The following is a 53,812-nucleotide window of genomic DNA, read 5'->3' on the forward strand; positions in this document are numbered from 1 at the left end:
CCTGCTCGTTTAAGATCCCAATGATCTGTGCTTCTGTGAATCTTGTTTTTTTCATAACGCTTTTTCAGATGGTTAAAGTTAAAAACTCTAATTTTAACCTGTTCTAAAAAACCAGCCAGGTACCAATGTATACCTGAAAAATGGAATTCAGCAAAAGGCAGGCTTGTCGGAAAAACAGAAGATGTAAAATCATTTAATAAATATCTGGATTTAATTGAGCTATTGCGCGAGGCATACATTTGCAACCACGGTAACGCTAACGAATGGTGTCCCTTTGGAGACAGTCAGTAAAATGCTCGGTCACAAAAGTATCAAGACAACGCAGCACTATGCAAGGATAATTGACAAAAAAATTGGTGACGACATGATTGTGCTACGACAGAAACTTGAGACGTCATTAAGTAGAAAATGAATCTGATTACTACCAGCAATTATTGTTAGAGGAGCAGGTAAATTGCTTTTTAACTTACTCACCGTCGACTCACCACTTTCTTTGACTGCAATTCTAATGTGAACATACGTTTTTCATCCGTTGAGATTTTCTATCAATAATGAATTTTAACACGCGACCGTCATGATTGCGAATCAGTAATGAAGGAGTCAAGTTCTTCGCAAAGAGGAGGTAAGTTTACCAATGACACCCCGGTTGAGCAGAAGAAGTTGGTTTGGTTGATTCTTTGCTCTGAGTCATGCAATATGACTAATGGAACCTTAAAATGAATCTTGGATACTTTTATCTTTATCTTGTGTATCCAATACTGAGAACGCATATTGAAAACGTATTACCCCTGACTGATGCAGAATTTGAATTTATTGCGTCAAAGTTTCGACCTAAAAAATTTAGCAAGAAACAATTTCTTTTTCGACAAGGAGATGATGTTCCATATGTTTACTTCGTTGCGTCAGGGCTTATCATGCTGACATTTGATGACGAACAAGGCAAGCAGCACGTCGTGTCATTTGCGATGGAAGATTGGTGGGAGAGCGACTATTTTGCATTTTTTTCGAAAACAAAAGCGACAATGTCCCTACAATGCCTCGAAGAGACTGAAGTACTCTGCATTTCACTGGAGGACTATCAAACGCTATGTGCTGGATCTCATAAAATTGAGCATTTTTTTCTTGAGAAAGCTAATCGGGGACACATCGCCTCTCAGCAAAGGATTTTATCGTTTATAACATCAAGCGCAAAAGACAGGTACGAGAGATTGCTTAAGCGATATCCAGCACTCTTCCAGCGTGTTCCAAAAACGTTGCTGGCATCTTACCTGGGGGTTTCGCGCGAAACCCTTAGTCGTTTCAATTCTTAATTCCGGACTAGTGTGATCTTCATCACTGTTCTAAATATGTGACATATATCACAAAGCTATTAGTGGTTCATTCCTCAACTTTGCTTCATATCAAGAGCAACGATCACGTTGTCAACGAAACAAAATCAAAATGGAAAAAAGAATCATTAACCCCTGGACCTGGCAGGATGCACGAAGCTATGTGCAGGCAGTAGAAGTAAAAAATGCCACGAGTACATTATACGTGTCAGGTCAAGCTGCTGTACTAGAGGACGGCACGTCTAGTGACGCAGACATGAAAACACAAGTAGCGCAAGCTCTTGCCAATCTCGAAACTGTAATTGCAAAGGCTGGGTTCGAGTTAAATAACATCGTAAGGCTAACCGTGTATTGCACATCAACGGAAGAATTTTGGCCGCACTTCGAAGTTTTTCAATCATGGATATCAAAAAATGAGATTAAGCAGGCATTAACCTTTATTGAGGTTAAAAGCCTTTTTGAAACTCTTAAGATCGAGTTTGAGGCAACAGTTGTAAAATAAGGTTAGTCGTAGAATCGTTGGCCTGTAGTAATTTCCATTAAAACCTAGTCAAACTCCAACATGCGACTTTGGCGTTGTCGTGAGTTCTGAAAAATCGCTTTTTGAACAACGATACAAATTTAGGAACAACGGTTAAGGATATTGAAATCGTATGGAATTCACTGGTGAGTAGATTTTTGATTCTCCACTTTACTCACCAGTTTTACAATTTTCGGACTGTTTTTAGCAGAAATATTTCCGAAGTACTATTCAAAGATTTTGCGCAACTGTATTGAACTACAAAAACCGCAGTGTTTGACAATGTCGATAAATATTTTGCAGTTGCAATTTCGGCCTACATTGTTTCCAGAAATAGCTCGTGCGCTAGTCACAGCTACAAGAACGTAAATGCCGCTGAATATTCCATGCTTTGCATGACATCGGACTCGACGCTTGCTATTTCCAGCCTCATCTTGATTCCTTGATAATGGATACTCTCGGCTTAGACGATGGATCGGATCAAACGTTCTAGTCATATAATGATATTTTGGATTCGCCGTAGCAAAAAGATTGAAGTGGACAACGACTCCATAATGAAGCAGACATTGAAAGCCTCATGAGTTGACGACATTAAAGTCTAAGTTGAGATCTCAAACTCAATTCAAATTACCACCTTGCGTTACGTTCGCTCATGCTGTTCAAGGCTCGATTGGAGCTGATATCCAGTTCTAAAACGAATCAATACTAAGATATCTAAGTTCTTTTGATCGAGAATTTGATGCGGAGGGTGACATCATAGTGCCTGACATTTCCAAGATATGCGAAGACAAGAATGGCCCGAAACAAAGTTTTGCCCATCATCTATCATTCATACATGGCGATGCTTGGTCGATGGAGAATAGACCGCACGAGGTGAATGACTGCGTTCATGTCATTTACATTCATATGCAAGACGATTATCCAACTTCGAGATCAAAGCAAATTCAAGAGCGTCAGTTTGAATTTTCTTTTTGGGGCGAGTTTCGGTTGCCCAAAACGCCTTGCCTGGGAGAGGAGATTTCCCTTGAGTTTGTACAGCAGAATGTTAGATATAATCGTGGTGTTGTTACTAGGGTTCAGCATGAAATCAGACCGGAGGTGCAACGAATAATAATCTATGTGCACCCTTGAATAACTACTACTGGCAGTGGAATAAACTCAAGGAACAGCGTCTAATAGAATCTTTCCTTGTTGTGCTTATCGCTTCAATGGTGGCGCTGGCGATCGTATCGGTGGCGCTTAATGGATTCAATCATCTAGCAATGAAGCAAATCGAAATGCCGTGGCACGAACCCAGGTTCTGGATGGCCATCGCAGGATTTGTATTCATTACGGCGATGCTTGCAGGAACTTATCCTGCGTTTTATCTCTCATCATTTAATTCGGTTCAGGTGCTCAAAGGCTCACTGGGTTTTGGAAAGCTTGTATCGCTTCCAAGGAAAATACTTGTCGTCGTGCAATTTACGGTTTCAGTGACTTTGATTATTGGAACAGTGATTGTGTACAAGCAGGTGCAGTTTGCTAAGGATCGTCCTGTAGGTTATGACCGGAATGGATTGATGATGGTGCAGATGGTGTCCAGTGACTTCTACGCTAAGTATGATGTATTGAAGACTGAGTTGAAGAATACGGGTGTCGTTACGGGCGTGTCTACATCATCGAGCCCGGCTACGGACATCTGGAATTCGAATGGTGGTTTCGATTGGGAAGGGAAAGACCCGTCGCTCATTGCTGAGTTAGCAACGTTTACGGTATCCGCCGACTATGCTAGTATTGTAGGATGGGAATTTGTAAAGGGGCGTAATCTATCTGCTGATAAAGCCAGTGACTCATCAGCGTTTGTGATCAATGAATCGGCGGCGAAGATGTTCGGCTTTGATGACCCGATTGGTGAAGTGGTTAAATGGCAGTCGTGGTGGACAAAGGGCCGTAGCGATTTTACGATTGTCGGTGTAATTAAAGATCAGATTGTGAAGTCACCTTATGATCCTCCAGTGCCCGCCGTGTATTTCCTCAAGGGCGGTCCGAACTGGATCACATTCCGCATCGATCCAAAAGTGGATATCCATGAAGCGCTGCCAAAAGTACAAGCGGTGTTCGCGAAGGTGATTCCCTCTGTACCCCTCGACTACAAGTTTGTCGATCAGGAATTCGCGACAAAGTTTGCTTCGGAAGAAAGGATCGGCGTTTTGTCGTTGTTGTTTTCCGTGCTAGCGATCCTGATCAGTTGCCTTGGACTATCTGGACTCGCGTCGTTCGTGGCAGAACGTCGCGCAAAAGAAATTGGCATCCGTAAAGTGATCGGCGCATCAATTTTTAGTCTCTGGCGAATGCTCTCGCGTGATTTTGCCATACTGGTTGTAGTGGCTTGTTGCATCGCCGTTCCGATTGCGTATTATTTCCTGGACGCATGGCTCGTGAAATTTGACTATCGCACCGAGTTGTCGTGGTGGATCTTCGCGTTCTCATGCGCCGGTGCACTGGTGATCACTTTGCTTACGGTTAGTTATCAAACGATCAGGGCCGCATGGGCGAATCCGGTGAAGAGCCTTCGATTGGAATAGTTCAAGTTTCAGGTTTAAGCTTCAAGAATCCAACCGCTAGCGCTTAAAACCTAAAACTTTAGACTGAAAGAAAAGTGCGGGTTTTGGAACAATCTTCTGGTCTTGATCCTATCTTATTGCATTTACAGCGCGCTTAAAAATAGGTGTTTTTACCTGTTGATCCTGTTTATCGCTTTTTGTTACTTCAGCAAAACCCTCTAACATGTTATACTTTTCAAAACCTCCACGAGTCACATCGGTGATTTCGTCTGTATTGCTCGCAATACATCAACGTCGGAATATACGGCGCGTGCATTCCGGCCGATCTGCTACAGTCGATGGACATCAGTTAAAAACATTTTATCGTCCATTACCATCGGTGCGCTTGCGCACAAGCTCTATCCTTTGCATGGTACTTTGTCTAACGATGTTTTCTGTCGTCGCCCAAAATAAGTTTTGGGATAAACGTTTTGGAGGAACAGCTGAAGATTTGTTAAGCGCGGTAGTTGCTACTCCTGATGGCGGGTATTTGCTTGGCGGAACTTCCCGCTCTGATCAGAATGGTGACAAAAGTCAACCACAGCCACCGGGTACCTGGTGGCCATTAGATTTTTGGGTGGTGAGAATCGACGCCAGCGGCAACAAAGTATGGGATAAGAGTTTTGGCGACATTGGCCTTGACAAGTTAACCTCAATCGTCAATACGACTGATAACGGTTTTCTATTGTTTGGCAGTGGTTGGCTGGATGGGCATGATGACTACATCGTCATTAAAATAGATGCCAATGGGAACGTAATATGGAATGAACGTTATGATAATGGTTGGCATGAATCACTAACATCTGTCGTTAGTACTGCTGATAATGGATTTGTGTTAGCTGGTTTTTCTTACAGCGCGACTGAAGAAGACGATTATGTTATTTGGTTGGTTAAGATAGATGCTGACGGCGTTCTCGTGTGGGAACGCGTCGAGCAAAACTATAATATTTTAAACACTATGATTGTCACTGCTGAAGGCGGTTTTCTAACCGGTGGACGTTTTGCACTCAGTAATGATGAAGGTCCGACTGTTGATTACTGGATAAATAAAACAGAAAGTAACGGCGACCTGCTATGGGAGAAAAGTTTTGGCGGATCTGGCTCAGACGTGTTAAGTAGATTGCTAAGCACATCTGATGGAGGCTATTTACTGGGAGGGTCTTCTAATTCCGCACAGGGTGGAGATAAAAGCCAACCTTCACAAGGTGGTGATGACTACTGGATTGTGAAAGTAGATGCCAACGGAAACAAACAATGGGACAAACGATTTGGTGGTTCAGGTACTGATAATCTACAACTCCTTCTTGCGACTTTAGATGGTGGCTATCTGCTGGGCGGTTCTTCTAATTCTGGTCAGAACGGAGATAAGGGCCAACCCTCATGGGGAGGAGATGATTATTGGATTGTGAAGATAGATGGTAGCGGACAAAAGATTTGGGACAAACGTTTTGGCGGTTCAATGAACGACCTTATCGCTGCAATGATTCCGACATTTGATGCAGGTTTTGTAGTGGGAGGTTCTTCTGATTCTGGTCAAGATGGCGACAAAACCCAACCTTCTCGCGGTGGACTCGACTACTGGGTTGTCAAGGTAGATGGGAACCAGATGAACCAAGTGATCAATTTCCCTCCCGTCCCAGACAAGACCTTTGGCGATGCACCTTTCAGCTTAGCAGCGACAGCTACTTCGGGTTTACCGGTTGCTTATGCAATCGCGCCTGGCAGTGAAGCTTTTGTTTCAATCGAGGGCAATGTGGTTACGCTCCTTCAGCCAGGTACAGCCACCATTATTGCTTTGCAGCCCGGCAATACCTTCTATCATCCCGCAGTGCCCGACTCCGTTTCATTTGCGATAAGTTCACCCTATTGCTTTGCGTTCACCGTGTCGAACTTCATACAAGGAAGAACAAAACAAGGCAAAGTTGTCGAAGCCATTCGAAGTAATGCGCAGCTTGCCTTAGGCGCTCCACAAGACAACGATACCTACAACTTTGTTTCATTAGGTTTCGGTGGAAGCATTACGTTAGAACTTTCCGATCCGCTATATGATAATAATGGTTACGATCCGGATTTTATATTGGTCGAAACGAGCTTTGGCCGTGCTGATGAAAAATGTTTTGCAGGCGGTAATACATTCAATTATCCCGAGACGGTAGTCATTGAAGTATCCGATGGAACAACATGGAAAAGTTTACCCGATAGTTACTGCCGTACTTCCTTCGTTGATATCAGCTCTGTGATTACAGAAAGTTTTCAACATGTAAAATTTATTCGGATAAAAGATTTTAGTAATAAAGAATACTTTGAAAGTAATGCCGATGGGTTTGATGTTGACGGATTGATTGTTTGTCCTGAAGAGGTGCGAAAGGCTTTTGCAACGTATACGAATGGACGCGTTGCAGGTGCTAATGTATGGGATGCAGCTTTCTTTAATCGCGCGCCCAACGAAGCAGATGATAATGATGAAGCAATAAAGGTATTTCCTAACCCTGCTAGAGAGCAAATTACTGTAGAGTTTTTAAGCGAAGTAGAAACCCATGAATCCTTACAGATCATTTCAGTAATTGGTGTAATAAAAAGAAACAACCTTAATCAACTCCAAGTAGGAAAGAATGTGTTAACCGAAGACGTTGCAAATCTCACACCTGGCGTCTACCTCATAAAAGTGGGCACGCGCGCTGTTAGGTTTGTCAAGGAATAAATAAGAATCGATTCTCTATCTCGGTTATCGAATCTCAGAAAATTAAAGTCAAAAAGCTCATCGGGTGCGATGAGCTTTTTCGTTTGATACAGACACAAGTCAACTTCGATCTACTCACTCCTCAATGCCTTCACCGGATTTGCACGCGCAGCACGAATGGTTTGAATACTTACGGTGAGCAAAGCGATAATCAATACAGCACTTCCTGCGATCATGAACACGACAGGAGAGATCGTGGTGCGGTAAGGGAAATTTTCAATCCACTGATGCATCAAGAAATAAACGATGGGTATTGCTAATAGACTGGCGATGCCAATAAGTTTGATGTATTCCATCGATAGTAATGAGAAAATTCCTGTTTCACTTGAGCCTAATACTTTGCGAATACCAATCTCTTTTGTGCGTTGAATAGTTGTGTAAGCCGAAAGTCCAAGTAAGCCAAGGCATCCGATAATCAATGCCAGCACCGAGAATGTTGTGAACAGCATTCCAAAGCGCTGTTCATTTTTATACTGACTGTTGAAATAATCGTCGAGAAAGAAATACTCGAAAGGGTTGCCGGGAAATGATTTCTTCCAGGCTGCTTCCACGGTGCGGACAGCATCATCGACAGCGGTGCCATTGATGCGCATCGAATAATATTCTCCTTCTGTGACGTCGCAGTAAAATAACGCCGGGTCCATTTTACTTTTTAAAGAAACTTGGTGGTAGTCGTTAACAACACCAACAACAATTGGACTTGTCCAATCCGGAATGGTTAGGGTTTGGCCAATGGCATCCTGCGGGGTAGCAAATCCCAACAATCGTGATGCAGATTCGGTAATGACAACAGCGGTATCACGATCCTTCGGATAGGCCTCTGAGAAAACGCGGCCTGCTAATATTTTCATTTGGTAAACGTCCATGAATTCATAATCCATGCTGTTTATCCGCGTAGTAATGAGTTGATCATCCGAGGCACCATAGCGTTTCAGACTCACCTTGTATTCGCGTTGCTTGCCGGGCACAGTTCCCGACATGCTTAACGATTCTATAGCTGAATGCCCCTTCACCGTATTCCTGAATTGTTCAAAGGCACTGATGAATCCGTCTTGTCGAGGTCCGATACTTGGGCGCTCTACTACAAGTACCTGGCTCATATTCATGCCAAGATCTTTCTTCAGCATATGATCGAGTTGCCGGAATACGATCAATGTTCCTGCAATGAGCGCGACGGATGCCATGAATTGAAATACGACTAACGACTTGCGCATCATCACACCGCGAATACTGTTTTTCATTCTACCTTTAACAATAGACATCGGGTGGAATGACGAGAGTACCAGCGCGGGGTAAAAACCAGAGAGCAAAGTGCCGCTTACCCACAAGATGAGCAACAGGCTTATGAACCACGGTTGTATCAAGAAGTGAATGGTAAGTGGCAGGCCTGCGATAGTATTAAACAATGGAAGTGCAAGTCCGATGAGGGCATACGCAAGTAGTAAGCTCGCGAGGTTTACACATGCAGCTTCTGTCAAGAACTGCAATATCAGTTGACGTTTGACAGCACCCATAATTTTCCTTACGCCAACTTCACGTGCGCGCTCCATTGCCTGTGCTGTAGAAAGATTGATGTAGTTGATAAAAGCAATGGCCAGTACAAAGAGCCCGATCAACGCAGAAAATGATACGATACGTTCGTCGCTGTTAGGTTCCGCTTCGTCGGTGAGCTTGCTGGTGAGGTGTATGTCGTTGAGCGGTTGCAACTTCAGCACATTACGCTCACCACTTTGTTTGGCTTCTGGATTTGTGTTTCGTTCCAAGTCTGCCAGTTTGCTTTCAAAATCAGCGACATCGGTTCCGCGTACAAGTCTTACGTAGGTGTACATATCATTACGTCCCCAGCTGTGATCGAATCGCGCTGTGGTAGACGCAACGGTGGCGTTATTGGCCGTTCTGGCAAACAATGTTTTATAAGAGAATAAGATGTCGAATTTTAAATGTGTATTGAGCGGTGTTTCGTTTACGACACCCGTTACACGCACAAGTTCATCGTTGCCATCGTCATCGCGCATGCGCAACATCTTGCCGATGGGATTTTCTTTTCCAAAGTAACGCTCGGCACTTTGTTTTGTAAGCACTGTGGAGTGAGGTTCAGACAGTGCAGTATTAATATCACCTGCCGACAAGGTATACCCCATAAGACTCAAAAACGAAGAATCTGCGTATAGAAATTTTCGTTGCTTGAATGCAATGGGTTGTGGGGTTGCCTCTTCGTTGGTGATAATGACATTATTCTTGTAACCCAGGTTATACAGTCTGGTCACATCTTCAACTTCCGGCAGCTCCTTGATTACGTTGGCTACTTCTGGATAATTTTCTGCGCTTGAAAACACGCGCTCGTTGTTGAGGTATGTTTCAAGTGTTATGCGATAGGTCGTTGTAGCGTTTGGGTTGAATGATTCGTAACTCTTTTCGAATTGCACATAGAGCGCCACCAATAGGAATACGCTCATGCCGAGCGCGAGTCCAACAATGTTGAGCAGTGAAAAAAACGTATTCTTTCGAAGCGTTCGGATGAAGGTTTTTAAAAACATAGTGAGCGGGTTACGGGGGTGCTGTTACAAGCTGGGTGCCAATGGTAACATTCTGATGGTGATAATCTTAACAAATATAGGAAAACAGTATTCGACCGATAATGGACAAGTCCTGTTCGATGTTGACATGGTACGTGGCCTTAACCTATTTCACTTTATCCAACCAAAGAACAAATCGGCAGGTCGTCGGAACTTTGTCAGGTCTCGTAATTTCATTATCAGGTAGTTACAATCTGATAAGCGATTTGTCCATTGCTGATAAACATTCAGCGATGTTACTTTGCAAGGTCATTCGAATATATCGTTCGAGTAAAAAAGCTATGAATATTCTACTTCTCGAAGCCACGCAAGATACCCCAGAAGTCATGCTGAATAAGCGTGATGGAATCTTTGAAATCTCAGGTCGATCAATCCTTGAGGATGCAAATGCATTTTACAGTTCTGTTATGGAGTGGCTTAACGAGTACGCTAAACAACCTAATCCGTCGACGCTCTTTACGTTCAAGCTGAACTACTTCAATTCAGCAACCTCTAAGATAATCTACAACATCCTTGATTTGTTGAAAGACATCCCAGGCGCGCAAGTAGAATGGTGCTACCATGAAGGTGATGACGACATTCTTGATGCCGGAAAGGAATTCGAAGAAGAATTGGAGATGACCTTTCAATACAGGGAAGTGTAAATGATTTTTATCTTTTTTTGCCATTTCAAGATTCGAATTGAAAGGTGCGAGAGCATGCACGAACGAAGTAAAACACTCCCCTTTTTCTGGTGAGATCCAATGATCTGTGCGGTCGACATAAAATCAACATGTTTTGTCCGGATGAGTCTTCTTTCCAGAGCTTTGACATTTCTTTTCATGACCAACGCTTTTTAGAAAGCAGCCCTATTAAACGGTTGCGAAGTGTAATGATCAGGCACATTAATTTAACGAGCAGGCATAGGTTTCAGATCTATGTTCCACAGATTACGACTTTTGATTCTATGTTGCTGTATTAGCGGCTCATTTGCGTACGCTCAAAAAGACTCTACCCGATCCGAGCCTGAACACGTCTTGCTACATCCCGATAAGTTTTACAAGAAGTACATGCCGAATCTGAGGATTAAAGCGAACCCACCGGACTCCGCGTATGTAAAGGTGTATCCCAATTATCTGTCAGTGGGCATGCATATTTTCTCGCCAGTCATTCATGTCAATATTAGTCCTGCGAAATACACTGATGCGCCAGTTAGTCCATCGTCGAAATTTCGTACGAGTATTTCCAATGTCGTTGGATTTTCTGCTAGTTATCGGTACGTGGCGGCTGGTTTTGCATTTCTCACGAATTCGGGTATGCACCTGCGCGATGGCTATACCCCGAGTCGGTATCGTACAGCAACGATCAAGTATAGTGGTCGCGCTTTCAATTTTCAATTCAAGTATATCCGCATACGCGGCTTTACCGATGTTCAGCAACACATGACCATCAATGGTGACTATATTCTTCGACCTGATCTGGTGACAAAAGAGTTTCAATTTGAAGGGCTTTGGAATTTTAACTGGCGACGCTATTCCTACGTTGCGCCGATAAACTTTTCGCAGCGGCAAGTGAAAAGTCATGGGTCGTTTTTATTAAAGACTGGCGTCTACTATCAACAACTGTTTGGTGATACCGCGATATTGCGGCCACAGCAACAATTGTATTACGAAAAATTCGGAAATGCCCGTGCCTTACGAATGACGTCGATTCGATTAGCGCCAGGGATAGGAGCAAACCTTGTCTTCTTGCGGAAAGTCTATCTCTCGACAGTTACATTTACTTCATTCGATTTGTGCTTTTATAAATCCTTGGAATCACTTGACGCGCGTGTGAAGTCGCGACCCGATGTTGTATTTTATTTAGATCACAAATTTGGCATCGGCTATCATTCGACAAGATTTTATGCAGGACTTCGCTATGATGTTGAAGCACGATCCGGAGTTTTAGATGATACTGATATTAGTCAGATCTACCAGTATGTTGGTGTTGAGCTTGGCTATCGCTTTAATGCGCCAATACCGCTGAAGAAGTTTTATAAGAAGACGATGCCGCCGGGGATGTAGGAGAGGAAGAGAGAGTGAGCGTGAGTTCGAGTATTGAGGTCCTTGTCCGAATAGGTAGTGTTTCTCGCCTTCACACTGACTCTCAACCTCAAACTTTGCATTTCAATTCCGAAGTAAAGGAAGAGTGTGAGTATGCAGATTTTGGCAGTTCTCAGAGTGGTAGTCTATTGTTATCTCTTATTCTCGCTTTCGTAATAATTTCATAATCAGATATCCGCTGTAATCGTCAAGACAACTGCATTACTTTGTTATAAGTAAAAGCGTTGTGATCATTCCGTTGTAAGCGCAATATGCATGGTGTCGTTAAGCAATCATTAACGGCTTGATTCAAATTCATTGAACTAGGCACAAAAAATATCCATTTCGATTGTGGCTAAGTTCAATGTGTCGCATACCTAATAGCATTGATATTCATTAAAATAGAAATGTATAATATGAGAAAACAATTACTTGGAAAACTTTTTACATTGTTAGTAGCGCTATGCGTATTGCCCGACAAAGTTTTTTCACAATCTGAGAACTATGTTGATTGGCAAATCAATACTTCAGACTTAAGCGGTGGCAAGGTGGTAATGAATGTCGGTCAAACAAGGACGATAACATACACAGTTACTGCAGGAAGAAATCTTAATCCTACTGGTGGCCCGGGCGAATTCCTACCTGTTAATTTTCAATTTCAATTATTTAGGATGCCCAGCGGTTTCTCGACCTGCGGCTGTACACCGATCTCAAACATCGAGACGATAACGAGCGCGGATTTCGCTGCTAATGAGAACATGGTTACAAAGCAGTACACGGTGTCGGTAACGGCTGGCGCTGGGACCTCGACAAGCGGCTCAACACTACGGTCGAATGATAAGATCATCTTAACCGTTGCGGGACCATGGGCGCCAAACAAATCATTTACGGTGACCGTAAATACGCCGCCATTGGATAATAATTCGATTTCTAACTCGGGGGCTACTTCCTTTCCAGATACAGGTAACCCGGCGGTATTAAATGGATCGACGCCAACTGGTGGAAACGGAACCTTTACCTACCAATGGCAATCGAGTTTAGGTACACCTAATACCTTTTTAAATATCGCTGGCGCAACCGGAAAAAATTACGATCCGCCAGCGATTCAGTTTACAACATATTATCGACGTGTCGTTACCTCTAGTGCATTAACATCAACGAGTAACACCATTGCGGTTTCCATCGTTAGGACAGGCTCCACGATGAATAATCCGATCAACATTGGCGATTTTAGTATTTGTAGTACTTACTACAATGAAGCACGCAATTTTCCTGAATACGGGTATGGTAACGAGTATGGAAATAGTACCGACGACGTTTTTTATCGATTCAATCTTACGGAACCTGCACATATCTCACTCGCCAATTGCAAGACCGATGGTGTGACTGGCTTGATTGATCTGCTCGACGCTTCCGGTAACTTGGTAGCAGGTGGTACGCTCTTGAATACATGCGATGTTGGTTATGAACAGGTTTTTAATGTTCAGCCGGGAGTCTATTATATTGTGAGCGAGAGTAACGGACCGAACTCAACAAATTATTTACCGGTATACCTACAAGCATATCCGATTTTTACGACATCGGCTTCAAATGTGACGATCGTTTCCGGTACGTCAACTACGTTGCAAGCATTTGGTAGTGGTGTTACCTATACATGGTCGCCTTCAACTGGACTAAGTTCAACAACCGGAGCAAGTGTTATCGCGTCACCTGCTTTTACGACAACCTACAATGTTAAAGCAACAACGGCAGAGGGATGTTATCTTTTCAAGATGATCACAGTTAACGTGACAGGGTCGCCAGGAAGTACTTTTAACAGTCCTCGTGTTGTTACGCTTAATGGATGTTCGCCATATTATTCAGGGCCAATTAATCCTGCTGGATATGGCAACGAATATGGTGGCCCTTCAGAAGATCTTTATTTTAAATTCACACTAGCTTCTTCGTCTCAAGTTTCTATTTGGACAGATCTCGCACAAAATAATATGCGTTTGGTGTTATTGAATAGTGCGGGTGCATTTATGGAAGAACAGCTGTACTCATGGGAAGAAGACTATGAGCATGACTCTGGTTATCATCTTGTACTCGTAGACGGAACGCCAATGAAACCGACGTTGCCCGCAGGTACTTACTATGTCGTTGCAGAAGGTAATAATGGCAGCACACCATTTTCGGTGAGCATCCAAAAGACAACGGCGTGTCGTGAGGCGACAGACATCTCTCATGAGAAATTGAATGAGGAAGTACCTGTTAAAAGTTATCCCAATCCTGCGAAAGAAGAAATAACAGTTTTTTTCAATCAAGATGGCCCTGCTGACATCCATTTCGTAAGTGTCAGCGGAGTAGAAATTAAGCGCGTATCAACATCGTCGGGCAATTCGGCAACGATTAATATTCATGATGTTCCGCAGGGGTTATACTTACTGAGAATTCATCAAGGTAATACCCTTCGAACTGAGAAATTGTTGATAGAGAAGTAGAAGAATTTGATTCAGAAAAAAGGCTGGCATGATTGTCAGTCTTTTTTCTGTTATAGCTACGCTATCTATCCCTCAAACTTTGCATTTAAATTCCGAAGTGCAGGAGGAAGAGTGTGAGTTTGAGTATTAAGGTCTTTCTTTGAGTAGGGCAGTTCTTTCCCTCACGCTCACCCTCAAACTTAAACTTTGCATTTCAATTCCGAAGTGAAGAAGGAAGAGTTTGCGCGTGAGTTTGAATATGAGGTCATTCTTCTGAATAAGGTAGTTCTCTCACACTAACCCTCAAACTTTGTATTTGAGATTCCGAAGTTAGAAGCAGGGCCGTTTGCATATCGATATTTTTCTAATCTTCTTCGTACGCCCTTCAATAATTCATGACTATCTTCCGCGGAATTTTTAATTTCATAGGAAGTCATTCATGGAGAAGCAAATCCAGCGTCCGCAAGCAATACTGAAAATGCACTCGTTCGAGTTTATCTCGTTGTCGGCGTGCACAATGATGTTGACCGCACTAGGGATCGATGTCATGCTTCCTGCTTTTGGGGAAGTGAGACGTCACTTTGGACTTGCCCCAGATTCAACAGCCGCGGCGCAGATCATTTCATTTTTCTTTATGGGGCAGATTGCGCAGATACTATTCGGTGCACTATCGGATAGCTGGGGCCGCCTTGCTACATTGCGCCTAGGCTTCCCGTTGTATATCGTCGGCGGAATCGCAGCTGCATTTGCGCCGACATTAACTGTAATGTTTATTGCTCGTTTTATCAGCGGCGTAGGGGCGTCTGCTGTTTTTATGACGACCATTGCTGGCGTCCGCGATCGTTATGTAGGCGATGAAATGGCGCGTATCATGTCATTGATCTTCACCATATTTTTGTTCACGCCTGTAGCAGCGCCATTTTTAGGAGTTGCTATCCTGAGTGTTTCAACATGGCAGGTTGTGTTTCTAGCACCACCGATCTTTGCCGTAATCGTTTTCTTTTGGTCACTTCGATTGGAGGAATCACTACCGCCTGAAAAACGCGTACCCTTACGTTGGACGAGTATCAAACAATCGGTACTCCATGTACTCGCGAATAGAACATTTTTGCGATACACGCTGGTGGCCACATTACTATTCACGGTGTTGAGCGCCTACATTTCGAGCTCTGAACATATCGTCGGCGAAATATATGCAAGACCTCATTTGTTCCCATGGATATTCGGCGGGATGGGATTGTTGATGTCGTTCTGTTCATTTACCAATTCGTATCTATCGTCGAAGTTTGGCGCGCGTAGAACCGTGCAAACATTGTTGATCATCTATACTGTTATTGCTGCAGGATTGTTGGTCGTAGTATTCGTCACGCAAGATCCGCCAGACATGGTTGTGTTTTTTGTGGTCATTTCAGTATTGATGTCTTTGAATTTGGCAATCGAGCCAAACAGTAGTTCACTTGCATTGGAGCCGATGGGCGATACAGCAGGCATGGCTTCTGCAGTGTACGGAACGTTCTTCTTTTCCGTCGGTGCTTCGCTCGGGGCACTCATCAGTTATTTTTTAACGCATGGCATTTTTGCGCTGGCACTTAGCTTCTTTGTAGCTGGCGTGATCGCGGTAGCATTGGTAACGCGTAATAAACGAAAATGATTGCACCATAAGCGTTCAATTACGGACGCGCAATTGCAGGATTGAACTCACGTTTGAGAAAAGTATGCGATTGCGCTGCTTTAGCTGACTGGCCCATTCTTTGTAACTATTCCAATATGCTAGTAATGTGAAATCGGTTGTGTAATTGTTCGGTATATCATGTTCCGTTATGAGAAAAATTAAGATTGTCCTTTCGGTGCTCTGGGGATGCCTTGCAGTGTACTTGGGTGCCCGGATTTACAGAAGTTTGTTCGTTACAGATGACTTGCATGAATTACGATCCGATCATTTCGTAGTCACCTATCACGGCATTTACACGAATGAAGCCAGTGAGTTGTTGAATCATCTTGAACACCACTATGACAGGATAAGGAAAAAATTGAATGACCCTGCACATGAAATCATCCATGTTTTTATTCATCCAACTCAATCAGATTTTTCCACAGCCACTGGTTTAAGACATTCGTCCGTGACGGGCACCAGCAGGGGGCCAAATGCGTTTCACGTCCTGTGGACAACCTGGTTTAATAGCGTTTTGCCAGATGACCCGCTGAAAACAGCGGTACATGAATTTACGCATTGTGTGCAGTTGAATATCCTTATTCAGCAGGAACAAAAGCAATCGACGTTGCAGGCACTGGCAGATTTTGATAAAGTATTCGAAGAAAAGTTCAGCAAAGAATATCCGCAGTGGTTCTGGGAGTCGATATGTGACTACGAGGCAGGCATTGTAAATTGCATTAGTGTCAAATACGGAATGAGGGGCAACCCCACGTTAAAGTCTTTAAAAGACGGCAACCAAATTTATAACGTGGGCTATACGCTGATTGAGTATATCGTTGACCGATGGGGAGCGGATAAATTGCCGCTCATGATAACATCATATGCAGACATCGAAAAAGTGTTACAGGTGAGCGAGTCCGAGTTTGAAAGCGGATGGATTGAATTTGTGAATGAGCGGTATTAGCAACTCTCTAAAAAAGGTTGCGTGTTCGAACCGGACTTATGCGACGATGGGAGAGGAGTATTGAAGACAGCGGCATCAGCTTTCCACCCAAATACGTTCCGCGACCTGGTGGGTAAGCATCGTTTCCTTTTTCGCTTTCGTGATAATAAGTACTGAGCCATCAAAGGATTCTCTTTTCTTTAGGGTGATGAGATCTCCAATTTGTATTCCCTTCGCGTTGAGATGGTCAAGGAAAGATTTTTCATCGTTGCTTACTGCGCTGATTTTTCCAGATGTCCCTTCTTTCATTTGACTAACGGCCAGACGATTCTTTGAATGTATTTTTCCATTGACATCTGGAATAGGTTCGCCGTGCGGATCTACTTTCGGTTTCCCCAACATTTCATCGATGCGGTTATAAAAACGTTCTGACTCAACGTGTTCAAGTTGTTCGGCGATGTCATGCACTTCTTCCCAGCCCAATCCCATTACCTTCACAAGGAATAGCTCTGCTAGCCTATGTTTCCGAATGATGGACAAAGCTTCCTTTTTTCCTTTCTCTGTCATCTTGATACCCTGGTAGGGCGCATAGCTGACCACCTTTTTTGCGGCCAATTTTTTGATCATACTGTTGACTGTTGGAAGCTTGACATTAAGCTTTTTTGCCAACTCTGAAACAGTCACTTCACCGGCTTCAAGCGATAGACTATAAATGGATTTAATATAGTTTTCTTCCGTTAACGACCCCATCCCTTCAAAATTTGTCAAAATTTAGCTATTGGTATTAAAAAGTTCAAATTTTAAAGTTAGATGAGTCTAACATTTAAATTATATTGATCGTATATTTGTGACATGAAACGACACGCCTTTTTATTTTCGTTTGGCATGGTGTTCATTGTATTCCAAGCATGTGAACACTTCGAGCCCGTAGCGCCAGCTGAAAACGCTTTGCTTGATGGCCCAGTTGAAGGGCTTTCTCCTGCAGAAAATATCCGATTTCTGAAAGGCGACGTTGCTTTTAATGACGACGTGTTCACGGCATCCAATGGACTTGGTCCATTATTCGTAGCAACAACGTGTGGTACATGTCATCCAGGCGATGGCAAAGGACATCCATTTACGACCCTTACGAGATTTGGTCAATATGATGGCACAGGCAATCAATATGCTCATTTGGGTGGTCCACAATTGCAACATCGTGCGTTGCCTGGATTTGCGCCGGAAGTGCTTCCCGATAACGTAGGCTTTTCTAAACTAACACCACCTGCTAATACAGGATTAGGTTTTCTCGATGCCGTGCGTGATGCAGACATCATGGCATGGGCAGATCCGAATGACAACGATGGTGATGGCATCAGTGGCGTTCCGAACTGGATTGTGATGAAAGAATACATTACAGCACGCGATGGAACTATTGAACACGAAGGGAAATATATTGGTCGCTTCGGAAAGAAGGCTGCTGCATATGATCTTCATCAGCAAACCGCGCAAGCCTACAATGAAGATATCGGCATCACCTCTACATACGAGCCCATGGACACACATTCCGGATTGTTGATCGATCCCGAGATTACAGATCAAACGATTCATGATGTGGTGTTTTATTTAAAGACATTGAAAGCGCCCATTCCGCGCGCAGCGCATCGTGACGAGATCATTTCTGGAAAGGCAGTATTTGAGCAAATCGGTTGCGCGAAGTGTCATCGTTCTGAAATGAAAACAGGCGATTCTCCCATTGCAGCAATTGCAAACAAAACATTTCATCCTTATACCGATTTACTACTTCACGATATGGGAGCCGATCTTGACGATGGTTACACGGAAGGTTCGGCGACAACATCAGAATGGCGCACACCTGCACTCTGGGGTTTGGGCTTGTCGAAGTTTTCACAAGGCGGCGATTATTTTCTCCTGCATGATGGCCGTGCAAAAAGTATTGACGAGGCAATCTTATGGCATGGCGGAGAGGCTGCAAATGCACGCGCGCAGTACAAGTCGCTAACATCGACAGAGAAGAACAAACTCATTCAATTTCTTGAAAGCCTATGAACCGCCGACAATTTACCAAAACATGTTTGTCATGTATTTCATGGGCAACATTGGCGCCACTTGCCGCGGGGTGCAGTGCAACGCATTACACCTCTGGAACAATTGAGACGAATGGAATTTCAATCATGAAAACAGAATTTGATTACATGAATAATAATGATGAGGTTAAGACACGCTCTTACGTACTTGTTCGCAATGAGGCTATTGAATTTCCGATCTACGTGTATCGGTTCTCCGATCAGGAATACAGCGCGGTATTGATGAAGTGTACACATCAAGGGAATGAACTTTCCGCGGCCGGTGACCACCTTACGTGTTCTGCTCATGGGAGTGAATTTACCGCTAGGGGTACCGTGGCACAAGGACCCGCCGAGCGAAACTTGAGATCTTTTAATGTGCACGTACTCGCGGACAAAATATTTATTGATTTAAGCGCATGAAGAAAATGTACATGATATCGATCATGGTGCTACTATCGTTTACGACGATAGCACAAATCGATGCAACGCTCTTGAAGCGGGTTACCCAAGATACGGTCGCCATGAAACTTAACATGGACGCAGTTTACAATCGTCCTTTTTTGACGATGGCGAAGATACCTGTCGCATTGGGTGGATATGTAGAAGCGAATTGGCAACATCTTGGTACCGACGGAATATCGGAAGGCCATCAGTTTCAAATGCGTCGCCTTACCTTATTTGTGGCGTCCAGTATTTATAAGCGAATTAAATTCTTGTCGGAGATAGAATTTGAAGATGGCACAAAAGAGATTAACATCGAATTCGCCTCTGTCGACATTGAGTTCCATCCGTTGTTTAATCTGCGCGGTGGTATTGTGATGAATCCCATCGGTTCATTCAATCAAAATCATGATGGTCCGAAGTGGGAGTTTATCGATCGTCCTATTTCAGCAACGCAGATGCTACCGGCAACATGGAGTAATGTAGGCTTTGGTGTATTTGGAAAACTTTACCGAAAAGAGTGGGTATACGCTTACGAAATGTATTTGACCAATGGGTTCGACGATCAAATCGTTTCGAACGAAGAAAATAAAACGTTCCTCCCTGCATCGAAGAAAAATCCTGATCGATTTGAAGAGAGTTTCAATGGCGTACCACTCGTTACTGCAAAAGTAGCGTTGGGTAAACGACAAGTTGGAGAAGTAGGCGTGTCGTATATGGGTGGCGTGTATAATAAATTTCAAGACGATGGACTCGTGATCGATAAGAAACGCCGCGTGCATGTGTTCGCATTAGATTTCAGTACAACATTGCCATTTCTTTCCACGTGGTTGAACGCGGAAGCGGCGTGGGTTAAGGTTGATGTTCCGAATACTTACAGTCAGCATTATGGACGAAATCAAATGGGCGCATTTGTTGATCTTGTGCAACCTGTTTTTAAAGGTACTGTTTTTGGTTTTGAACGTTCTGTTCTAAATGTTGCATTGCGTACAGAATATGTCGATTGGAACAAGAGCAGGTTCGAAGAAACTGGTACACACATTCGGGAGGATGTGCTCGCCGTTGTTCCTGGGTTGAGTTGGAGGCCAACAGCGCAGACTGTAATTCGATTGAACTATCGATATCAATGGCAAACGGATCTGTTTGGCAATCCGGCATCGAAGACAGCTGGCTTTCAGATAGGCTTTTCGTCGTATTTTTAAAGAAATATTTCTTTTGCAACGCTATTGCACGGGTTTATCTCTTAATTTCAGGCTGTGAAAAGATTCGCAAGCATATTCTTTGCGCTTTACATTGCTTTCGCTGCATGCTTCCCATGCAGTGATGGAGATGCGTGCGCGGATGACATGCGCGAAGATTCTTCGATCACAATTGTCTCCCCGCAAGAACACGCAGCTGAGGAAGTTGATCTCTGTTCTCCTTTTTGCATTTGCAGTTGCTGCAGCGCGAGCATTCAACAACCAAAATATTTTGTATTTGAATTTCATCGTTCAATCACAAGCGATCTATTTTTCTTTGTAAAGCCGCAGGCTACACAATCCGTGGCCTATTCCGTGTGGCAACCGCCCAAACTTTCTTAGTTCATGATTTTGCTCCTCGCGACTAATATCGCCGGGACTTTTAATTCTTAAAGAAGATCATCGTGTGTCGCGTTGTAGGCTTGATGTATTACGTCTAGTCTCGGATGTGATGTAGCGGATCTTCAAATCAATCTTAGCATTGTATTCACGATTATGTTAGACAAAGTCATTTACTTTTCAATAAAAAATAAACTTGCTATCGGCATCCTTACGCTGCTACTCGTGGTGTGGGGAAGTTATTCGCTGGTACAACTTCCGATCGATGCAGTACCTGACATCACCAACAATCAGGTTCAGATTATCACGTCGGCGCCATCACAATCGGCGTTAGATATTGAACGTCTTGTAACGTTCCCCATTGAGCAAACCATGGCAACGATTCCTGAGATCGAAGAGATGAGAAGTTTTTCGCGTTTCGGACTTTCCGTAGTAACGATTGTTTTTAAAGAGCACGTCGATGTGTATTGGGCACGCCAACAAGTTAACGAACGATTAGCCATCGCGTTGACACAAATTCCGAAGGGAATCGGAACACCGGAGATGGCGCCTGTTACAACCGGACTTGGCGAGATCTATCAATACATTGTTCGCCCTGAGAAAGGATTTGAGCAGAAGTACAACGCCATGCAACTGCGGTCTTTTCAAGATTGGATTGTTCGGCGACAATTGCTCGGCATACCAGGTGTGGCGGATGTTGCTAGTTTCGGTGGCTACTTGAAACAGTATGAGGTAGCGTTAAATCCTGATCGGTTACGAAGCTACAACTTGTCGATTAAAGATGTGTTTACTGCCTTGGAGAAGAATAATCAAAATACTGGCGGAGCGTACATCGATAAAAAGCCAGCGGCGTGGTTTATACGTAGCGAAGGACTTATCAAATCTATTGATGACATCGCCAATATTGTAGTGACCAATACTACCGACGGTGTTCCGATCTTAATTCGAAATATCGGCGATGTAAAATTAGGAAGCGCTACACGTTACGGCGCGATGACCTATAACGCAGAAGGTGATGTTGTGGGCGCTGTAGTGATGATGTTGAAAGGAGAAAATTCCAACGCTGTGGTTATGCGCGTTAAAGAACGTGTCGAGCAAATCAAGAAGACGCTACCCGAAGGCGTAACGATCGATGCTTTTCTAGACAGGAGTGAACTTGTAGACCGTGCGATTGGTACGGTCGAAAAAAATCTCATTGAAGGCGCATTAATTGTTATCCTGGTATTGGTCTTGTTTCTCGGAAATCTTCGCGCAGGACTTATCGTTGCTTCCGTCATTCCTTTAGCCATGCTGTTTGCTGTTTCGATGATGCATCTCTTCGGTGTTTCAGGAAACCTGATGAGCCTTGGTGCCATTGACTTTGGTTTGATCGTCGATGGCGCAGTCATTATTGTAGAAGCAACGATGCACCACTTGGGATTAAGAACGATCACATCGCGCCTTAGACAAGATGAGATGGATCAAGAGGTGTACACATCTGCGTCGAAGATCAGAACATCTGCGGCATTTGGAGAGCTTATCATCTTAATCGTTTACTTGCCAATACTCGCCCTTGTAGGTGTTGAAGGGAAAATGTTTAAGCCCATGGCCCAAGCGGTTAGCTTTGCGATACTCGGTGCATTTATTCTATCACTGACCTATGTCCCCATGATGTCGGCGCTCTTCTTAAGTAAGCAGACTGAGCGCAAACGAAATCTTTCTGATAAGATGATGGATTTTTTCAACAGACTGTATACACCGATGATAAAGCGCGCACTTCGCGCAAAGTTGTTGGTGATCATTTCTTCGATCTTACTTTTGATCGCGAGTTTGTTTGCATTTCTGCGCATGGGTGGTGAGTTCTTACCTACACTGGAGGAAGGTGACTTCGCGGTTGAAACCCGAGTATTGACTGGAAGTAGTTTATCTTATACCGTTGAGGCATCGTCAAAAGCAGCAGCGGTGTTACTACGTGAGTTTCCAGATGAAATTGAAGAAATTGTCGGTAAGATAGGCTCATCAGAAATTCCGACAGATCCCATGCCGATAGAAGCGTGTGATCTGATCATTAACCTCACACCAAAAAATAAATGGACGAAAGCCCGGGATCGTGAGGCACTTGCTGAGAAAATGACAGAAGCGCTAGAAGTCATTCCAGGTGTGACGTTTGGGTTTCAACAGCCAATTCAAATGAGGTTTAATGAGCTGATGTCTGGTATTCGTCAAGATGTTGCCGTGAAGATTTTTGGTGAAGATCTTAATGTACTCACCGATCTGTCGCAACGTGTTGCTAAGGTAGTGAGAAAGGTTTCAGGTACGCGCGACCTGTACGTAGAAGAAGTTACGGGACTCCCACAAATTGTTGTTGATATCAATCGCGAAGAAGTTGCAAAGTACGGATTAAATATTGAAGATATTAATCAAGTGATCAACGCATCCTTCGCAGGGCAATCAGCGGGGTTGGTTTTTGAGAATGATCAACGCTATGATTTGGTGGTACGGCTTACCGATGAAAATCGAAAGTCAATCGATGATGTGCGTAACATTTTTGTAATGACGCCGAAAGGTGAACAAGTTCCGCTGAAGCAGCTTGCTGATATTGAGTTTAAAATTGGCCCGAATCAAATCCAGCGCGAAGATGCAAAACGCCGGATTATCGTTGGCTTTAATGTTCGTGGGAGAGACGTAGCAAGCGTTGTGCGTGATATTGAAGAGATGATCGAGAAAGAAGTAGATTTTCCTCCTGGATATTATCCTGTGTTCGGTGGACAGTTTGAAAACCTGGAGGCAGCACAAGCGAGATTATCGTTTGCTGTGCCGATGGCGTTGGCGCTCATTCTTGTGTTATTGTTTTTTACTTTTCAATCTATGAAACAAGCATTGTTGATTTTTACAGCGATACCGATGGCTGCTATCGGCGGCGTTTTCGCATTGATCGTTCGCGGAATGCCATTTAGTATTTCTGCAGGCGTAGGGTTCGTAGCCTTATTTGGAGTTGCTGTGTTGAATGGCATCGTGTTGATCGCCCAATTTAATCGTCTTAAAGAAGAAGGAATTACAGATATGGATGATATCATTTTGAAAGGAACACATGCGCGTTTGAGACCTGTGTTGATGACCGCCGCAGTGGCATCGTTAGGATTTTTGCCGATGGCCATTGCAACAAGTGCTGGAGCGGAAGTGCAAAAGCCATTAGCGACAGTTGTGATCGGTGGATTAATTAGTGCAACAATTTTGACACTCTTTGTTTTGCCCTGCCTGTATGTTTATGTTGAACGTATTAAGGTTTTGGTTCCGAATAAAACCCTGGTCATTTTGTTTGTGTTTGGATCGTTCGCGTGTAGCTATGGTCAGACGGTGTCCGTAGGTGAAGCTGTTGCTACCGCATTAAAAAACAACCCGCGTATAAAAGCGGAAACAAATCGAGTAGAAGCGCAGCAACAACTGAGGAAGTCCAGCGTGGATCTTCCCAAAACAGAAGTTATCTACATGCGTGGCCAATACAATAGCTATGCAAAAGATGATAACAACTTTTCTGTAACGCAGTCGATACCCTTTACCGTATTCGGTGGACAGCGATCATTGAATCGTGCGAATGAAAAGTCTGCTCGGTTGCAAAAAAAGAATACGGAGAACGAGCTTGTGTATCAGGTGAAACAAGTTTACTATGAACTGTATTATTTGAAGTCCCGACGTAAGTTGTTAATTCAACAGGATAGTTTGTTTGAAGGATTTTACAAGTCGGCCTCGTTGCGATTCAAAACGGGTGAAACAAATATTTTAGAGCAAACTACTGCCGATGCCCAACGAAGTGAATCGAAGAATGCGATTTTTCAGATCGATGCCGACATCCATGTTATGCGGGAGCACTTGAAAGCAATGATGAATACGCAAGAACTGCCCGATATCAATGTAGATACTTTTGATGTTATCAATCGAGCAACTTCTGTTGATTCGTTAAATGAGGATGCAAATTCGATGCTTGCCCTGTCAAGACAAGACGTCGTGATTGCAATAGCGGAAAAAAAATTAGCGTCAGCCAAGTTTGCGCCGGATTTGCTTGCTGGTTTTTTTAGCCAAACGCTGATCGGTAGTGTCCATCCAACATCAGGCGAGCTTGCAACAAGAAGTGATCGCTTCACTGGGTTTCAGATCGGTGTTGCAATTCCGTTGTGGTTTGTTCCACATCAAGCACGCTTAAAGGCGGCAAAGTATTCCACGGTAGCTGCACAGCATGATTATGAATACAAACGACTCGAAGTGAATGCCATATTTCAGCAAACACTTCGAGAGTATGAAAAACATAAGACGTCGCTCGCGTACTATCAATCCGCCGGATTGCCGAATGCACAACAAATAATTACGCAATCGAAAGTCGCGTTCAGCCAAGGTGAAGTGAGCTACGCCGAGTATCTCTTCGGTGTCCGAAGCGCGGTGACAATTCAGGAACAATACCTGAAAACTTTGAACGATATGAATCAAACAATAATCTATCTGGAATTCCTTTCTGGAAATAAATAATCGGTTATGATGACAAGAAATTACTTTCAATATATAGCTGTTGCCTTGATGCTTCTTGGGTTCATGCTGTCGTGTTCTACAAATCATGAGCAGCCATCGACGGAGGAACACGAGGAGCATGATGAAAGCGTTGTTGAGCTTTCGGAAGAGCAAATGAAAAACGTAGGTGTGGAATTGGGTACGGTAGAGCAAAAGCAAATCAGTGGAACGATTCATGTAAACGGTAAATTAGATGTGCCTCCACAACAACTTGTAAGTGTATCGGCACCATTGGGTGGTTTTTTAAAAAGTACACCACTACTACAAGGGTCACTGGTGAAGAAGAATCAGTTAATCGCTAGTGTCGAAAACTTAGAGTTTATTCAAATACAACAAGATTTTCTCGAAGCTAAAAATCAGCTTGACCTTGCACGAATGGACTTCGATAGGCAACAACAACTGGCAAAGGAAAATGTGAACTCGCAAAAGACGCTTCAGCAAGCACAAAGCAACTACAGAATATGGGAAGCAAAGTATGTGGCGTTGAAGGAAAAGTTACGCGTATTGAACATTGCAGTCGGTGATGTTGAAAATGGTATCATTAAAAGCGCTATTAATTTGTACTCACCAATCAATGGCTACGTTACTGAAGTAAATGTCAACATCGGCAAATATGCAAACCCAACGGATGTGTTGTTTGAGATTGTCGACACTGAACATCTGCATGCGGAGTTGATTGTATTTGAAAAAGATGTTCCGAAACTCAAGATCGGGCAGAAGGTCAGGTTCACGTTAGCAAATGAATCGACGGAAAGAATGGCAACGATTTATTTGATAGGTCGCGAAATAGGGGAGAATAGAACGGTCCAAATTCATTGTCATATCGACAAAGAAGATCGTGAGTTGTTACCTGGCATGTATTTATCAGCAGCTGTAGAAACTGGTGGTGCATTGGTTCCGGCGTTACCAAATGAAGCGCTACTAGATTATCAAGGGAAGAAGTATATATTCATTGCTTCCCCGGAAGACGTAGCGCAGAAACATGAACATGAAGACGATGCGACGGACGAAGTTAAGCATCATCATGAAGAAGGACAACATTTTGCGATGCTAGAAATACAGGTTGGAAATACGGAACTCGGTTATACGGAAGTTTCTTTACCTGATAGTTTACGAGCGTCTCGGGTGGTCGTGAAAGGGGCCTATGCGTTATTGTCGAAGATGAAAAATAGTGAAGAAGGCGGCCATGTACATTAATTATTTTGACTAAACGAAGTGTAGAATGAGCAACAATTCACCAACAGAAAAGATACATGATCATTGTTGTAGTGCAGATGGCGTGGGTACGCATGGAAAACAAGGGCACGATCATGATCACGCCCATGATCACGCCCACGGGGATCATAGCAATTCTTCGTGGCTTCAACATTGGAAGTTACTTGTCGCATTGGTGATGCTGGTCGCGCTACTGGTATTAGCGTATGGCTTCAATATTGAACTTCCTAAGCGTGTGGGGTTAGTTGTCAATGCCGTTGCTTTTTTGCTGGCGGGGTGGAGTGTGTTAAGGTTAGCCTATCGCAAACTTCTTCTTGGCGATATATTTAACGAATTTGTCTTGATGAGTGTAGCGACGCTAGGTGCATTTTATATTGGAGAATATACGGAAGGTGTTGCTGTCATGGTCTTTTATTCGATTGGTGAATGGTTTCAAGAATCTGCTGTGAAGCGCGCGAAAGCAAGTATCAAGGCTTTACTCGATATCAGGCCGGATCATGTAACCGTTGTGCGTGATGGAAGTCCTACGCGCATGAAACCATCGGATGTAAGTGTTGGAGAGATTATCCAAGTGAAGGTAGGTGAGAAGGTTGGGTTGGATGGCGTGTTGATTTCCAATATGGCAACCTTCAATAGTGCAGCGCTCACAGGTGAAAGCATGCCACAAACAAAAAGTTCCGGTGAGACTGTGCTCGCGGGAATGATCAATCTTGAGCGGGTAATTGAAATTAAAGTCAATGCGTTATTCAAAGACAGTAAGCTCAGTCGGATTTTGGAAATGGTGCAAGATGCAACGGCTCGTAAGTCGCAAACTCAGCTTTTTATTTCACGATTTGCAAAAGTGTATACGCCTATTGTTTTCTTTCTTGCGTTGGCGCTCATACTACTTCCTTCCTTTATTGTTGATGGGTATGTGTTTGATGAATGGCTCTATCGTGGATTGGTATTCCTGGTGATCAGCTGTCCATGCGCGCTTGTAGTGTCTATACCATTGGGTTATTTCGGTGGTATCGGGCTTGCGTCGCGCAATGGTATCCTGTTTAAAGGCGGCAACTTCCTTGATGTCATGTCGAAGATAGATACCGTTGTGATGGATAAAACGGGGACACTTACGAAGGGCGTGTTTAAGGTTCAACGTGTTGAGTCAGTAAGCATACATGTGGATGAATTTGTGCGTGTAGTGGCAGCGTTGGAACGGGCATCAACGCACCCTATCAGCAGGGCCATTGTAGCATTCGCTGGAGATATAGATACACTGAAAGCGACAGATGTGCGGGAACTTGCCGGCATGGGATTGCAAGGTGTCGTTAATGGAAAGGTAGTACGCGCAGGTAACTTAAAATTGTTATCACAGTATAAGATCGATTTTCCAAGTGAGCTTGCCAACGAAGTGAATAGTCTGGTGGCGATTGCAATTGACAATGAATATGCAGGTTATATTGTGGTCGCTGATGAAGTTAAAGATGACGCCCGTGATGCGGTTGAAAACATGCGCGCGCAGAATCTCCATACGGTGATGTTGTCTGGCGATAAGCAGTCCGTTGTTGATCAGGTAGCGAAATCACTTCGCATAGATCAGGCGTACGGAAATCTGTTGCCGGCGGAGAAGGTAGATAAGGTTCAACAATTGAAAAAATCGGGAAAGCGTATCGCCTTTGTCGGTGATGGCATTAACGACGCACCTGTGGTAGCATTAGCAGACGTTGGTATTGCAATGGGTGGGTTGGGTAGTGATGCAACGATTGAAACTGCGGATGTGGTCATTCAAAATGATCAGCCATCAAAAATTGTTACGGCGATTAAGATAGGCAAGATCACGAGAGATATTGTGTGGCAGAATATTATCCTTGCCATGGCGGTAAAGGGTCTCGTACTTTTGCTCGGTGCGGGCGGTGTTGCTAACTTATGGGAAGCTGTGATCGCGGATGTTGGTGTAGCGTTACTCGCAATCTTAAATGCCGTTCGCATACAACGTAAAAACGTTTAGATATAACTGTTTGATGTATCCAGCGGCAGCTGTTGAATGATAGCGGTCAATGACGTCTTCGCTACTCATGTGTAACGAGCTCAAGATCGGCTTTCAGTAATCCAAGAAGTGTTTCATCAGAGAGCGGCTTGGCAATGTAACGCGGTGATCCGAGTCTACTGTTCCCGTATTGATGTGCGGGGAAAGACTGATCGCTCGACGTCATGCCAATAACTTTGTTTACATACTTTCCGTAGAAATTAAAGCGCGACAGCCGTTGCATAAAGTCATAGCCCATCTTCGGTAAGTCGAAATCCATAAAGATCAAAAATGGAAAAAGCTTTGATTCTACTTCCAATCTGCAGAGCATGTTCAACGCCTGATTACCATTCAGCGCAATAAGTACTTCTATGTCTTTATCGAATTCCTGTACAGTACGCTTGCTGGCGTAGTTGTACAGATAGTCGTCCTCGATAAAAAGGATCATCTTTTTCATTGTACACAATGTTTACTTCTTCAAAACTATGAAGTAGTAAGACGGTATAACATCCGCAAAAGGTTGTAAATCGTTTTCCGTTGAATCATGTACTCGCCTACGCGTAAGTACGGAGTGTAATATTTGATGCGATTGTGATCAATTCTTCGCGGACGTTGCAGGCATTTTATCGCTATCCTAGCACCTGAATTTGCTTTCCTTGCACGAAAAACCACGGCCACGAAATTCGAAAGTCTTGATTTAATGTGTAATATCTATCTATTTATTAAACAGAGCTTTATTTAGGCGTCTTTTTTTGTCTAAAAAACTCGATTTCATGTTAATTTAACCGTTTGCGAAAGCCGTTGACGGAGGTTACTTCGTAAATTGTTTGGCTCATTAAAAGCATCGCTCTGACCCTTAAGTGTATTGGTGTGAAAAACCTCTGGTTCGCTATATTTTTTGTAATGCTGTCGATCGTCCCAATGATGGCACAGAAATCGGCCGTCATCGGTACAATGGTCACGAGACCCAATGCCATCTTGGTGCTCAATCCTCCCGATAGAAATCAGGGATTCTTGTTACCTCAACTCTCAACAGCCGAAAGATTATCGATTACACCCGCCGCGCCTGCCGACAACGGTTTGATCGTGTTCGACACAGATGAAAAATCTTTTTACTTCTGGAAAGATGGCGCATGGGTAAAAGGGCTCGGTGCCGACGCTGTAGCGCAGTTCTTAACTTTTGATGCGACAACGCAAACACTGTCGTTAACAGGCGCAGGGAATGTTGACTTAAGTTCGTTGAAAGAAATTCCATCCGTAACAGGAAATGACGGACGCTTTTTGAAAACAGATGGAACCACGTTGGTGTGGGAATCTATTAATAGCGTGGGTGACATCACGGCCGTGAATAGTTCGAATGGTTTATCAGGCGGAGCGACATCTGGTGATGTAACGCTTTCTGTCAACACGGATGGAGCGACTATCACTACCAATGGCGCAAATGCACTTCAACTTGCAGACGCCGCCGTTACGAATGCTAAGCTCGCGCCGAGTGCTGTCAATTCGAATTCCATTGCAGATGGTTCTATCAATACAGCTGACCTCAGTAATGGTGCTGTCGATCCAACCAAAATCGCATCGGGTGGTAATGACAAGGTGTTGACAACAACTGCAGGTGGAGTTGTTACATGGTTGGATCGATCGACATTTGCAGACGATAATCAGAACCTAAGCTTAACAGGAAACACATTGAACATCGATGGTGGTACAGGTGTGGATCTTAATGATGTGACTGTCGCCGGTGGACAAATTACCGGAACACTCGATGCGTTGACAATCCAAACCAATGCGATCACAGATGTTCAGTTGGCTGATAATGCTGTTGATGCAGCTGCGATTCAAACGAACGCAGTAACAAGTGCAGAACTTGCTGATGCGGCCGTTGATGCCGCTGCCATTCAAGATGGTATAGTCGGAACAACGAAAATTACTTCCGGTGGCAACGATAAAGTATTGACGACGACAGCGGGCGGTGTTGTGTCATGGGCGGATCGCTCAACATTTACAGATGATAATCAGAATCTAAGTTTAACAGGAAATACATTGAACATCGATGGTGGTACGGGTGTGGATCTTAATGATGTGACTGTCGCCGGTGGACAAATTGCAGGAACACTCGATGCGTTGACAATCCAAACCAATGCGATCACAGATGTTCAGTTGGCTGATAATGCTGTTGATGCAGCTGCCATTCAAACGAACGCTGTAACAAGTGCAGAACTTGCAGATGCGGCCGTTGATGCCGCTGCCATTCAGGATGGTGTAGTCGGAACGATAAAAATTACTTCCGGTGGCAATGATAAAGTATTGACGACGACAGCGGGCGGTGTTGTGTCGTGGGCGGATCGCTCAACATTTACAGATGATAATCAGAATCTAAGTTTAATAGGAAATACATTGAACATCGATGGCGGTACAGGTGTGGATCTTAGTGATGTGACTGCCGCCGGTGGACAAATTGCCGGAACACTCGATGCGTTGACAATCCAAACCAATGCGATCACCGATGTTCAGTTAGCAGATAATGCTGTTGATGCAGCTGCAATTCAAACCAACGCAGTAACAAGTGCAGAACTTGCAGATGCCGCTGTTGATGCTGCTGCGATTCAAGATGGCGTAGTGGGAACAACGAAAATTACTTCCGGTGGCAATGATAAAGTATTGACGACGACAGCGGGCGGTGTTGTGTCGTGGGCGGATCGCTCAACATTTACAGATGATAATCAAAATCTAAGCTTAGCAGGAAATACATTGAACATCGATGGTGGTACAGGTGTTGATCTTAATGATGTGACTGTCGCCGGTGGACAAATTACCGGAACACTCGATGAGTTGACAGTTCAAACCAATGCGATTACAGATGTTCAGTTGGCTGATAATGCTGTTGATGCAGCTGCGATTCAAACGAACGCAGTAACAAGTGCAGAACTTGCTGATGCCGCCGTTGATGCGGGTGCCATTCAAGATGGTGTAGTCGGAACGACAAAAATTACTTCCGGTGGCAATGATAAAGTATTGACGACGACAGCGGGCGGTGTTGTGTCGTGGGCGGATCGCTCAACATTTACAGATGATAATCAAAATCTCAGTTTAACAGGAAACACGTTGAATATTGTTGATGGCACCGGGGTGAGTTTGGATCCTCTAACGATATCTGGCGACGTAGCGGGAACCGTTAATGCAACGACGGTTACAAAATTACAAGGACGAAATGTGTCGAGTGCCGCACCGCCGCTGAATAGTATTCTCGTATGGAACGGTACCACGTGGGTTCCTCAAACTGTAACAGCAGTAGGCCCAACGACACAATACTATGCCGTTGATCCATCGGCGTTCCAAGGTCTCGAGCCAACCAATGGTAGCAATGAAACAGTGCTCGGGCTTTATCAAGACGACAACACTTTCGTGACCGCCAATGGCGATGGTCGTCAAATCATGGCGCCTGTAAATCTTCCAGATGGTGCCACCATTCAAAATGTTACCGCGTACTATTCCGATCTCTCTGTATTGGGAGATTTCACAATCTCACTTTATCGGAAGAGTTTTACAAGCGGAAATGAAGTGCTTGCCTCACGGTCAACGTTGCTCGTAACTGTTGGCATTGTTTCATTCAACCTGATACCAACGGCATTGTTTGGGCAAGTCGTCGATAATTCTCAGTATAGTTATCGCGTTCATGTAACATTCACTGCGTCGTCGCAAGGCCCCGGGTTATTGGATCAACGTCTCTATGGAATCCGAATAGAATATACCAAATGATTGCCGCCAGACGATATCACGCGGTAGCTACGATCTGTTTGATGATGATGGGCAGCTGTTTAATTCATGCACAGGACTTAAATAATCAGACAAATATTTTCATCGGCAGCGATGTAACCGTACATTTTGACGGCAGTATTCGCAACGGGGGATTCATTCAACACCAAGGCGCGCTATCATTCACGGGAGATTGGTCAAATAGTAATATTTATCAAGGCACCGGTACAGTGTTCGTCGTCGGAGATCGTGCACAGTCGATCACGAATAATCGTCAATCTATCTACAGGCTCATCATAAACGGGACAGGTAATAAATCGATCGCCGGCCGCATTGCAATTTCGAGTAGCCTGCAATTATTATCGGGTATCGTGGTAACGACATCGGTTGATACACTACTTCTCTCATCTGCGGCAACAGTGTCTGATGGCTCTGCGATCAGTTATGTTGACGGTCCTCTATTCAGTGAAGGTGTTGGTTATAAATTTTTCCCGATAGGAAAGAACGGGAACTACAATCCGGTGGAGTTGAACGATGTATCAGGTATTAATCCTGTTTTTTCTATGGAAGCATTCGTGAACACACCGGATATTCAAGCACCTTCACGAACAACTTTTTTTCGCGATGTATATTGGAAGCGAACATTGGTATCAGGTACGTATGGAGGATCTCCAGCAACGGTGTATTTCGATATTCCTGATCGCTACACGGATAGCCATGTCGTTACACTGCTGCAAAGCGATGCGCTAGACGCCCGATTTACGATGCTTGCCGATGTTTCGATCACCGAGGGAAATTTAAACGACGCCATTGCAACAGATGATCAAGTCACGGCGAACTACGTTGTTGTCGGAAGTAGTATTCCTATCGGTGGCGTAGAAGGCGAGTTTTTCTTTTCAAATTCACTCTCTCCGAAGGCTTCCTTGGAAGGAAATAGATCGATTAAGATTTTTGGAAACCAACTAGAGCCTGGCGACTTTTTATTCCAAGTTTATAATCGCTGGGGACTGCTGGTTTTTGAAAGCACATCACTGCAAGATATGATTGACAGTGGTTGGAATGGCACAATGCAAGGTGGTGATTATATTCCCGCGGGTGCGTACCCCTATGTGTTTAAAGCAACGAAGAAGAACGGTGAAAGAATAGAAAGGAAGGGCGTAATCACCATTGTTTACTGATGCAAGCGCGTGTTGCCATATTGCTTTTTCTTTTCGTTGGGATGGTTCATACCGCGGCAACACAATCGCCAGTGTTTTCGCAATATTATGCAAGTGGATTGTATCTGAATCCTGCTCTCGCTGGTTTGGAGAAAGATATATTCATTGGAATGAATTATCGTTCGCAGTGGTCTAACATTCACTTACCGTTTAATACTTTTCAATTCTCCTACATTCATCCGTTGTCGAAGCCTGGCGTAAGAGTAAAACACCTAGGCGGTTTAGGTGCTTCATTTTTAAGTGACGCAGCAGGACCTAATCAAGAATTTGTAACGCAAAGTTTTTCGTTGACTGGCGCCTATAATTTTCACCTCACGCGCTATGGAAATAATATTATTTCGGTAGGTATACAAGCTGGCGGTGTTCAGCAGAAGATTAACTACGATGCATTGCAATGGTCATCGCAATATAATCCAGTTGTTGGTTTTGATGGTACAAGGCTAGGGGAGAGCGGTTCGCTAAATGAGCAAGTCTTTAATCCGCAAATGAGTATTGGTGCGATGTGGTATTATACAAGCAAAGGAAGAATGACACTCAGGTCGTTGTCCGCTTTTCAAGGTATATCGATTTCAAATATTATTCCACCGAAGGGATTTATTGACGGGACGAGTGGTGAGCCCTATGTGTTGTATAAGTTGCATGGAGGCGTCACATCATTGCGAAAATTGAAGTATGAATTTTCTCCGAATTATTTGGTTCAAATTCAGAATCGAAATTTCCAAGTGAATCTTGGTGCTTATTTTGGTTACTACCTGCAGCCACCAAATCGCACGAATGCAAAGAGTAAAAAAATCATGATTGGTGGTTGGTATCGCCTTGAGGACGCGTTTATCGTATCGACAGGATTCTCAAGTACCTCCTGGAATCTAGGGTTCAGCTATGACACAAATATATCCTCTATGGGGCGAAACTTGGGAATCGGCAACGCCTATGAGCTTTCACTGGCATACAAAATTGTAGTGCACAAAGGTTTTAAGCGATTCTCATCTCCACTCATATAATCGTAATGGAACATGGTGTAAAAAGTGTGGTTACATCACAGCGCTGATGATCAAGCATTATCTTTGCGTGCAAGTCATTAAATAGAAATCAATCATTCATGTTGCGTTGGCTTATTTTATTTGTAAACATTTTTCTGTGCGGCGTTGCGTTTGGGCAAAACGAAAAGTCACTGAAATCATTACGTCTGGAAGCTGATCAGTTTTATGCCGACGAGCAGTTTAATTTAGCGATTCAATATTATCGCGAACTTACCGATCAGAACATCACCAATCCGGATGTTGAATATCGACTTGCTGAATGTTACAGGAAAGTGTTTCAATATACGCAAGCTGAAGCCTATTATTTTAAAGTCCATCATCATGCCGCTAAGACGTACCCGCTATCGCTGTATTACTATGCGCTGATGTTGAAGTTCAATGGCAACTTCGATGAGTCCATCGCATCTTTTGATGAGTTTATCAACATTTATAATCAGGATAAAACGTTGCAAGAATTTGTTGAGCAGGCAATCATTGATAAAGCTGGAAGTGAAATCGCGAAGACGGAATCAGCATCCGATAAGATGTTCGTGACATTAATTCCGTTAACTTTTAATACACCTTACAATGATTATGCACCAGCTGTTCGTGATAGTGTTAGCATTGTTATTACGAGTGGAAAAGTCTCTTCCAATAGAGCATCCATCGATGAACGCTTTGGTGAAGCTTTCACAGATAACTATTACTACGAAAAGACAAGCCAAGGATGGCAAGATAGAACGAAGCAATTATTCACCGTTACGAATTCTCGGTTTAATGATGGTAGCGGATGTTTTAATCGCAAAGGCGATAAGTATTATTATACAGTATGTGGGCAAGATGGGCCACAATGTAAAATTTACCTAACCGTATTTCAGCGTGGGAAATGGAGTGAACCGGTGGCGTTAAATAATAACATAAATTTTAATTCCACAGAGGCGAAACATCCCACCGTGTATGGCAATGATACATTGGTATTTGCGTCGAACCGTCCTGGAGGTCACGGCGGATTTGATATTTGGATGAGCATCAATTCGGGTAATGACAATTGGGGCCCTGCAATAAATTTCGGACGTAGTGTTAATACAAAATTGAATGAAGTATCGCCAACGCTTACGGCGTATAATAATGTATTATTTTTTGCGTCTGATGGTCATCCCGGTCATGGTGGGCTAGATGTCTTCATGGCAAAACGCATGTCTACATCGGACACGGTGCTTTATAATCTAGACCTTCCATTTAATTCTAATCGCGATGATGCTTTTGTGTCGTTCGACAACCGTGCGCTGTATTGGAGTAGTAATCGCATTCAAGGGGTTGGTGGATTTGATATTTACAGCGTGAAGATTCCGTCAGTAATTGCTTTTATATCGCGCATCAGTTTGAAGAAACGTGACGCAAGACGTATGGTTAATTTACAAGCAAGAACAGGCGCTAATGCAGATCAGCTTACCTTAAATGCGTCGCGGCTTGAAGAGAAAGTGGATTATGACGCATTGAGCTATGAGAAGAAAAAGATTGTTCAGCAAATAATAGATGCACGTGTAAGCAACGTGCAAACTACAGCAGATCAGTTCGGTATTTCAGTCCAAGAGTTTCAACAGCTGCAGGCTGTAGCGGAAAAAAGGTATCGTGAGAGCGCTAGGGGAGCAGATCAAAGCGATTACCTAGTGAAAGTTCAAGCGCCGGCGCCTACGGCAAATGATCTTGTTGTGAATGGTTACCTTCAGGACTCACTCAGTGGTAAACGCATGGCCGCGCTGAAAATCGTTTTAACCGATAAGCTCGGGGAGATTGTTAAGACAACAATCACTAACGATGAGGGGAAGTTTCGGTTTACGGATGTGTCATCGAAGCAGGAATTGTTTGTGCGTCTTGAAAAAGGAAGTAGTCTTTTGGGGCGCGTCCCTGTCGTGCGTGATGTGGAAATAACGCAAGTAAAGGTTATTGAGGAAATACGGTTGGAGAATATCTATTTTGACTTTGATCACTATAGCATACGTCCCGAAGCATCGCGTGTGTTAGATGAACTTGCGCAGCAGTTAATTAATAATCCCCACGCGCAGGTTGAAATCTTTGCCTATGCCGACGATCGTGGATCAACTGAGTATAACTTGAAATTGACGCAAAAGCGCGGCGAGTCCGTTGTAGGTTACTTAAAAAACAAAGGTGTTGATGAAACGGGCATAGCGATCATCGCCAAAGGTAAAAGCGCTACTCTGTCTAGCTCGAGCGTAGAATTACGTCGACAGTTTGACAGGCGTGTAGAGCTGTATGTAAACGGTATGCCGGTAATGCCGGAGTTGGTGAAGACATTTATTGCAAAAAAGAAAATGTCATGGGATCAACTCGCCCAACACACCGGAATACCCAAAACAGAGTTAAAGATTTTGAATGGCGTGACCGAGTCAGAGATTAATGCGTTTCAGCCGGTGCGAATTCCAACGCGTGCTAAGGAAATTTCTGAAGTGCTGCTACTGAAGGATTTCTAGTCAACACCAACTAAAATAAATCCGCCCCATAAGAGCGGATCCAACGTCGACTTCATCAAATGAAGTTGTGCGGTTTTTAATGCATCGGTTTTTGATTTACCTGATAGTAGATTCTGGTAAAAGCTAACCATTAGTTCCTGAGTATACTGGTCGTCAACTTTCCAAAGGCTGATCATGATGTCACGTGCGCCAGCTTGAAGGAATGAGCGCTGCAAGCCAAATACACCTTCGCCGTTTTCAATTTTTCCTAGTCCAGTTTCGCAAGCCGAAAGCACAACAAGATCAGTCTTACTCAAGTCAAGATTCATGACTTCGTAAGCTGTTAAAATCCCGTCATCTTCAATTTGCGCTGTCTTGTCGGAAAGACTTTTATTTGCGCCGGCGAGCACTAAGCCCGATTGGAAAAGAAAATCTTTCTTAACGTCTTCCGCCAAGGGCACAACATCATCGGAGAAAAAGCCATGCGTGGCAATATGCAAAATGGTGGGGGATTGAATGCTCTTTACATTCTTCTCCGTTGCGTTGTTTCTCAAATATGCGTTTGTTTGCCACCCTTTACTCTTTAAAAGGGTTTCAAGTTTTTGAATTTCTTTTTGCGCACCGGGTAATGAACTAAAACCGTGTTCATCATTTCGTGTTTTGGAAGGTTTGGGGATATCCAAGTCGAACATTGGATCGCCCATCAGTACAGCCCGTTGGGTTGTAAAATTGATTTTAGTTTTCTCAAGATACTGCGCGGGATTTAAAAGATAGTGCACGTTATAGTGTTGAACGATAAATTTTCCATCGACAGGATTTCTAAACGTATTGATATTTAGTTTGTAGTATACGCCATCACCAGCAAAGAATATTTTTTGTTTGTTGGTAACGGCGCCGTCGATGGCTTTCCAATAGCTGTTGTATGAATGCTCATCACTAACAGAAAAGCGTAGTGCATTGCGGTAGTACGTCAGCAAACGATTCTCCATATTAAAGCCATTTCGCATCAGCACCAACGTTGGATTGTTGATCGTTTCTTTGGTAGTAACGAGCGCGGCATAGTGTGTACTGTCGGTAAATCCGAAGCTCACGCGATCGGCTAAAGATTCTTGGTAGTGTTTGAAGTCATACTTTCGAACGCGAATGATTTCTATTAACGCTTCATCTGCGGCCATGGCAGCTTGAATGTTTTTCCATTGTGTAGCTTTTGCGAGCAGCTTCTCGGCAACAGTCTCGCTTGTTTTCAGACTGATGTTTTTTTCTAGTTCATCAATTTCCTTCTCAAGTGTTGTTGGCGATATCCCAACCTGCTTTACCTCTTGAAGTGATAGTTGATAGAATAGGCCGAGTTGCTCGCGCTTCTCCTTTACTAAATCATACTGTTTAATAAGGATCGAATCCTTCTGGTTGTAAATCAGGTCATTTCGATGTTGCTGGGTGAAAAATAGCAACGACTTGATGATGATTTGATTATTGAATACTTGTGTGAGCAATTCGGGTTTTGAGGCTGCGTATTGGAATGCAATCGTATTGAAGCGCTCAAAGTCTTCTTTTAGTTTTTTGTAAAACTGCACTTGCTCGTCTTCGTTGAGATTAGGGAAGGTGTAGTGTATTTGCCGAACGGCGAGCTCAATCGATTTTTGGAAAAGAGGAATTGCTTCTTGTTCTTTCTTCAGCGCCCAATAGACAACGGCCATGTTACTCGCAAGATCCATGAGCAGTACGGAGTTATCGCCATATATTTTCTTCCTGGTATCAAACGCTTTTTTATACTGTTGCAGTGCTTGTTCAAGTTTACCTTGGGCGGTGAGCAAAACTGCCAAATTATTGGCAACGGTGGCGGCGAGGTCGTCGTCATTTAACTGATAATCATTGATCAATTTTTGAGCGCGCTCAAGATGTGTCGTTGCCTGTGTATACGCTTTGTTTTTTCGATACGCCGCGCTAAGGTTATTCAAAACGGTAATTTGGAAAAGTGGGGACGTTTGTTCATGAGATGAAATGCTGCTAAGAATATTGGAATAGCTTTCAATCGCCGGTTTCAGTTGCCCTTCCTTTAATTGAATCCCGGCAAGATTGCTTTTTAAAGTCAAACATGAATTGAAATGTTGCGAACCTAAACGTTCACATAAAACAAGCGCTTCTTGATAATAGCTGACAGCCTTGTCGTAGATACTTAGTTTTTCATACACACTGGCCAGGCTGTTAAGGACTTCAACAAGCAAAGTGTTATTTGATGCATGATGGGATTTTGTAATGCGGAACGCGAGTAAGATATTTTTTTCTGCTTTGTTGAATGATCCGGTTGCTAAATGTGTGAGTCCTAATTCATGTAATGCCTGTACATAACGATCTGAAAGAATCAAGTCTTGATGAAGTGATATCTCGGTGACGATCTTTGCTAATATTTCTTGTGCAGTGTCATAATGCCTGCGCTTACGGGCGATACGGCCCTCAGCAATTTTAAAATCGTAATGGCGTAATTTCTGTTGTGGGCTTGAACCGTGGTTTTGACTGGCCAGTTTTTCAATCAACAACGTTGCAGAATCTAGTTGAGCGTCTTGTTCGTAGTTAGCAAGGAGATTTTTTCCAGATGTCCAATACAGATCTTCAACGGCAGGATTGATATTCTTTAATACCCGCTTATATAATTGGCGTGCTTGTGCGTGCTTACTTTGGTCGGTATAAAGTCCTGCAAGGTTTGTTATCGCGCGTATTAATTCGGGATCATTGTCGTCCAGTAATTCTAGTTTTAGTTTATAGCTTTTGATTAAAGTTTTCTCGGCGTTTGCGAAATCTTTCGCTTGCCAATATGCAATGCCGAGATCGTTAATGATGGTCAAGTAGTTAACATCGTACATGCCAAGGTCGCTAAGTGCAGACCGTTCGGCAGTTTGCAGATTTTGGATACTTTTTTTCCAATCTTTTCCCCAATAGTGTTGTGTACTGTCGTAGTGGATCTTCCAAAGTGGAAGCTCTTGTGCATGTACCGTTATCGCACATTGCATGGTGAGTGCCATCGCTACAACGTTGAGAAAAAACTTGTTGCTTGTTTGGAAAATCTTATGAATGAGATGGATAACCACGGTGTTCAATCTGTTTTGTAGTTAACATTGCTGGGTTGGTGGTTACGGTTGCAAAAACGTTCACAACGATGCTGCTAAAGATACAAAAAATCCTGTTGTAACGCTTAAAGAGTTTGATGGTCTTAAGGACGTTGGTTAGATCAATGTGTCGATAAAGTTGGTGTAAAATTTCTTTTCGTTGACCGTTAGCGATTTGCTTGAGGTCACGTGTCAATAATTGTCACTACGCGAAAATCGTATTCGCATTGTCCCCTTTTAATTCTATACTTGTATCACATTTAAAAGTTATGCAAGACACCTCCTCAGTTTCAACGGCAGTTCAGTTTTCAGAAGAAAACATTTTGGAAATAATTCGCAAGCTGCGGAACGATTTGATTAAAGATTTTTTAGATGAGCGCCATCTGAAGAATTATTTTGCAGATCAATATAAAGTGAGAGATCTCGCGCCTGTTAAAATTGAATTCATTAAAAGAGATCTTAAGGAACTGTTAATATCACCGGTTGATACAGCGCATTACGCGCAATTGATACAAACGATAAAGGAAACAAACTCGGCTTCATTATCGGAGGGAAACGACGAACTTTTCTACAAAGACCTCGCGCGCGTTTTCAAGCAGTACAATTACTAAAGTTTCTGTCATTTACTAGCGCGAATTGCTACTTCGCGCTTAATTTTCATCGCGTCGGTGTTCATTTTCCAATTTGCCTAATTAAAATTTTGTTTTGAGAAACGCTCATCTTCCAAATTTGCGTACGTTGTTTACAACATTCTGGTAATATTGTTTGACCAATACCACCCAACACCTCGGACAACAAACTGTCTCCGATTCATTTCCAACATTTATATTGCTGAAACCAATCTACCTGCGCATATTGGTGCCTAATATCGCGAGAGACCATGTTTAAATCTGTCCACCCTTTTGATCAATCCATCGTAGCACAATATGACGTATTGTCGGCAGCGGAGCTCGATAAATGTCTTGAGACTTCGGCTTCCGCGTATCGTCATTGGCGTAAAACGTCCTTTGAACATCGTCGCGAGTTGATCTTAACCGTGGCCGGTCTTCTTCGAAAGAACAAAGAAAAATATGCACGGTTGATGACGCTCGAAATGGGCAAGCTACTTTCTGAGTCTACCATTGAGTTGGAAAAAACAATTCGTGGTTGCGAATATTACGCGCATCATGCAGAAGATTTTTTGCGCGACGAGATCATTTATACAGAAGCAACCAAAAGTTTTGTGACGTACCAGCCGACGGGAGCCATACTGGGTATCATGCCATGGAATTTTCCTTTTTGGCAAGTATTTAGATTTGCATTGCCGGCTTTGATGGCGGGAAACGTTGCGCTGTTGAAACATGCACCGAATGTAACTGGATGTGCATTGGCTATTGCAGCGTTATTTAAAGAGGCCGGCTTTCCTGATGGCGTGCTTCAATCTTTGGTGATCGACGTCGATCTCGTAGAACGTATCATTGCTTCTCCCGTTGTGCAAGGTGTTGCCCTGACCGGTAGTGAATATGCAGGGTCACAGGTCGCATCTCTTGCAGGGAAGCACATCAAAAAATCTGTGCTAGAACTTGGCGGTAGTGATCCTTTTATCATTCTATCGGATGCTAACCTTGATAAAACCGTGAAAGTAGCCGTGCAATCACGCATGCAGAATGCAGGACAATCGTGTATTGCGGCCAAACGTTTCATTGTGTTAGAATCTATTCGTGAAGAATTTATGGAGAAGTTTGAACGCGGTATTCGTGCATTGAAGCAAGGCGACCCGTTTCAAGAGGGGATCACTACGGGGCCAATGGCGCGTATCGACTTGGCTGAAAAATTAGAACAGCAACTTCAAAAGTGTATCGACGCCGGTGCCAAATTGATTGTTGGTGGTACACGTTCGGGATGCAACTTCACGCCAACCTTGCTTGATAACGTAAAGCAGGGGATGCCAGCTTTTGAAGAAGAGATTTTTGGTCCAGTGGCTAGTGTTGTTACCGTGAAGACGATCGAAGAGGCAATTGATGTTGCCAATGCGAGTCGCTATGGTCTCGGTGCATCTGTTTGGACCGAAGATCTGAAGAAGGGGGAGCAAGTTGCACGACTGATCGAATCAGGGTCTGTGTTTGTGAATTCATTGATGCGATCTGATGCGCGTCTTCCTTTCGGCGGTATTAAAAAGTCAGGATATGGTCGTGAGTTATCCCTCGCAGGTATCCGGGAATTTGTCAATACAAAAACCATTTCACTTACATAAATTTCTTTTTGCGTAGGGGTATTTCGCTTTTGCGTTGTCATTGTACCAAATGATTGATAATACTATGACAGTGAAAATGAAATCCTTCTGCACCTTTTTAGCAGCTACCGTTATCCTAATGACTGCGTGCTCTGATTATGAAGATCCAGGTCCTGTACAAAAAGCAGAAAAATCTTATGCGTTGATTGATTTCGATCGCTTAGAAATGGGAAGTGCCTTTCATATAGAGGTAACACAAGGAAATAATTTTGGAATCGATGTTCGTGGCGATCGACGCAACATCAGCGACCTCGTGGTATATAAACGCGGTTCAACGCTTATTATCGAATATGATGAAAATGAAAGTCGTAAGCATGATACTTATATTAATATAACGATGCCTGCACTAAAGTCTATACATTTTTCAGGTGCAAGCGAATCTAAGGTTTCTGGATTTGAGAGCGAAGGCGATCTGGATCTGTATCTTTCTGGAGCGTCCGTTTCACAGCTAGATGCAGGATATGGGCGTGTGAACGCAGTGGTTTCCGGAGCTTCCAATCTACGAATGTCTGGCCTTGGCGATGAATTAGATGTTGAACTGAGTGGTGCATCTATCCTTTCCGCGTTCGATTATCCAGTGAGAGAAGCAATACTTAATGTTTCGGGCGCGAGCAACGGAAAGTTAACTGTATCAGACGACCTTGACGTTGTGGCAAGCGGTGCAAGTGCAGTATTATACCGCGGCAACCCTACTGTCACTTCCGAGACTAGTGGTAGTAGTACAGTTTCGCGAGACTAAACCATTAGCGGCAATATCTATACGACAAAATTCCTGGAGATTTACTTCAGGAATTTTTATTTATTGACAACCATTTTCATCGTTTTTCGTGATATTAGCCTTTACGTCAAATGTAGACGTGTAATGCAATGCCTATGAAGCTGACATTTTAAAGACAGGTACTTCCTGTTTCTCTTTCTACCTCTCGCAGAGGTTTTTAAATTTTCTGATACTAAAATGTTTCGGTATGTCAGTTTCTACCAAGATAAAATCTTTTTCTAAGCTATTTATTCAAGCCGTTAAGGGAGACGAGAATCAAGTCTATACGACAGGCAGTATTGATAAAGCAATTTTTTTGCTTGCCGTTCCAATGATTTTGGAAATGTCGATGGAAGCATTGTTTGCTGTCGTCGACGCGTTTTATGTAAGTCGGCTGGACGATAACGCAGCGCTCACAACGGTGGGATTAACGGAGTCGGTGCTCACGCTGATTTATTCCATAGGCATGGGATTAAGTATGGGCGCTACAGCGATGGTAGCACGTAGAGTAGGCGAGAAAGATGTGGCTGCGGCGCGGGATGCAGCTGCGCAGGTAATTTATATCGGCCTCGCATTTTCATTTGTGATCACCATCATTGGATTGTTTTTCGCGGAAGAGATTTTGCGCGTTATGGGTGGTAGTGAAGAATTGATTGCGGCCAACGTGGGGTATACACGCTGGATGATCGGCGGAAACATCACCATCATGTTGCTGTTCCTTATTAACGGAATCTTTCGCGGAGCAGGTGATGCTGCATTGTCTATGAGAACGCTCATTGTTTCCAATGCGCTGAACATTGCACTGGGCCCCATCTTCATCTTTGTACTTGACTTCGGCGTGGTCGGTGCTGCCATTGCAACCAATATCGGTCGCGGAAGTGCAGTAATATATCAAGTGTACCATCTTTTCAAAGGTAAAGGCGTCATCCGACTTCACGTTGAAAACCTAAAAGTTAGATTGGACCTGATCTGGCGATTGATCAAAGTATCCGCGGGTGGTGCAGGTCAGTTTTTGATTGCATCGGCGAGCTGGATTTTTCTTGTCAGAATTTTGAATGTTCCTGGGCCAGAAGGAGAGATCGCCGTTGCAGGCTATACTGTTGCCATTCGTGTTGTGATATTTACAATCTTACCCGCGTGGGGATTAGCCAACGCGGCAGCAACGCTGGTAGGACAAAATTTAGGTGCAGGGCAACCCGACCGTGCAGAGAAATCTGTGTGGCGATCCGCATTCCTGAATTTGATATTCCTTGCGTCGGTGATGGTAATCTTTTTATCATTGGCAAAACCGATCATGGGAATTTTTACCGAGGATCCCCTGGTCATAAAAGGTGGTGTGCAGTGTCTGCAGATTGTTTCGTTGGGTTATATATTCTATGCTTATGGAATGGTAATAAGCCAATCGTTTAATGGTGCGGGGGATACACGAACGCCAACGTTGATTAATGTATTCGGATTTTGGTGCTTGCAAATTCCATTGGCTTATACACTAGCCATTATTTTAGATTGGGGATCGCCCGGTGTTTATGCTGCAATTTCCATTGCAGAGTCGAGTATTGCTGTGGTTGGAATTTTGATCTTCCGCCGCGGGAAGTGGAAGGAAGCACAGATCTAGAAAATAAAAGAAGGTGTGCAGTTAATCGCTGCACGCCTTTTTTATGGCTAAAGATTATTGGTCTTTTGTCGGTTTCTTGGAGAAGATTGCTTTTACAGCATTGCCAAATTCTTCGCCAGCTTTTTTCAAACTGCTATCAACTTCTTTCCAACGTTCTTCATTTTCGGCTTGCTGTTTTAATTTTTCAGCCGCTTCCTTGAGCTCTTCGAATTTTGCTTTGAATTCTTTTTCAAGTCTTTCGCCAGCTTCATGCAGTTCACCTACGAAATTGTCCACCTTTTTCCCGAAGCTTTTAAAAGCTTTCTCTGATTTGCCTTCTTGATTCTCTTCCATAACAATGGCATTAGTTTGGTAATCAAATTAGAAAAGCGCCCGGAGAACAGAAAATTTTGGCTATGAATTTTGAGCAAGATCCAATCGAGCATATTAAGTATATGCTTGAAAATAAGTCTACTGCGAAGCAAACAACCTTCAAAAATATTCTTTCGGCTTACTCGACACTCCTTGCCGAATCGAAGAATGTTGTGGATGTACTCTCGCAAAAAGCTCACCCGGCTGACCACGACGTGACTCTCGGTTTTACGGTGATGCACGAACACGAATTTCAAGTGAAACTCGCTGGCGACTTGGTCATTTTTGTATTAGGAACGAACATCGTCACCTTCGAAGACAATCATCCCATTATGCAGGATGAGTATATCAAAGAAAAGGAAGTTAATCGGTACTTCGGGCAGATCATGATTTATGATTTTATGTCGGACTCCTTAAAGTATAATCGTACAAACGATCCGGGTTATCTTCTTGCAAGAATTCTGATCAACCATGAAAATCGGTTCTTTATCGAAGGAGAAAAACAATTAAAGGTTTATGAAAAGATTTCGGACGAACCGATTTCCGAAAAAGTATTGACCGACTTAGCACGGTTGTGTTTGGTGATGGCCATCGAGAATGACCTGGTTGCATCGCCCTATCAGCAGGTTAAATCCATCACTTTAAGCCAGAAATTAGACCATGCCCCCGAATTGAGCGGCGCCAAGAAGATAGGATTTCGCATGAGTTATGAGCAGAAAACAGAGGCATGATTGCGTGATTTTTATATTTTTACGGAACAAAATCCGTAAAGCTTGAAACTACGCTTATCGATTCTTCATTTACTGGTCAGTGTTCTGCTGATTTGCGCTTCGTGTGCATCGCATGGCCATAAACACAAAAAATTGAAGCCCGGCAAACCTATTCCTTGTCCTCAAAAAGATTGCTAATGAATCTAAAGAAATTAGTCATCGCGGTTGATGGATATTCGGCATGTGGTAAGAGCACGACGGCAAAACAAGTTGCCTCCGTTCTGGGATATCGCTATATCGATACAGGTGCGATGTATCGTGCAGTGACCATGTATTTTTTGGATCATCATATATCGCTTACCAATCCGAAGGAAATTCTGAAGGCCCTTCAAGATATTCACATCACGTTTAAAGTGAATTCGAAAGGGAAATCAGAAACGTATCTCAACGGCTTAAATGTCGAGAAAGAGATCCGCAAGATGAAGGTGTCGGAAATGGTGAGCCAAGTTAGCACAGTGAAAGAAGTTCGAAATGCACTCGTTGAGCAGCAACGTCGCATGGGAAAAGAAAAAGCGTTGGTAATGGATGGCCGCGATATCGGTACGGTCGTGTTTCCCAATGCAGACTTAAAACTTTTTATGACGGCAGATACGTTGGTACGTGCCTTTCGCCGACAAAAAGAATTGATGGAGAAAGATCAATTGGTTGATCTGGATGAGGTGATGGAAAATATATTGCAACGCGATAAGATTGATACAACACGTGCAGAGAGCCCGTTGCGTCAAGCAGAAGATGCGATCGTTATCGATACAACGAATATATCAATCGACGAGCAAGTGGATGAAGTGGTGAGACTTGCCGTATCGAAGGCCGTTGCTCTTTAGCAGCTGTATTGGTGTTGTAAAGTATATTTTCGTCTTCCATCACCGTAGCGGCAAAGTGTTTCGTAATTTTAAGATGTGAATAGTCCCTTTCGCAGATTTTTACGCTATTTCTTCAGTGGTACGCTGTTCATCGTTCCACTCGTAGCCACGGCTTATTTTATTTACATCTCATTCCGATGGCTCGATGACCTCTTAAGCCTTCCGTACCCAGGCTTAGGTTTTTTGATCATCATTGTTGCCATCACGGCTTTTGGTTACCTCACTACGAATTTTGCCTTTAAAACACTAATCGAATGGTTCGATCATGGTATGAATCGCATACCGTTGGTGAAGCTGATTTATTCTGCAGTAAAAGATCTTTTGGGGGCCTTCGTTGGCGATAAAAAGAAGTTTAACAAGCCCGTATTGGTTCGTATCAACAAAGAAAATAGTCTCTACCAAATCGGCTTCATTACCCAGTCGGACCTAACGGATTTGGGAATTGATGATATGGTTGTTGTTTATTTCCCGCATTCGTACGCTTTTTCGGGTTTTCATTACTTCGTACCCCGCGAGAATATCAAACAACTCGATATACCCGGACCGACAGCCATGAAGTTTATTGTGTCGGGTGGCGTCAGTGGGTTTAAGGATCATTAGCTCAGTGATGTTGAAAAAGGTTGCACAAAAAATCTTCTAAAACATATAATTCCTTACGGCTCTAAGCTTTGGCGTTTGCGCCGACTATTCTTCTCTCGAGATTTGCTTTACTTTGAATCAAAACGTTAAACCCCTTTCGTTATGATCATCTATGGTAAGAGAGCCTCTCATTTAAAGTCGGTCGTTATTCCCAACGTGGCATGTCCGAATTGTAAAGCCGAAAACACGATCGTACTCGGTACTTTTTCACAATACGTGCACATTTTTTGGATTCCCGTATTTTCGATCGGACGTACTGGTATCTCGCAATGCTCAAATTGTAAGCAGTCTTTTGAAGGAAGTCAGCTACCGCTTGATTTTCGTGCAGCATATAACAACCTTTTAAAAGAAACACGTATTCCAATTTTTCACTTTATTGGTGCAGCATTGATAGGTACAGCCATTCTTTACGGAATGTATAGCAGTGGCGAAACTGCAAAACGTGAAGCTGATTACTTTGCGAATCCACAGAAGGGGGATAACTACGCCGTGAAAATTGAAGATGGATACTACACAACGTTTAAAGTTGACTCTGTTGCTTCGGACACACTGTATGTATATTGGAACAATATGGCCGTCGATAAAGTGACGGGCTTATACAAAATCCGAAAGGACGAAAACTATGCGACAGAAAGAGAAGCGGTGGTGAGAACGTATCTGTCTGAGCTCAAAACATCGAATAAAATTCACGAGATCGTTCGATAAGAAAATAGTCAGCAATCATTCCAATGGAGAACGTTGGAATGATTGTTAATTGATGACGCCAGACCCAATCAGTGCATCGTCATCATACCAAGCCGCAAATTGCCCCGGCGTAATGCTCTTCATCGGTTTCTCGAAGACGATGTACAAGCCCTTTTCCTTTTGATGCAATACGCACGATTCTAATTTTTGACGATAGCGAATTCTCGCTTTGTATTCTCGCGACTCGCCCACAGCAAGTTTCAAATCTTCGCGTATCCAATGCACATCTTCACTGGGAATGAACAGACCTTTGCGATAAAGTCCAGGGTGGTCTTCGCCCATGCCGGTGTAAATAACATTGGTGTTGGTGTCGGTACCAATCACGAACATAGGTTTTGCATGACCGCCGAGGTTCAATCCCTTGCGTTGACCGATTGTGTAGTAGTGTGCGCCATTGTGCTCGCCGATAACTTTTCCAAACGATGGTTCTAATGTATAGGGCAACGAGATCGCTTCTAGGTCTTGCTCATCGCGGTAGTTGGCAAATGTTGCCGCATCTGCAGGTACTTCGATCACCTTTCCTTTCTTCGTTTGAAGACGTTGTTGGAGAAAATCGGGGAGATGCACTTTACCAACGAAACACAAACCTTGCGAATCTTTTTTCTCAGCCGTTACCAATCCAATTTTTTTAGCAATGGCGCGTACCTCTGGTTTCAACAATTCGCCAACAGGGAAAAGTGATTTAGAAAGTTGGGCCTGCGTCAGTTGACACAAGAAATAGCTTTGATCTTTGTTTGGATCTTTTCCGCCGAGCAGTTGATAAATGGTCTTACCATCTTTCTGGAATTCTGATTTGCGTGCGTAATGACCAGTGGCAACAAAGTCGGCACCAAGTTTCATCGCTGCATTCAAAAATATATCGAACTTAATTTCACGATTACAGAGTACATCCGGGTTGGGTGTCCTTCCACGTTGATACTCCGCGAACATGTAGTCGACGATCCTCGCTTTGTATTCTGCACTGAGATCAATGGCTTGGTAGGGGATCCCCAAGTGCTGCGCTACGATCATCGCATCGTTACTGTCGTCAAGCCACGGACATTCATCGCTTATAGTAACAGAGTCGTCATGCCAATTTTTCATGAACATACCAATCACTTCATACCCTTGTTCCATCAACAGGTATGCTGCCACACTACTATCAACACCTCCCGAAAGTCCTACGACGACACGTTTCATGATCTTAATTGTTCATAGAAGTTGATTTCTCCAGTAAAAGTTCATTTACCGTTTCATTAAAATCTTGAATGAATTGATGATAATAAACGCCTGTTCCTGGACCGGAAAATCCAGTGTGAATCTTCTTTACTTTCCCGTCCTTACCAATGAAAATTGTGGTAGGAAATGCAACTACTTTGTTCAGCATCGGCAGCGTTGTCGCAGCTTTTTCTTTATCGTTCGTTCCTGCAATCACATAGTCATAGCGAATGTCCATCTTAGAAATCATTTTCTTAACACGTTCACTGGCATACGTAAAGTCGTCTTTACGCTCATAGGCTAACCCGATAATTTCTACACCACGATCTTTATTTTCATTGTACCAAGGTGAAAGGAATTTGGTTTCGTCCATACAGTTAGGACACCAACTGCCCGACATTTGAAGTATCACCACTTTGTTCTTGTACTTTTCGTCGGCGAGTGAAATCTTCTTTCCGTTTATATCTGGAAAACTGAATTCAATTTTGTCATACCCTTCTTTTAAGAATGTCAGCGATTCTGCGGCGGGTAGTTTAGCGTGATCATTTTTTATGGCGGTCCATATTTCATGACCAGCTTTGCCGGAGAGATATTCTCCTGCTAATGTGCTGTCGCTGGTTTTATAGGCTGTAAACAGATAAGCATGATTCCCATCGAATGCACTCAAATGCATAGTATCGCCTACGATATCTCCTTGAAGGAAGCGGTAGTCTCCTGTTGGTGTCAAGAAAGTTCCTGTGACACTATCACCAGTTTGTTCGAAAATTCCAACTGACGTTGTTGTGTCTGATTTGCTTAAGAATGTGACGGCATACTTTCCGGCAAAGCTTATTGGATTGAGATTGTCCTCGGCAGTGAATCGATGCGTCTGTCCAAAGTGAGCCTTGAATACATGCTTGTAACCTGGATCATAGTTCTTGACGAAGTACCCGCGAAGTTCATCTCCATCAATTTTTGCTTTGATATTCGCGTCGAAGATGTGAAGCGTGGCATTGAGTGAATCACCTTCAATCGAGACTTCATCCAACAGTAATCGTTCATCGGCATTGCGTATGACGAAATCGTAACTGCCCGATTTATCTTTTAAGATTTCAAGACCGAAAGGAAGCTCATGCCCTTGAATATCGATAGTAGCTCTCCATATCCCTGTCTGAAGATTGTCGGCGTGTTTACCGTTATCCGTGCAGCCTACGAGAAGGAGCGCGAAAACGGCGCAATAGAAGCAACTTTTCATGAAAACGATCATTATTTATTCCCAGCAAAACACAAAAATGCGAGAAATGATTTACAATTGAATGGGAACATTGAATTTTGATTTAAAACCGATAGTTGCGTGGAAATATTCAAAGATTTTAAAGTATTGGAATTGGCGTCGGTACTGGCCGGGCCAAGTGTAGGGCAATTTTTTGCCGAGCTTGGTGCAGAGGTGATTAAGGTCGAAAATCCAACGACGTACGGCGATGTGACGCGTAGCTGGAAGGTTTCCGGTGAAAAAACCGATGATCGGTCTGCTTATTTCTGCTCAGTGAATTGGGGAAAGAAATCGATTGCGTTGGACTTACACGTCGAGGAAGATCTAGTGATTGTTAAAAAACTAGCCCTTCGCGCCGACTTAATCATTGCGAGTTATAAACCTGGTGATGCCGAAAAATTGGGTGTCGATTATCAGACGTTGAGTCAAAGTAACCCGGGGGTCATATACGCGCAGGTTTCGGGTTATGGTTGGGATAACGCGCGGGTGGGATACGATGCTGTGATCCAAGCAGAGGCAGGTTTTATGTCGATGAATGGCGAGGTAGATGGTGCATCGTTGAAGATGCCCGTGGCGCTGATGGATCTTCTCGCGGGGCACCAGTTAAAGGAGGGAATATTATTGGCGCTTCTTGAAAAATCTAGAACGGGTCGCGGAAAACATGTAGCCGTATCGTTGATAGAATCGGCCGTTGCGTCATTGGCGAATCAGGCAACCAATTGGTTAGTGGCAGGGAAACTGCCGAAGAAACAAGGATCTTCGCATCCGAACATCGCACCCTATGGCGATGTATTTAAGTCGAAAGATGAACGGGAAATTTTGTTAGCGGTGGGCAGCGATCGCCAGTTTGCTGATTTGTGTGAGATTATTGGTGTACGCGAAATTGCATTTGAAGAACGTTTCAAGAAGAACGCATCGCGTGTTGAAAATAGGTTAGAATTAAATACAATTCTTCAGTCTGGTATTGGAAGTCTTGGCGCTGATGAACTGATGGTGAAAATCAATACGAAGAAAATTCCTGCGGGTGTCATTCAAACAATGGATAAAGTTTTTGAAATGCATGAGGTGTTGGGTATGATAATGACGCATGGTCAACTTAAAGGCGTTAGGACGATGGTCGTTGACGGAATTGATAGAAATACTTCATTGTTGCCTCCACCGAAATTGGACGAGCATAGCGACGAAGTGCGTGCGCTTATTTGATGAGATGTTTAAAGTAGTTACTGATGCAGGATGTGATATAGATTTTTTTTACACTAGAGATGCAGAGGAGCGAGTTTCGAGTGATTTATTCTTAATGAGTTTTTTATGAGCAATAAACTCGTCTTATATTTCTCCATGAAAGAAAACATAAAATGATAAACGTTAACAGTGCTAGTGCCGTTGATGGCTTATTGTTTTTAATCCATAGTAATATTTGCGACTCCTCTTCGCGGATAACTTCGGGTAAACAAGTATAAACAATACAAGACCCTGTCATTCCTGTGTAACGTCTATTTTCGGGTTCTGGTCTGGTGATATTCATTATCCAAATGTCTCGATGTTCAACGATGTAATGAGAGGCTCCTTCTTGTTCGAGCATACTTAAAACGGCTACCAGCATTTCATATTTGGCGTCGTTTTCAAAATGAATGTGTACGCCATTTATAGTGTCGTATTCTTTTAATATTTTCTTAACAGAAAGTCTGCTGTAATCGAATTTGATTTTGTTGTCTACATTATTTGAATCAAAGTTCATCTCGAGATATTTTCTGACCAACGGTAAATGATATTGTGCTTTTGTTTTTGCATCGAGCATTGTTATTTCTAGTACATATTCAGCGTTTTCGGAGTGTTCAATACTGTAAAATATATAGTGAAGGGGATGCCAATGAGACTAATCATCCCTGCCGTATAGTATAGCCTTTTGTGGTGCCGCCGGTATTTCATTCCAAAAATTATATTACACTGTTTATAAAATAATCGCCACGGTAAAACTACACGTGGCGATTGAATCAAATTGGGGTTTGATATTTTTATTCTGCGATTTGGAATTTGATCGGTAGCGTCATGCGTACAGATACACTGTGTTTGTTTTGTACGCCGGGTGTCCATCCTTTCATCATGGAGATAACACGCATGGCTTCTTTATCACATGTTGCACTGATGCCGCGCATAACTTTCACGTCGCGGACATTACCGTCTTTATCAACAACGAAGGATACATACACTGTTCCTTGCGTGCCAAGCCTTCTGTCAGCGCTTGGATATCTTGTGTTCCTAGAGATAAATTGTGCAAGGCCTTTTTGTCCACCTTCGAATGATGGTGGTATCTCCACGATGTCGAAATCTTTTCCATAATCCGTTGGATCTGCAGGAGGTCCGGGAGGAACGTCAGCGATGGCAGGACCAGTACCACCACTTGCGTTGGGGTCGGCAGTAGGTTGTGCATTGTCGATTTCGTCGTTTGTAGGGAGTTCCTCATCAACCTCATGTGTTACCGCAGTGGGCGCAACGTTAGCAATTGGCTTTTGGGCGGGCGTTGTTGGTGGTGGCGGCGGAGGCTTTATCGTTTTGGGTTGCTCGATTTTTGGTGGTGAAATGGGAGCTACGAACTCCCTTTCTTCCTTCGGTTCTTGCGGCGGTGTAACCGTTTCGAACTGCGATAAAATTTTCGGTGCAATCAATAACAAACATGCGATGGATACACTGATACCGAGTCCGGTGATCATTGATCTTGAATATGACTTTCTTACCGAGTATGCACCGTAATCTCTGTTACGATTCATGAATACAAGGTCATCCCAACTTCTAACATCAATAGTTTCTGTTTTCATAAGACCTGTGGTTTTAGGTTTGATTGAATTTGATCTTATAATGCTGGTCGGTGAAAGAAGTCACAGGAAAGTTTAAAGTTTTAAAGTTTAAAGTGAAAAGTTGGTAGGAGTGGTTATCGGTTATCCGTTATGGGCATCTCTAAAAACCCGATTTTGGAGATGCTTTGTTTTTTTTATCATTTTTAGAGGCATCATCCGTACGGTTTTTATGTCGACGTTGATTTTTTTCTCCTCTATAGGAGGATTCTTGCCCTCATC

At 43.4% G+C, this 53,812-nt stretch carries 40 protein-coding genes; 30 read left to right on the plus strand and 10 right to left on the minus strand.

The genetic code is table 11. The features are described from left to right. The coding region (locus tag DQQ10_RS28165) for a hypothetical protein (protein ID WP_221409802.1) at window positions 1-239 on the minus strand (239 nt) is incomplete at its 3' end. A gap of 35 nt (window positions 240-274) precedes the next feature. Between DQQ10_RS28165 and DQQ10_RS26240 the strand changes: the two genes are divergently transcribed. The 5 genes from DQQ10_RS26240 (at window position 275) to DQQ10_RS26265 (ending at window position 7,131) form a co-directional block, all read left to right on the plus strand. Continuing rightward, window positions 275-412 (plus strand): hypothetical protein, encoded by a 138-nt coding sequence (locus DQQ10_RS26240; RefSeq protein WP_317047970.1) that lies wholly within the window; start codon window positions 275-277, stop codon window positions 410-412. Window positions 413-716: 304 nt separating this feature from the next. After that, window positions 717-1,310, plus strand: coding sequence for a Crp/Fnr family transcriptional regulator (locus DQQ10_RS26245; protein WP_245970550.1), 594 nt, complete (start codon window positions 717-719; stop codon window positions 1,308-1,310). Between the two features lie 130 nt (window positions 1,311-1,440). Beyond that, window positions 1,441-1,830, plus strand: coding sequence for a RidA family protein (locus DQQ10_RS26250; RefSeq protein ID WP_112749928.1), 390 nt, complete (start codon window positions 1,441-1,443; stop codon window positions 1,828-1,830). A 1,145-nt stretch (window positions 1,831-2,975) separates the two neighbouring features. Next, window positions 2,976-4,412, plus strand: a complete 1,437-nt coding sequence (locus tag DQQ10_RS26260) for an ABC transporter permease (RefSeq protein ID WP_133259771.1) — start codon at window positions 2,976-2,978, stop codon at window positions 4,410-4,412. A gap of 388 nt (window positions 4,413-4,800) precedes the next feature. After that, on the plus strand, window positions 4,801-7,131 hold the full coding sequence (locus DQQ10_RS26265) for a T9SS type A sorting domain-containing protein (RefSeq protein ID WP_165824134.1): 2,331 nt from the start codon (window positions 4,801-4,803) through the stop codon (window positions 7,129-7,131). A 110-nt stretch (window positions 7,132-7,241) separates the two neighbouring features. Here DQQ10_RS26265 and DQQ10_RS26270 read toward each other — a convergent pair whose 3' ends face one another. Further along, window positions 7,242-9,707, minus strand: a complete 2,466-nt coding sequence (locus DQQ10_RS26270) for an ABC transporter permease (RefSeq protein ID WP_112749932.1) — start codon at window positions 9,705-9,707, stop codon at window positions 7,242-7,244. Between the two features lie 320 nt (window positions 9,708-10,027). Between DQQ10_RS26270 and DQQ10_RS26280 the strand changes: the two genes are divergently transcribed. The 5 genes from DQQ10_RS26280 (at window position 10,028) to DQQ10_RS26300 (ending at window position 16,886) form a co-directional block, all read left to right on the plus strand. Then, window positions 10,028-10,390, plus strand: a complete 363-nt coding sequence (locus DQQ10_RS26280) for a DUF1987 domain-containing protein (protein WP_112749964.1) — start codon at window positions 10,028-10,030, stop codon at window positions 10,388-10,390. 405 nt (window positions 10,391-10,795) lie between these two features. After that, window positions 10,796-11,791 carry a DUF4421 family protein gene (locus DQQ10_RS26285; RefSeq protein WP_165824135.1) on the plus strand — a complete coding sequence of 332 codons (996 nt, stop codon included), beginning with the start codon at window positions 10,796-10,798 and terminating at the stop codon, window positions 11,789-11,791. Between the two features lie 434 nt (window positions 11,792-12,225). Next, on the plus strand, window positions 12,226-14,289 hold the full coding sequence (locus DQQ10_RS26290) for a T9SS type A sorting domain-containing protein (protein WP_112749935.1): 2,064 nt from the start codon (window positions 12,226-12,228) through the stop codon (window positions 14,287-14,289). 418 nt (window positions 14,290-14,707) lie between these two features. Continuing rightward, window positions 14,708-15,919, plus strand: a complete 1,212-nt coding sequence (locus DQQ10_RS26295) for an MFS transporter (RefSeq protein ID WP_245970551.1) — start codon at window positions 14,708-14,710, stop codon at window positions 15,917-15,919. Window positions 15,920-16,088: 169 nt separating this feature from the next. Continuing rightward, complete coding sequence (locus tag DQQ10_RS26300) at window positions 16,089-16,886, plus strand: hypothetical protein (RefSeq protein ID WP_112749936.1); 798 nt, start codon at window positions 16,089-16,091, stop codon at window positions 16,884-16,886. 75 nt (window positions 16,887-16,961) lie between these two features. Here the strand turns inward: DQQ10_RS26300 and DQQ10_RS26305 are convergent, their stop codons facing one another. After that, complete coding sequence (locus DQQ10_RS26305; protein ID WP_133259772.1) at window positions 16,962-17,633, minus strand: metal-dependent transcriptional regulator; 672 nt, start codon at window positions 17,631-17,633, stop codon at window positions 16,962-16,964. Window positions 17,634-17,717: 84 nt separating this feature from the next. Between DQQ10_RS26305 and DQQ10_RS26310 the strand changes: the two genes are divergently transcribed. The 7 genes from DQQ10_RS26310 to DQQ10_RS26340 all read left to right on the plus strand — a co-directional run bounded on the left by DQQ10_RS26310 (window position 17,718) and on the right by DQQ10_RS26340 (window position 28,693). After that, on the plus strand, window positions 17,718-18,914 hold the full coding sequence (locus DQQ10_RS26310) for a di-heme oxidoredictase family protein (RefSeq protein ID WP_112749938.1): 1,197 nt from the start codon (window positions 17,718-17,720) through the stop codon (window positions 18,912-18,914). Next, window positions 18,911-19,354: a QcrA and Rieske domain-containing protein gene (locus DQQ10_RS26315; RefSeq protein WP_112749939.1), complete on the plus strand. Its 444-nt coding sequence runs from the start codon at window positions 18,911-18,913 to the stop codon at window positions 19,352-19,354. Before DQQ10_RS26310 ends, DQQ10_RS26315 begins: the two co-directional genes overlap by 4 nt. After that, on the plus strand, window positions 19,351-20,577 hold the full coding sequence (locus DQQ10_RS26320) for a hypothetical protein (RefSeq protein WP_112749940.1): 1,227 nt from the start codon (window positions 19,351-19,353) through the stop codon (window positions 20,575-20,577). Before DQQ10_RS26315 ends, DQQ10_RS26320 begins: the two co-directional genes overlap by 4 nt. Window positions 20,578-20,631: 54 nt before the next feature. After that, the gene (locus tag DQQ10_RS28485; protein WP_394342004.1) at window positions 20,632-20,955 is read left to right on the plus strand and encodes a DUF6660 family protein; all 324 of its coding nucleotides are present in this window, start codon (window positions 20,632-20,634) and stop codon (window positions 20,953-20,955) included. 153 nt (window positions 20,956-21,108) lie between these two features. Continuing rightward, the gene (locus tag DQQ10_RS26330; protein ID WP_112749942.1) at window positions 21,109-25,452 is read left to right on the plus strand and encodes a CusA/CzcA family heavy metal efflux RND transporter; all 4,344 of its coding nucleotides are present in this window, start codon (window positions 21,109-21,111) and stop codon (window positions 25,450-25,452) included. 6 nt (window positions 25,453-25,458) lie between these two features. After that, window positions 25,459-26,688, plus strand: a complete 1,230-nt coding sequence (locus tag DQQ10_RS26335) for an efflux RND transporter periplasmic adaptor subunit (protein ID WP_221409801.1) — start codon at window positions 25,459-25,461, stop codon at window positions 26,686-26,688. Between the two features lie 25 nt (window positions 26,689-26,713). Beyond that, window positions 26,714-28,693 carry a heavy metal translocating P-type ATPase gene (locus DQQ10_RS26340; RefSeq protein WP_112749944.1) on the plus strand — a complete coding sequence of 660 codons (1,980 nt, stop codon included), beginning with the start codon at window positions 26,714-26,716 and terminating at the stop codon, window positions 28,691-28,693. Between the two features lie 61 nt (window positions 28,694-28,754). Here the strand turns inward: DQQ10_RS26340 and DQQ10_RS26345 are convergent, their stop codons facing one another. Further along, the gene (locus tag DQQ10_RS26345; protein WP_112749945.1) at window positions 28,755-29,168 is read right to left on the minus strand and encodes a response regulator; all 414 of its coding nucleotides are present in this window, start codon (window positions 29,166-29,168) and stop codon (window positions 28,755-28,757) included. A gap of 464 nt (window positions 29,169-29,632) precedes the next feature. Between DQQ10_RS26345 and DQQ10_RS26350 the strand changes: the two genes are divergently transcribed. The 4 genes from DQQ10_RS26350 (at window position 29,633) to DQQ10_RS26365 (ending at window position 37,195) form a co-directional block, all read left to right on the plus strand. Next, window positions 29,633-32,470, plus strand: coding sequence for a beta strand repeat-containing protein (locus DQQ10_RS26350; RefSeq protein WP_133259774.1), 2,838 nt, complete (start codon window positions 29,633-29,635; stop codon window positions 32,468-32,470). Next, window positions 32,467-33,645: a T9SS type B sorting domain-containing protein gene (locus tag DQQ10_RS26355; RefSeq protein WP_112749947.1), complete on the plus strand. Its 1,179-nt coding sequence runs from the start codon at window positions 32,467-32,469 to the stop codon at window positions 33,643-33,645. The genes DQQ10_RS26350 and DQQ10_RS26355 overlap by 4 nt, the downstream gene beginning before the upstream one ends. After that, window positions 33,645-34,685 carry a PorP/SprF family type IX secretion system membrane protein gene (locus DQQ10_RS26360; protein ID WP_112749948.1) on the plus strand — a complete coding sequence of 347 codons (1,041 nt, stop codon included), beginning with the start codon at window positions 33,645-33,647 and terminating at the stop codon, window positions 34,683-34,685. Before DQQ10_RS26355 ends, DQQ10_RS26360 begins: the two co-directional genes overlap by 1 nt. 98 nt (window positions 34,686-34,783) lie before the next feature. Further along, on the plus strand, window positions 34,784-37,195 hold the full coding sequence (locus tag DQQ10_RS26365) for an OmpA family protein (protein WP_112749949.1): 2,412 nt from the start codon (window positions 34,784-34,786) through the stop codon (window positions 37,193-37,195). Here the strand turns inward: DQQ10_RS26365 and DQQ10_RS26370 are convergent. After that, window positions 37,192-40,260 (minus strand): CHAT domain-containing protein, encoded by a 3,069-nt coding sequence (locus DQQ10_RS26370; RefSeq protein ID WP_112749950.1) that lies wholly within the window; start codon window positions 40,258-40,260, stop codon window positions 37,192-37,194. The two genes, DQQ10_RS26365 and DQQ10_RS26370, sit on opposite strands and share 4 nt — an antisense overlap. 287 nt (window positions 40,261-40,547) lie before the next feature. On the opposite strand from DQQ10_RS26370, the gene DQQ10_RS26375 reads away from it, so the two are divergent. The 4 genes from DQQ10_RS26375 (at window position 40,548) to DQQ10_RS26390 (ending at window position 44,922) form a co-directional block, all read left to right on the plus strand. Then, on the plus strand, window positions 40,548-40,889 hold the full coding sequence (locus DQQ10_RS26375) for a hypothetical protein (protein WP_112749951.1): 342 nt from the start codon (window positions 40,548-40,550) through the stop codon (window positions 40,887-40,889). 269 nt (window positions 40,890-41,158) lie between these two features. Then, complete coding sequence (locus tag DQQ10_RS26380) at window positions 41,159-42,511, plus strand: NAD-dependent succinate-semialdehyde dehydrogenase (protein WP_112749952.1); 1,353 nt, start codon at window positions 41,159-41,161, stop codon at window positions 42,509-42,511. Between the two features lie 76 nt (window positions 42,512-42,587). Then, window positions 42,588-43,289, plus strand: coding sequence for a head GIN domain-containing protein (locus DQQ10_RS26385; RefSeq protein WP_112749966.1), 702 nt, complete (start codon window positions 42,588-42,590; stop codon window positions 43,287-43,289). Window positions 43,290-43,515: 226 nt separating this feature from the next. Further along, window positions 43,516-44,922, plus strand: coding sequence for an MATE family efflux transporter (locus tag DQQ10_RS26390; protein ID WP_112749953.1), 1,407 nt, complete (start codon window positions 43,516-43,518; stop codon window positions 44,920-44,922). A 54-nt stretch (window positions 44,923-44,976) separates the two neighbouring features. On the opposite strand, the gene DQQ10_RS26395 is transcribed toward DQQ10_RS26390, so the two are convergent. After that, window positions 44,977-45,255 carry a hypothetical protein gene (locus DQQ10_RS26395; RefSeq protein WP_112749954.1) on the minus strand — a complete coding sequence of 93 codons (279 nt, stop codon included), beginning with the start codon at window positions 45,253-45,255 and terminating at the stop codon, window positions 44,977-44,979. A 62-nt stretch (window positions 45,256-45,317) separates the two neighbouring features. Between DQQ10_RS26395 and DQQ10_RS26400 the strand changes: the two genes are divergently transcribed. The 4 genes from DQQ10_RS26400 to DQQ10_RS26415 all read left to right on the plus strand — a co-directional run bounded on the left by DQQ10_RS26400 (window position 45,318) and on the right by DQQ10_RS26415 (window position 48,250). After that, the gene (locus DQQ10_RS26400; RefSeq protein ID WP_112749955.1) at window positions 45,318-46,004 is read left to right on the plus strand and encodes a hypothetical protein; all 687 of its coding nucleotides are present in this window, start codon (window positions 45,318-45,320) and stop codon (window positions 46,002-46,004) included. 176 nt (window positions 46,005-46,180) lie between these two features. Continuing rightward, entirely contained in the window at window positions 46,181-46,867 is a 687-nt protein-coding gene (gene cmk / locus DQQ10_RS26405; protein ID WP_112749956.1) for a (d)CMP kinase, read from the plus strand. 75 nt (window positions 46,868-46,942) lie between these two features. After that, window positions 46,943-47,506 (plus strand): DUF502 domain-containing protein, encoded by a 564-nt coding sequence (locus DQQ10_RS26410; protein ID WP_112749957.1) that lies wholly within the window; start codon window positions 46,943-46,945, stop codon window positions 47,504-47,506. A 141-nt stretch (window positions 47,507-47,647) separates the two neighbouring features. Further along, entirely contained in the window at window positions 47,648-48,250 is a 603-nt protein-coding gene (locus DQQ10_RS26415; protein WP_112749958.1) for a zinc-ribbon domain-containing protein, read from the plus strand. A 45-nt stretch (window positions 48,251-48,295) separates the two neighbouring features. Here DQQ10_RS26415 and mnmA read toward each other — a convergent pair whose 3' ends face one another. Both mnmA and DQQ10_RS26425 read right to left on the minus strand, forming a co-directional pair. Next, window positions 48,296-49,468 carry a tRNA 2-thiouridine(34) synthase MnmA gene (mnmA, locus tag DQQ10_RS26420; RefSeq protein WP_112749959.1) on the minus strand — a complete coding sequence of 391 codons (1,173 nt, stop codon included), beginning with the start codon at window positions 49,466-49,468 and terminating at the stop codon, window positions 48,296-48,298. Window positions 49,469-49,472: 4 nt separating this feature from the next. Continuing rightward, the gene (locus DQQ10_RS26425) at window positions 49,473-50,720 is read right to left on the minus strand and encodes a peroxiredoxin family protein (protein ID WP_112749967.1); all 1,248 of its coding nucleotides are present in this window, start codon (window positions 50,718-50,720) and stop codon (window positions 49,473-49,475) included. A gap of 99 nt (window positions 50,721-50,819) precedes the next feature. Here DQQ10_RS26425 and DQQ10_RS26430 point away from each other — a divergent pair, with 99 nt between their 5' ends. Next, window positions 50,820-51,941, plus strand: a complete 1,122-nt coding sequence (locus DQQ10_RS26430) for a CaiB/BaiF CoA transferase family protein (protein ID WP_112749960.1) — start codon at window positions 50,820-50,822, stop codon at window positions 51,939-51,941. 103 nt (window positions 51,942-52,044) lie between these two features. Here DQQ10_RS26430 and DQQ10_RS26435 read toward each other — a convergent pair whose 3' ends face one another. Then, on the minus strand, window positions 52,045-52,536 hold the full coding sequence (locus DQQ10_RS26435) for a hypothetical protein (RefSeq protein ID WP_133259775.1): 492 nt from the start codon (window positions 52,534-52,536) through the stop codon (window positions 52,045-52,047). 217 nt (window positions 52,537-52,753) lie between these two features. After that, window positions 52,754-53,554, minus strand: a complete 801-nt coding sequence (locus DQQ10_RS26440) for an energy transducer TonB (protein WP_112749962.1) — start codon at window positions 53,552-53,554, stop codon at window positions 52,754-52,756. Window positions 53,555-53,812: the final 258 nt, after the last annotated feature.

This window comes from Pseudochryseolinea flava, assembly GCF_003286915.1.
GTDB classification, from domain to species: domain Bacteria; phylum Bacteroidota; class Bacteroidia; order Cytophagales; family Cyclobacteriaceae; genus Ohtaekwangia; species Ohtaekwangia flava.

Coding starts and splice junctions, on each gene's coding strand:
- DQQ10_RS26290 (WP_112749935.1), top strand. CDS start 12,226: ATGAGAAAACAATTACTTGGAAAACTTTTTACATTGTTAGTAGCGCTA.
- DQQ10_RS26310 (WP_112749938.1), top strand. CDS start 17,718: ATGAAACGACACGCCTTTTTATTTTCGTTTGGCATGGTGTTCATTGTA.
- DQQ10_RS26365 (WP_112749949.1), top strand. CDS start 34,784: ATGTTGCGTTGGCTTATTTTATTTGTAAACATTTTTCTGTGCGGCGTT.
- DQQ10_RS26390 (WP_112749953.1), top strand. CDS start 43,516: ATGTCAGTTTCTACCAAGATAAAATCTTTTTCTAAGCTATTTATTCAA.
- DQQ10_RS26355 (WP_112749947.1), top strand. CDS start 32,467: ATGATTGCCGCCAGACGATATCACGCGGTAGCTACGATCTGTTTGATG.
- DQQ10_RS26245 (WP_245970550.1), top strand. CDS start 717: ATGAATCTTGGATACTTTTATCTTTATCTTGTGTATCCAATACTGAGA.
- DQQ10_RS26415 (WP_112749958.1), top strand. CDS start 47,648: ATGATCATCTATGGTAAGAGAGCCTCTCATTTAAAGTCGGTCGTTATT.
- DQQ10_RS26295 (WP_245970551.1), top strand. CDS start 14,708: ATGGAGAAGCAAATCCAGCGTCCGCAAGCAATACTGAAAATGCACTCG.
- DQQ10_RS26425 (WP_112749967.1), bottom strand. CDS start 50,720: ATGAAAAGTTGCTTCTATTGCGCCGTTTTCGCGCTCCTTCTCGTAGGC.
- DQQ10_RS26285 (WP_165824135.1), top strand. CDS start 10,796: ATGCCGAATCTGAGGATTAAAGCGAACCCACCGGACTCCGCGTATGTA.
- DQQ10_RS26345 (WP_112749945.1), bottom strand. CDS start 29,168: ATGAAAAAGATGATCCTTTTTATCGAGGACGACTATCTGTACAACTAC.
- cmk (WP_112749956.1), top strand. CDS start 46,181: ATGAATCTAAAGAAATTAGTCATCGCGGTTGATGGATATTCGGCATGT.
- DQQ10_RS26315 (WP_112749939.1), top strand. CDS start 18,911: ATGAACCGCCGACAATTTACCAAAACATGTTTGTCATGTATTTCATGG.
- DQQ10_RS26360 (WP_112749948.1), top strand. CDS start 33,645: ATGCAAGCGCGTGTTGCCATATTGCTTTTTCTTTTCGTTGGGATGGTT.
- DQQ10_RS26400 (WP_112749955.1), top strand. CDS start 45,318: ATGAATTTTGAGCAAGATCCAATCGAGCATATTAAGTATATGCTTGAA.
- DQQ10_RS26335 (WP_221409801.1), top strand. CDS start 25,459: ATGATGACAAGAAATTACTTTCAATATATAGCTGTTGCCTTGATGCTT.
- DQQ10_RS26385 (WP_112749966.1), top strand. CDS start 42,588: ATGAAATCCTTCTGCACCTTTTTAGCAGCTACCGTTATCCTAATGACT.
- DQQ10_RS26350 (WP_133259774.1), top strand. CDS start 29,633: ATGATGGCACAGAAATCGGCCGTCATCGGTACAATGGTCACGAGACCC.
- DQQ10_RS26375 (WP_112749951.1), top strand. CDS start 40,548: ATGCAAGACACCTCCTCAGTTTCAACGGCAGTTCAGTTTTCAGAAGAA.
- DQQ10_RS26340 (WP_112749944.1), top strand. CDS start 26,714: ATGAGCAACAATTCACCAACAGAAAAGATACATGATCATTGTTGTAGT.
- DQQ10_RS26330 (WP_112749942.1), top strand. CDS start 21,109: ATGTTAGACAAAGTCATTTACTTTTCAATAAAAAATAAACTTGCTATC.
- DQQ10_RS26265 (WP_165824134.1), top strand. CDS start 4,801: ATGGTACTTTGTCTAACGATGTTTTCTGTCGTCGCCCAAAATAAGTTT.
- DQQ10_RS26280 (WP_112749964.1), top strand. CDS start 10,028: ATGAATATTCTACTTCTCGAAGCCACGCAAGATACCCCAGAAGTCATG.
- DQQ10_RS26270 (WP_112749932.1), bottom strand. CDS start 9,707: ATGTTTTTAAAAACCTTCATCCGAACGCTTCGAAAGAATACGTTTTTT.
- DQQ10_RS26380 (WP_112749952.1), top strand. CDS start 41,159: ATGTTTAAATCTGTCCACCCTTTTGATCAATCCATCGTAGCACAATAT.
- DQQ10_RS26435 (WP_133259775.1), bottom strand. CDS start 52,536: ATGCTCGATGCAAAAACAAAAGCACAATATCATTTACCGTTGGTCAGA.
- DQQ10_RS26395 (WP_112749954.1), bottom strand. CDS start 45,255: ATGGAAGAGAATCAAGAAGGCAAATCAGAGAAAGCTTTTAAAAGCTTC.
- DQQ10_RS26250 (WP_112749928.1), top strand. CDS start 1,441: ATGGAAAAAAGAATCATTAACCCCTGGACCTGGCAGGATGCACGAAGC.
- mnmA (WP_112749959.1), bottom strand. CDS start 49,468: ATGAAACGTGTCGTCGTAGGACTTTCGGGAGGTGTTGATAGTAGTGTG.
- DQQ10_RS26300 (WP_112749936.1), top strand. CDS start 16,089: ATGAGAAAAATTAAGATTGTCCTTTCGGTGCTCTGGGGATGCCTTGCA.
- DQQ10_RS26320 (WP_112749940.1), top strand. CDS start 19,351: ATGAAGAAAATGTACATGATATCGATCATGGTGCTACTATCGTTTACG.
- DQQ10_RS26440 (WP_112749962.1), bottom strand. CDS start 53,554: ATGAAAACAGAAACTATTGATGTTAGAAGTTGGGATGACCTTGTATTC.